The sequence below is a fragment of the Escherichia sp. 93.0816 genome, assembly GCF_013368855.2.
GTDB classification, from domain to species: domain Bacteria; phylum Pseudomonadota; class Gammaproteobacteria; order Enterobacterales; family Enterobacteriaceae; genus Escherichia; species Escherichia ruysiae.
Genome location: NZ_JABWNC020000001.1, coordinates 1 through 57,671, shown reverse-complemented (window position 1 = coordinate 57,671; position 57,671 = coordinate 1). Strand labels below are relative to the sequence as shown.

Genomic DNA, 57,671 nt, shown 5'->3' with positions numbered 1-57,671 from the left:
GCAACACCTGATCAAGCCGCTGCATATCCGCCACCATCTTGTTGTAGGCTGCGGAGCCAGGCTGGAAGCCCTGCATACTGCGATTCAGCTCACGCAACGTTGACTGCATATCCGTCGGCAACTGCTGCATCGACTGGCTGGCAAGGATCTTGTTCATGCTATCCAGCGTCGTTTGCAGGTTTTTCATCGTGCGCTGGCTTTCAGACAGCGTACTGGTCGCCTGCTCAATCATCGGATTCAACGGCAGCTTGTTGATCTTATCTAATGCTTCCATCAGACGTTGCTGGATTTGCGCCAGACCGCCGCTAACGGTCGGGATAATCTGATAACCATTAAATTCACGAATACCGGTTATTGCTGGCGTATTTGGATAGAAATCGAGATCAACATAGAGCGCGCCAGTGACCAGATTTCCGGTCTTCAGCGATCCGCGTAAACCACGTTTCAACAACTCTCCAAGGTGCTTAACGACATCCGCATTTTCGCCAAGCTGCATTTTCAGCCGTTCCGGTTCAATGCGAATAAGTACCGGAATACGGTAATCATCATTAAATGTCTGACGCATATTCGGCGCAAAGAAAGGTACTTTACTTACTGTACCCAGGCGAATACCCCGGAATTCTACCGGAGCGCCAGGCTGCAAGCCTCGTACCGAATCTTTAAAGAACATCAGATAGTCAATGTGATCGGTGTATAGCGAATCCTGAATGCTCTTCTGGTCGTCATACAAAACGAATGCGGTTTTCGGCGCAACAGGCTGCCCTAAATCCAGACCTTCCGGCACGTCAAAGCTGACGCCGCCGCTGAGTAGCGTTGTCAACGAGCCCATCTCTACGCGCATTCCCGCTGACGTCAGATCAACCGCAATGCCACTATCTTTCCAGAAGCGAACATTGCCGGTCACCAACCGGTCATAAGGCGCATTGATGAACAGTTGATAGCTGATATTGCGTTTTTGCGTATCGAAGGTGCTGGTTTCAACCGAACCTACCCGATAGCCACGGAACAGCACCGGATCTCCCGGCGAGAGTTGTCCGGCCTTTTTGCTATCAAGAATCACACGAATACCTTTCGCATCAGGCGGTGCCAGCGGTGGCGAATCGAGCAAATCATAACTTGCCTGTTTGCTGCCTTTCGCCCCCGGTTGCAGTTCGATATACACACCGGAAAGCAGTGTGCCCAGGCCACTAATACCTTCTCGACCTATCTGCGGTTTTACCACCCAGAAGACGGTATCTTTATGCAGCAGCTTCTCCATACCGGCGTTCAGGCGCGCTTTGATTTCAACGTGCGTCAAATCATCGGCTAGCGTTGCGCTCTCGACCACGCCGACGTCAACACTACGGCTTTTAATGGTAGTCTTGCCGCCCTCAATCCCTTCCGCATTCGCGGTTATCAGGGTAACTTCCGGTCCCTGATGGCTGTAATGATAAAAAAGAACCCACGCCCCTATAAGCGCCGTGACGATAGGAAATATCCACACGGGAGACCAGTTCTTCACTTTCTGGATTTTGGCTTCCCCATTATTAGATTCCATACTGTCAGGACTCCTCATGCACTGATTCAGGTTGACGATCCCACGACAAGCGTGGATCAAACGTCATCGCAGAAAACATTGTCATTATGACGACTAAAGCAAACATTAACGCACCCATTGCCGGATAAATACTCATTAAACCTCCCATACGCACCAGCGCCGAGAGCACCGCAATCACGAAAACGTCAATCATCGACCAGCGGCCTACAAACTCAACAACTTCATAAATTAAATGCATTCTTTCGCTGTCACGCTTGCCGTGCCCTTTGGCATCCCAGCACAACCATGCGATGGCGATCATCTTTAACGTTGGCACCATGATACTGGCTAAAAAGATAACCGCAGCAACAGGATAAGAGCCTTCACTCCACAACAAAATAACCCCGGCGAGAATCGTCGACGGCATCTTCGAACCTAATAAATCGGTCACCATGATGGGTAATAGATTAGCCGGGAGATACAGCATGATGGACGTCACAAGCAGCGCCAGCGTCCATTGCAGGCTATTTCTACGTCGAACGTATCCTTTCGTGCCACAACGCGGGCACACCGTTTCATCGGCGGGAAGGATCGCCGTACAGCAAGAGCAAGAGCGTAACCCTTGTCGGATACCCGTAATGCCCGGTTTTAGCGGCTTAAGTAACTCTGGCATCGGCGCGATATCATCCCACAACCAGCGACGATCAACGCACTGGAAGGCGCGCAGTTGCAGCACACAAAATAAACACCAGGGGAGAAAACTGCTGCCCACACCAATACTGCCGTAGGCCATCAGTTTGACGAAACTGACCAGCACACCCGCGAGGAAAATCTCTGCCATTCCCCAGGTTTTGAGTTGAAAGAGCACCCGTGCCAGTTGCTCTTTCAGACGTACCGGTAATTCGGCGCGATTCACCAGAAGCAGTATGGTAATCAGGCAAAATGCAGGAACCAGTTGCACAAACAACAAGAAAAAAGTGCCGAGGCTGGCGTAGTCCTCAGAAAACAACACGCCCGGAATTTCCAGTAATGTAATTTCACTGGTAACTCCTGCGACGTTCATATTCACAAAAGGGAATAAGTTGGACAGCAACAGCATGAACAGTGCGGCCAACGCATAGGCTGTAGGACGCTGCCGGGGCGCGTCCCACGCAACGGTTAACGTTGTGCCACACCGAGGACATGCCGCTTTCTGACCATGCTCAAGGTGGGGTAATGCCACCAGCATGTCACACTGCGAGCACAAGATATGCTTCGCGGCATGATGATGTTCGCACATTGGTACTCCTTAATGATGCGCTATTCTACAGATTGCTGACAAAGTGTCCTTTTTTCATGCCGGATGCAGCATTGGTGCCTTTACCGGTCTGAGAGAATACAAATGATTTCCCCCATGCCTGATAAGCGTAGCGCATCAGGCAATTTTACCTTTGTCATCAGCCTCTATATCAATCAACTGTTTTGCGATCAGCCACCATTTTTTAACGCTTCAAGATACTCCCAGCGTTCAAAAGCCTGCTCCAGCTCCTGCTCCGCAGCAGCCAGATCAGCGAGCACTTTTTGCGTATGTTCATGAGACTGGCTGAAGAAGGAGGCATCCGCCACCTGCGCCTGTAAGGCTTCCAGCTTCGATTCCAGATCTTCAAGCAATTGCGGAAGCTGTTCCAGTTCGCGCTGCAATTTATAGCTTAGTTTGCTAGTGTTGCGTTTTACAGTTTCTGCTTTTGGCGCTGCCGCTTCTTCGGTTTTTTTCACCACGGGCTGTTTAAGCGCCACATACTGTTCTTGCTGACCACGGGCATCATGATAACCGCCAACATAACGACCAATTTTGCCGCCGCCTTCGAAGATCCAGCATTCTGTAACGGTGTTATCGACAAACTGACGATCGTGGCTTACTAACAACACCGTCCCCTGGTAGCTGTCGATTAGCTCTTCAAGCAGTTCGAGCGTTTCGACGTCAAGGTCGTTGGTCGGTTCGTCGAGGATCAGTAAATTGCTTGGCTTAAGGAACAAGCGCGCCAGCAGCAGACGGTTACGTTCCCCGCCAGAAAGCGCACGCACCGGCGTCATCGCCCGTTTCGGATGGAACAGGAAGTCCTGCAAATAGCCCAGCACGTGGCGTGGTTTACCGTTAACCATCACCTCTTGCTTACCTTCTGCCAGGTTATCCATTACTGTTTTATCGGGATTCAGTTCCGCGCGGTGTTGGTCGAAGTAAGCCACTTCCAGTTTCGTCCCGACATGAATACGCCCGCTGTCCGCTTGAAGTTGACCGAGCATCAGTTTCAGTAGCGTGGTTTTACCACAGCCATTCGGGCCAATCAGGGCAATTTTGTCGCCACGTTGTACCTGAGCGGAAAAGTCTTTCACCAGTTGTTTGCCGTCAACCTGGTAGCAAACGTCTTCCATTTCGAAAACGATCTTACCGGAGCGGCTGGCCTCTTCCACCTGCATCTTTGCCGTACCCATTACCTCGCGGCGTTGGCTACGTTCACGACGCATCGCTTTCAATGCACGCACGCGACCTTCGTTACGGGTACGACGCGCTTTGATCCCCTGACGGATCCACACCTCTTCCTGCGCCAGTTTGCGGTCGAACTCTGCGTTTTGCAGCTCTTCCACGCGCAGGGCTTCTTCTTTTTCCAATAGATACTGGTCGTAATTACCCGGGTAGGTCACCAGCTTGCCGCGATCGAGATCGACAATGCGCGTCGCCATATTGCGGATAAACGAACGGTCGTGGGAGATGAAAATAATCGTCCCGTTAAAGGTTTTCAGGAAACCTTCCAGCCAGTCGATGGTTTCGATATCCAGGTGGTTCGTCGGTTCGTCAAGCAGTAACACGCGCGGATTGCTCACCAGCGCGCGTCCCAACGCCGCTTTACGCAACCAACCGCCGGAAAGTGACGACAGCGCAGCATTGGGATCTAATCCCAGCTGTGCCAGTACTTCGTTGATGCGGTTTTCCAGTTGCCACAGATTGTGATGATCAAGCTGCTCCTGGACTTTCGCCAGTTCATTGAGATTTTTCTCGCTCGGGTCATTCATCACCAGGCGCGAAATATCGTGATAGCGTTTCAGGTATTCAGCCTGTTCTTCGATGCCTTCGGCAACGAAATCATAAACGCTGCCCTCGACGTTACGCGGCGGATCTTGTTGCAAACGCGCAACGATCAAATCTTGCTCATAGATTATCCGACCGTCATCCAGCCCCTGTTCACGGTTGAGGATTTTCATTAACGTCGATTTGCCTGCGCCGTTACGGCCCACCAGACAAACACGTTCGTTATCTTCGATGTGCAATTCTGCGTTATCGAGAAGCGGCGCGTCGCTGAACGACAGCCATGCGCCATGCATACTGATTAATGACATTACTATTCCTTTCAGGCTGCGGTAATCAGCCAGCAGTTGTGGATCTGGCGGTTACGGGCGAAATCCTGGGAAAGCGTTTTTTGCGTAATTTCTTGTGCTTTCAGTCCCAGTTTTGCCAGTCCGTCAAGATCCATACGGAAACCACGTTTGTTGTTTGAGAACATGATAGTCCCGCCTGCGCGCAGCAGGCGCTTCAGATCTTTCATCAGCGCCAGATGATCGCGCTGGACATCAAACGCATCTTCCATTCGTTTTGAGTTAGAGAAGGTTGGCGGATCGATAAAGATCAGATCGAACTGTTCATTAGCTTCACGCAACCACGCCAGGCAATCGGCCTGAATCAGGCGATGCGCACGGCCAGTTAAGCCATTCAGACGCAGGTTGCGTTCTGCCCACTCCAGATAAGTACGCGACATATCCACCGTGGTGGTGCTGCGCGCACCGCCTAAGCCCGCGTGCACGGTGGCGCTACCGGTATAGGAGAAAAGGTTGAGGAAATCTTTGCCTTTACTCATCTGACCGAGCATACGACGGGCGATACGGTGATCGAGGAACAAACCCGTATCGAGGTAATCCGTCAGGTTCACCCACAGGTGCGCGTTATATTCGGTGACTTCAAGAAACTCGCCCTTCTCGCCCAGTTTCTGATACTGATTTTTGCCCTTCTGGCGTTCACGGGTTTTCAGCACCAGTTTGTTTGGCGCAATCCCCAGTACCGAAATGGTCGCAGCGATAATATCGAACAGACGTTGACGCGCTTTGTGCGCATCGATGGTCTTCGGCGGCGCGTACTCCTGCACGACCACCCAGTCGGCGTAGCGGTCAACGGCAACGTTGTATTCCGGCAAATCGGCGTCATACAGACGATAACATTCAACCCCTTCCTGACGCGCCCATTTTTCGAATTTTTTCAGGTTCTTACGCAGACGATTGGCGTAATCTTCCGCCACCATCGCCGGTTTGCTGTCCGGGGTACTTTCGGCAACGTGGTAATTTTTCTGCACGCAGTCCAGCGGGCCGTTTTTCGCCTTGTACTGTTTGTCTGCGCGCAATTGCAGACAACTTAACAAATCCGGCGAGGCGCTGAATAAAGAGAGATTCCAGCCACCGAACTGGTTTTTCATGATTCGGCCCAACAGACTATGCAGCGCAATCAGCGCCGGTTCGCTGTCCAGACGCTCACCGTACGGCGGGTTGCTCAGTACTGTACCATACGGTCCTTTTGGCAGCGGATTGGTCAGTTGCGCGACATCTTTCACGTCAAAAGTGATCAGTTCGCCGATTCCCGCCAGACGGGCGTTGGTGCGCGCACGTTGAATCACCCGCGCATCGCTGTCAGAACCGTAGAAATGAGAGCTGTATTCCGCCAGACCTTTACGCGCACGAGTTTGCGCTTCTGCTTTCACTTCCTGCCAGATGGCTTCGTCGTGCTGCGCCCAGCCGCTAAAGCCCCAACGCCCACGGTGCAAGCCCGGCGCGCGATCGGTCGCCAGCATCGCGGCTTCAATCAGCAACGTACCGGAACCACACATCGGGTCAAGCAGTGGTGTTCCTGGCTGCCAGCCAGATCGCATCACAATGGCTGCCGCCAGTGTTTCTTTGATTGGCGCAATACCGGCACGGTCACGATAACCACGCAGATGCAAACCATCACCACTTAAGTCGAGAGCGATACTGGCGGTTTCTTTATGCAGCCAGACGTTAACGCGAATATCCGGCGCATCGCGATCAACATTTGGTCGCGGCAGATTTTTACGCGTGAAAGCATCAACAATTGCGTCTTTAACTTTCATCGCGCCGTACTGGCTGTTGCGGATAGTGTCATTCAGACCGCTAAAGTGGACAGCAAAGGTCGCGCCAGGATTAAACATCTCTGTCCAGTTGATCGCCTGAACGCCGAGATAGAGGTCTAAATCGCTGTAAACCTTACACTCGCCCAGCGGCAACATAATACGCGAGGCCAGGCGGCTCCACATCAGGCTCTGGTATACAAGCCGCGTGTCGCCCTTAAAATGGACCCCACCCTGAACCACCTGGCATTCAACGGCCCCCAGGTTTTCCAGTTCAGTTTTTAACAGCTCTTCCAGCCCACGGGCCGTACTGGCAAACAGAGAATTCATATCGTCACTTTTACTCTAAGAAAATTGTTGCGCATTATAGCTAATAAGTCCGTCATGTCATAAAGTTGAGGGCTTATTTTCATTTGGGGACCGCACCGTGGCGACATTAACCCGGCTTTTTATTCATCCTGTTAAATCCATGCGTGGCATCGGTCTGACACACGCTCTTGCAGATATCAGCGGGCTGGCCTTCGATCGCATTTTTATGCTGACAGAACCTGACGGTACGTTTATTACCGCTCGCCAGTTTCCGCAGATGGTACGATTTATCCCTTCTCCCGTGCATGACGGCTTACATCTCACCGCGCCCGATGGTAGCAGCGCGTGGGTCCGCTTTGCCGATTTCGCCAAACAGGACGCACCAACGGAAGTGTGGGGTAACCATTTTACTGCGCGCATTGCGCCAGATGAGATTAACAAATGGTTAAGCGGATTTTTCTCCCGCGACGTGCAATTGCGCTGGGTGGGGCCGCAGATGACGCGGCGCGTAAAACGCCACAACACTGTACCCCTGTCATTCGCTGATGGCTATCCGTATCTGCTCGTCAATGAAGCTTCATTGCGCGATCTCCAACAACGCTGTCCGGCAAGTGTCAAAATGGAACAATTCCGCCCCAATCTGGTTGTTTCTGGCGTAGCCGCGTGGGAAGAAGACACCTGGAAAGTGATTCGTATTGGCGATGTGGTGTTCGATGTGGTGAAACCTTGTAGCCGTTGTATTTTCACCACCGTTAGCCCGGAAAAAGGGCAAAAGCATCCGGCTGGCGAACCATTAAAAACGCTGCAATCTTTCCGTACAGCCCAGGATAACGGCGATGTCGATTTCGGTCAGAACTTAATTGCCCGTAACAGTGGTGTTATCCGTGTTGGCGATGAGGTGGAAATCCTGGCGACAGCACCGGCAAAAGTCTACGGTGCGGCCGCAACGGACGATACTTTCCCTGCGCCCCAACAACCGAATGCGAATGTTGATATCAACTGGCAAGGGCGGGCATTTCGCGGTAATAACCAACAGGTACTGCTGGAACAATTAGAAAATCAAGGGATTCGTATTCCCTATTCTTGCCGTGCCGGCATATGTGGAAGTTGTCGTGTTCAGCTTCTCGAAGGCGAAGTCACCCCGCTGAAAAAATCAGCTATGAGCGACGATGGAACAATTCTTTGCTGTAGTTGCGTACCGAAAACTGCATTGAAACTGAAAAGTTAAACGGCTTGTTCAAGGCTGACGCAGTCATAACTCACATGCGGTCTCAGCCTGTCATTCATAATTTTGATGGCGTCACCCAGTTGCATGGCGCGCCCGGCGATAATGACGCAAGGTTGCGCCAGCAGGCACAGTGCGGCATTTTCGCCAGATTCAATAACCAGTAAATTGACCTGCTCATTGGTGTCGCTTAACCAGACACAGGCAGCATCACCCGACGCTGGTGCCCACATTTCGCCATGAGAAACAAAATGCCAGCTTTTCGGCATTTGCGGTTTGAGATAACGAATCGCTACCAGTGCATTAAGCACCAGTTCAGCTTTTTGTTCTTTTGATAGGTTAAGGTCGCGGCATTTTTCTTCAAACGTGAAATAGAGCGCGGCGTCATCAACGCAAAATCCCGCAGGAGAAAAAGCATCCGGCGTCAACATTTTACGCGCAAAACGTGAGCGAAACAGCATACCATTGGCTAAATCAAGCATCATTCGATCATGCTCTTCATCGTAATACCAACGCCAGTTATCGTCTGGTTTAATTCGCATATGCCTCTCCTCTACCCTATAAATTTACTGCAACACATTCCATTGTCGCTTTGCTTAATAACCTCAACAAGAAAAGTACAAAATGTCTAAATAAGTAACAGGAATGAATATAAAACAACCAGGGCTGAAAATAAAGCCCTGATTATCTTATAAAGAGAAAGTGAAAGAAATAATTAGATATGAGTAACGATTTCTTTAATCAGCGGCGGCCCTTTAAAAATAAAACCAGAATAAATTTGCACCAGTGAGGCTCCTGCGGCTATCTTCTCACGGGCAGCGATAACCGAGTCAATACCGCCAACACCGATAATCGGTAAACGACCGTTTAATTCCTGCGACAAGCGGCGAATAATTTCTGTGCTTTTTAATTGTAACGGACGACCACTTAAGCCACCGGTTTGATCGCAATTTTTCATTCCCTGAACTAAAGAACGATCGAGGGTGGTATTAGTCGCAATAACGCCATCAATATTATGACGTACCAAACTATCGGCAACCTGGATCAACTCTTCTTCAGAAAGATCCGGCGCGATCTTCACTGCGATCGGCACATATTTATGGTGCATCGCTTGCAAATCATTTTGCTTATTTTTAATTGCCGTTAATAAATCATCCAGTGCTTCGCCATATTGCAGAGTTCGTAATCCTGGGGTATTCGGTGATGAAATATTGATGGCAATATATCCTGCATAGGCGTAGATTTTTTCCATACAAATCAGATAGTCATCTTTGCCTTGCTCAACCGGTGTATCTTTATTTTTACCGATATTAATTCCCAGAACGCCGTCATAATGTGCTTTTTTAACGTTCTCAACGAGGTTATCAACGCCGAGGTTATTAAAGCCCATACGGTTGATCAAACCTTCAGCATCCACCAGGCGGAAGAGACGTGGCTTGTCATTTCCTGGTTGTGGACGAGGGGTGACGGTACCTATCTCGATCGATCCAAATCCCATTGCGCCTAAAGCGTCAATACACTCCCCGTCTTTATCAAGACCGGCAGCCAGACCAAGCGGATTTTTAAAGGTCAGTCCCATGCAGTTAACCGGTTTCGCTGGAACGTTCTGTCGAACAAGTGCTTCAAACGGCGTTCCGGTAATGCGACGTAATTGCTGAAAAGTAAACTCATGAGCGCGCTCAGGATCGAGCTGAAAAAGGGCTTTACGAACGAAGGGGTAGTACATGAACTCTCCTGGATTCCCGGTGTGCAAACCGGGTGCGTATTATGTGCGAGTTCGGATCAAAAGGGAATTGACCTGTGGCAATAAATAGCAAACGTTTTCTTGTTGCGCTTTTTTTATGCTTTTTTTGGCTTTTCTTCATCAGATAAATCATTTCGACTCACAAGCCCTCTCTGTCAGACTGACCGAATTGTTATCAATGTTAACAAAACAAGAACAATTGGTTATAAGGAGAGAGTATGCGTGTCATCACCCTGGCAGGAAGTCCTCGCTTTCCTTCTCGCTCCAGCTCCTTGCTGGAATATGCGCGGGAAAAATTGAATGGCCTGGATGTCGAGGTTTATCACTGGAATCTGCAAAACTTCGCCCCGGAAGATTTGCTCTATGCCCGCTTCGATAGTCCGGCACTCAAGACCTTCACCGATCAGTTGCAAGAGGCTGATGGGCTGATTGTCGCCACTCCCGTCTACAAAGCCGCCTATTCCGGCGCACTGAAAACGCTTCTCGACCTGCTACCAGAACGCGCACTGCAAGGAAAAGTGGTGTTGCCGCTGGCGACAGGTGGCACGGTAGCTCACCTGCTGGCGGTTGATTACGCGCTTAAACCAGTTTTAAGCGCACTAAAAGCCCAGGAGATCCTACACGGCGTATTTGCTGATGACTCACAGGTGCTTGATTTCCAACATAAGCCGCAATTCACGCCGAATCTGCAATCCCGTCTAGATACCGCGCTCGATACCTTCTGGCAGGCGCTGCACCGCCGCGATGTCCAGGTTCCTGACCTTCTCTCTCTGCGAGGTAACGCTCATGCGTAATATTTTTAAACTGGTGCTGGTGGGATTATTCAGCGTCTCTACGCTCGCAATTGCTGCGGAGTCTTCTCCTGAAGCGTTACGGATAGGTTATCAAAAAGGCAGCATCAGTATGGTGCTGGCAAAAACCCACCAGTTACTGGAAACACGCTATCCGCAAACCAAAATCTCGTGGGTGGAGTTTCCCGCTGGTCCGCAAATGTTGGAGGCGTTAAACGTCGGCAGTATCGATCTGGGCAGTACGGGGGACATTCCTCCAATCTTTGCTCAGGCCGCCGGTGCTGATTTGGTCTACGTCGGTGTCGAGCCACCGAAACCAAAAGCCGAAGTGATTCTGGTGCCCGAAAACAGCCCGATCAAAACTGTGGCTGAACTAAAGGGCCACAAAGTCGCGTTTCAGAAAGGTTCAAGTTCGCACAACCTTTTACTGCGTGCACTGCAACAGGCCGGGCTTAAATTCACTGATATCCAGCCGACCTATCTGACGCCCGCCGATGCGCGCGCTGCATTCCAGCAGGGTAACGTCGACGCCTGGGCTATCTGGGATCCCTACTACTCCGCTGCGTTATTGCAGGGCGGCGTGCGAGTGCTGAAAGATGGCACCGATCTCAATCAAACCGGATCTTTTTATCTGGCAGCCCGTCCCTATGCGGAAAAAAACGGCGCATTTATTCAGGGCGTACTGGCAACCTTTAGCGAAGCTGATGCGTTAACCCGCAGCCAGCGCGAGCAAAGTATCGCTTTACTGGCAAAAACAATGGGCTTACCGGCACCGGTGATTGCCTCGTATCTGGATCATCGTCCTCCCACCACCATCAAACCCGTGAACGCCGAGGTTGCTGCTTTACAGCAACACACTGCCGACCTGTTTTATGAAAATCGTCTGGTGCCGAAAAAAGTCGATATCCGCCAACGCATCTGGCAACCCACTCAACTGGAAGGAAAACAATTATGAGTCTGAATATGTTCTGGTTTTTACCCACGCACGGTGACGGTCATTATCTGGGAACGGAAGAAGGGGCTCGCCCGGTTGATCATGGGTATCTGCAACAGATTGCGCAAGCGGCGGATCGTCTTGGCTATACCGGTGTGCTGATCCCAACAGGCCGTTCCTGCGAAGATGCGTGGCTGGTGGCGGCATCGATGATCCCGGTGACGCAACGGCTTAAGTTCCTCGTCGCCCTACGCCCAAGTGTGACATCGCCTACCGTAGCCGCTCGCCAGGCTGCCACGCTTGATCGACTCTCTAATGGACGCGCGTTGTTTAACCTGGTTACAGGCAGCGATCCGCAAGAGCTGGCAGGCGACGGCGTGTTTCTTGATCATAGCGAGCGTTACGAAGCCTCGGCGGAATTTACTCAGGTCTGGCGGCGGTTATTGCAGGGTGAAATCGTCGATTTCAACGGCAAACACATTCATGTGCGAGGAGCAAAACTGCTCTTTCCACCGATCCAACAGCCGTATCCTCCTCTTTACTTTGGCGGATCGTCCGACGTCGCTCAGGATCTGGCTGCCGAACAAGTTGATCTTTATCTTACCTGGGGCGAGCCGCCGGAGCGGGTAAAAGAGAAGATCGAACAAGTGCGGGCAAAAGCTGCCGCACATGGGCGCAAAATCCGTTTCGGTATTCGTCTGCATGTAATTGTCCGCGAAACCAACGACGAAGCCTGGCAGGCCGCCGAACGGTTAATCTCCCATCTTGACGATGAGACGATTGCCAAAGCACAAGAAGCGTTTGCCCGGACGGATTCCGTAGGTCAACAACGAATGGCGGCGCTGCATAACGGTAAGCGCGACAACCTGGAGATCAGCCCCAATTTATGGGCGGGTGTTGGCTTAGTGCGCGGCGGTGCCGGGACGGCGCTGGTGGGCGATGGGCCGACAGTCGCTGCGCGAATCAACGAATACGCCGCGCTTGGCATCGACAGTTTTGTCCTTTCTGGCTATCCACATCTGGAAGAAGCGTATCGGGTTGGCGAGTTGCTGTTCCCGCATCTGGATGTCGCCATCCCGGAAATTCCCCAGCCGCAGCCGCTGAATCCGCAAGGCGAAGCGGTGGCAAATGAGTTTATCCCACGTAAAGTCGCGCAAAGCTAAGGAACAAGATGATGGCAACGCCAGTGAAAAAGTGGTTATTGCGCGTTGCCCCCTGGTTTTTACCGGTGGGCATCGTGGCGGTGTGGCAACTGGCCTCCTCGGTTGGCTGGTTGTCGACGCGTATTTTGCCCTCGCCGGAAGGGGTGGTCGCGGCGTTCTGGACGCTCTCAGCCAGCGGCGAATTGTGGCAGCATCTGGCGATAAGTTCATGGCGGGCGCTGATTGGTTTTTCCATTGGCGGATCGCTGGGGTTGATTCTGGGGCTGATTAGCGGGCTGTCGCGCTGGGGTGAGCGACTACTGGATACCTCAATTCAGATGTTGCGCAACGTGCCACATCTGGCGCTGATCCCACTGGTGATTTTGTGGTTTGGCATTGATGAGTCCGCAAAGATTTTCCTGGTGGCGCTTGGCACGCTATTCCCCATTTATATCAACACCTGGCACGGCATTCGTAATATCGATCGTGGGCTGGTAGAGATGGCGCGCAGCTATGGCTTATCCGGCGTGCCGCTGTTTATCCATGTGATCCTGCCCGGAGCCTTACCCTCAATTATGGTCGGTGTGCGCTTTGCGTTAGGTCTGATGTGGCTGACGCTGATTGTTGCCGAAACCATTTCTGCTAATTCCGGCATTGGCTATCTGGCGATGAATGCGCGGGAGTTTCTGCAAACGGATGTGGTGGTAGTCGCCATTATTCTTTACGCCCTGCTCGGCAAACTTGCTGACGTCAGCGCCCAATTGTTAGAGCGCGTCTGGCTGCGCTGGAACCCGGCTTATCATCTGAAGGAGGCCACGGTATGAATACTGCACGATTGAACCAGGGCACACCGCTATTGCTCAATGCTGTAAGTAAACATTACGCAGAAAATATCGTTCTGAATCAACTTGATCTACATATTCCGGCAGGTCAGTTTGTGGCGGTGGTCGGTCGCAGCGGCGGTGGTAAAAGTACCCTGCTGCGCCTGTTGGCGGGGCTGGAAACGCCAACCGCAGGCGATGTGTTAGCGGGCACAACGCCACTTGCCGAAATTCAGGACGATACACGCATGATGTTTCAGGATGCCCGTCTGCTGCCGTGGAAATCGGTAATTGATAACGTTGGGTTAGGCCTTAAAGGCCAGTGGCGCGATGCCGCGCGTCGGGCGTTGGCTGCGGTGGGACTGGAGAATCGCGCGTGGGAATGGCCTGCCGCACTTTCTGGCGGGCAAAAACAACGTGTGGCGCTGGCAAGGGCATTGATTCATCGACCGGGTTTATTGTTGCTTGATGAACCGCTCGGGGCGCTGGACGCCCTGACTCGACTCGAGATGCAGGATTTGATTGTGTCACTTTGGCAGGAGCACGGTTTTACCGTCTTGCTGGTGACGCATGATGTGAGCGAAGCGGTGGCGATGGCTGACCGGGTGCTGTTAATTGAAGAAGGAAAAATTGGTCTGGATTTGACGGTGGATATACCCCGTCCGCGCCGGTTAGGGTCGGTACGATTAGCGGAGCTGGAAGCAGAAGTGTTGCAGCGGGTGATGCAGCGTGGGCATTCTGAACAACCGATTCGGCGTCATGGTTAATATGCCGGATGCGGCGCATAAAACCAGCAGTTTCAACGGACTTGTAGGCCTGATAAGACGCGTCAAGCGTCGCATCAGGCAGTTGGGCACGGTTGCCGGATGCGGCGTGAACGCCTTATCCGGCCTACAAAACCAGCAATTTCAACAGGTTTGTAGGCCTGATAAGACGCTGCAAGCGTCGCATCAGGCATGTTTGTATCAAGCCAGAGCTTTGGTGATTTTCTCGTACAGATCGCCAGAGAGATTTTCCAGCCCTTTCAACTGTTCCAGCGCCGCACGCATTTTTGCCTGACGTTTGGCATCGTAACGTTTCAGGCGAATTAGCGGCTCAATCAGGCGCGAAGCCACCTGCGGGTTACGGCTGTTCAGGTCGGTGAGCATTTCCACCAGGAACTGATAACCGCTGCCATCTTCGGCATGGAACGCAGCCGGGTTGCTGCCCGCAAACGCACCAATCAACGAACGAATACGGTTCGGGTTGCTCATGGTAAATGAGCGATGCTGCAACAGGCTACGCACCGTCTCCAGCACATTCGCCGCCGGACTGGTGGCTTGCAGGATAAACCATTTATCCATCACCAGGCCGTCCTGATGCCACTTGTCGTCGTACTCCTGCATCAGCGCGTCACGACATGGTAACTGCGCAGCAACCGCCGCCGAGAGCGCCGCCAACGCATCGGTCATATTGTTGGCCTCGTGGAACTGCTTGCTCACCAGCACGTCAGCCAGATCCGTGTTACCAAAAGCGAGGAAACGCAGGCAGGCATTACGCAGAGTGCGTTTCGCAATATCTTCATGCTCAACGCGGTACTCACTCTGGTAATTCGCGTTATAAATAGCCAGCAACTCATCCGCCAGTTCAGTCGCCAGAGTACGGGTGAGAGCTTCGCGCACTTTCGCAATGGCAATCGGGTCGATGATATCGAACAGTTCTGCCATTTCATTGACGGAAGGCAGCGTCAGGATTTCTGCCGCCAGCGCAGGGTCAATCTTCTCATCGAGCAATACCGCACGGAAAGCATCGGCAACATGCACCGGCAGAGATAGCGGCTGCCCTTGCTGATGACGGGCGACGTTCAGTTTGATGTAGGTTGCGAGCAGGCTTTGCGCCGCATCCCAGCGAGAGAAATCATTACGCGCATGGCGCATCAGGAAAGTCAGTTGCTGGTCGCTCCACTTATATTCCAGTTTCACCGGCGCAGAAAATTCGCACAGCAGCGCAGGCACAGGCTGGAAGTAGACGTTATCGAAGACAAAGGTCTGTTCCGCCTGGGTGACATTCAATACCGGATTGACCGGATGACCGCCCTTCTGCAATGGAATCACTTTGCCTTCGTTGTCATACAATTCGATAGCAAACGGAATATGCAGTGGCTGTTTTTCTGCCTGATCCGGCGTAGCTGGTGTGCGCTGGCTGATGGTCAGGGTGTACTGCTCGGTTTCCGGATTGTAGTCGTCTTTAACGGTCACAATCGGCGTACCGGACTGGCTGTACCAGCGACGGAAATGGGAAAGATCGACATTTGACGCATCTTCCATCGCCTGAACAAAATCGTCGCAGGTCGCAGCACTACCATCATGACGCTCGAAATAGAGCTGCATCCCTTTCTGGAAGTTTTCTTCGCCCAGCAAGGTGTGGATCATACGAATCACTTCTGCGCCCTTTTCGTAAACGGTCAGGGTGTAGAAGTTGTTCATTTCAATGACCATATCCGGACGGATTGGGTGAGCCATCGGGCTGGCATCTTCCGCAAACTGCAATCCGCGCATGGTGCGCACATTATTGATACGGTTTACCGCGCGGGAACCAAGGTCAGAACTGAATTCCTGATCGCGGAAAACGGTCAAGCCTTCTTTCAAACTGAGCTGGAACCAGTCGCGGCAGGTAACGCGGTTACCAGTCCAGTTATGGAAATATTCATGACCGATGACACGCTCAATGTCGAGATAATCTTTATCGGTTGCGGTGTCGGTACGCGCCAGCACATATTTGGAGTTAAAGATATTCAGACCTTTATTCTCCATTGCGCCCATGTTGAAGAAATCCACCGCGACGATCATATAGATGTCGAGGTCATACTCCAGGCCAAAGCGTTCTTCATCCCACTTCATGGAATTTTTCAGCGAGGTCATCGCCCACGGCGCGCGATCAAGATTGCCGCGATCGACATACAACTCCAGCGCCACTTCGCGACCGGAGCGGGTAGTGAAGGTGTCACGAAGTACATCAAAGTCACCAGCTACCAGCGCAAACAGATAGCTCGGTTTCGGGAACGGATCCTGCCACTGTACCCAGTGACGTCCATTTTCCAGTTCGCCTTGCGCAACACGGTTACCGTTGGAAAGCAGGAACGGGTATTTGGTTTTATCCGCAATAATTTTGGTGGTAAAACGCGCCAGCACATCCGGGCGATCGAGATAGTACGTAATATGGCGGAAACCTTCAGCCTCACACTGGGTGCAGAGCGCATCGCCTGACTGATAAAGCCCTTCCAGCGCGGTGTTGGACGCCGGGCTAATTTCATTAACAATCTTGAGCGTAAAACGTTCCGGTAAATTATTGATGATCAGTGCGCCCTCTTCTTCTTTCCAGGCTGTCCACGGCTCATCATTAATATGAATAGAGACCAGTTTAAGGTCTTCGCCGTCCAGACGAAGCGGAGCATCTGATGCACCATGACGGACAGCCTGGCTGATCGCGGTAACCACCGTCTTTTGCGCGTTCAGGTCAAAGGTCAAGTCAATATCAGTAATCTGGTAATCCGGCGCACGATAGTCGTGACGGTATTTGGCTTGTGGCTGTTGAGTCATAAATAACCTTTAGCATCTTTTATAGAGTCAGGTGTTCAGTCTATTCCTGTTGCATAAATCTCGCTACGCAGAATCTTCATCTTTTCAGGTACAAACGCTTTTATTGCTACATTTTTATAACATACAGTGCGCAATGCCATCGACCATAAAGGTGGCATATGGTGTGATCGGGGTTCAATAAATTGCGAAACAAGGTATACTCCAGCAGTTCCTGAAGATGTTTATTGTACTAAACGCTCCCGTACGAGGACGCTACTGCGCACCTATGACACAATTCGCTTCTCCTGTTCTGCACTCGTTGCTGGATACAGATGCTTATAAGTTGCATATGCAGCAAGCCGTGTTTCATCACTATTATGATGTGCATGTCGCGGCGGAGTTTCGTTGCCGAGGTGACGATCTGCTGGGTATTTATGCCGATGCTATTCGTGAACAGGTTCAGGCGATGCAGCACCTGCGCCTGCAGGATGATGAATATCAATGGCTCTCTGCCCTGCCTTTTTTTAAGGCCGACTATCTCAACTGGCTACGCGAGTTCCGCTTTAACCCGGAACAGGTCACCGTCACCAACGATAACGGTAAGCTGGATATTCGTTTAACCGGCCCGTGGCGTGAAGTCATCCTCTGGGAAGTTCCTCTGCTGGCGGTCATCAGTGAACTGGTACATCGCTATCGCTCACCGCAGGCCGACGTTGCGCAAGCCCTCGATACGCTGGAAAGCAAATTAGTCGACTTTTCGGCATTAACCGCCGATCTCGAGATGTCGCGCTTCCATCTGATGGATTTCGGCACTCGCCGCCGTTTTTCCCGCGAAGTACAAGAAACCATCGTTAAACGTTTGCAACAGGAACCCTGGTTCGTTGGCACCAGTAACTACGATCTGGCACGTCGGCTTTCCCTCACCCCGATGGGAACGCAGGCGCATGAATGGTTCCAGGCACATCAACAAATCAGCCCGGATCTTGCCAATAGTCAGCGCGCCGCACTTGCTGCGTGGCTGGAAGAATATCCTGACCAACTTGGCATTGCGTTAACCGACTGCATTACTATGGATGCCTTTCTGCGTGATTTCGGCGTGGAGTTTGCCAGTCGTTACCAGGGGCTTCGCCATGACTCCGGCGACCCGGTTGAATGGGGCGAAAAAGCTATTGCACATTATGAAAAGCTGGGCATTGATCCGCAGAGCAAAACGCTGGTTTTCTCTGACAATCTGGATTTACGCAAAGCGGTCGAGCTTTATCGCCACTTCTCTTCTCGTGTGCAATTAAGTTTTGGTATCGGTACACGCCTGACCTGCGATATTCCCCAGGTCAAACCACTGAATATTGTGATTAAGCTGGTGGAGTGTAACGGTAAACCGGTGGCGAAACTTTCTGACAGTCCTGGCAAAACTATCTGCCATGACAAAGCGTTTGTCCGTGCGCTGCGTAAAGCGTTCGACCTTCCGCATATTAAAAAAGCCAGTTAATATCATCAGGGAGCCATAACGGCTCCCTTTTTTGCCTTTTATTCCGAAATCTTTTGTCCCATCTGCGAATTCTGCTTGTCTGATTGCAGATGCCAGGTAACATAGGTATCCCCCCATTGACGGGTGGACAAGTGTTTATTTTTTCCGACTATTAACAGAGAGAATATTATGAGCGTTGTGCCTGTAGCCGACGTACTCCAGGGCCGCGTAGCCGTTGACAGCGAAGTCACCGTGCGCGGATGGGTGCGTACCCGCCGAGATTCAAAAGCTGGCATCTCCTTCCTCGCCGTTTATGACGGTTCCTGCTTTGATCCTGTACAGGCTGTCATCAATAATTCTCTGCCCAATTACAATGAAGACGTCCTGCGTCTGACCACCGGTTGCTCGGTCATTGTGACGGGTAAAGTCGTGGCGTCGCCGGGCCAGGGGCAACAATTTGAAATTCAGGCCAGCAGCGTTGAAGTTGCCGGCTGGGTTGAAGATCCAGACACTTACCCGATGGCAGCAAAACGCCACAGCATTGAGTATCTGCGTGAAGTCGCTCACCTGCGTCCACGTACCAACCTCATTGGTGCCGTTGCGCGCGTTCGCCACACGCTGGCACAGGCGCTGCATCGCTTCTTTAACGAGCAGGGATTCTTCTGGGTTTCAACACCACTGATTACCGCATCTGATACCGAAGGCGCTGGCGAAATGTTCCGCGTTTCAACGCTGGATCTGGAAAACCTGCCGCGTAATGATCAGGGCAAAGTCGATTTCGACAAAGACTTCTTCGGTAAAGAGTCTTTCCTGACCGTATCTGGTCAGTTGAACGGCGAAACCTACGCTTGCGCATTGTCCAAAATTTATACCTTTGGCCCGACTTTCCGTGCAGAAAACTCCAACACCAGCCGTCACCTGGCGGAATTCTGGATGCTGGAGCCGGAAGTGGCGTTTGCTAACCTGAACGATATCGCCGGTCTGGCTGAAGCCATGCTGAAATATGTCTTCAAAGCGGTTCTCGAAGAACGCGCTGATGACATGAAATTCTTCGCTGAACGCGTAGATAAAGATGCTGTCAGCCGTCTGGAACGCTTCATTGAAGCCGACTTTGCGCAGGTTGATTACACCGACGCGGTAACCATCCTTGAAAATTGCGGTAAGAAATTTGAAAACCCGGTTTACTGGGGCGTGGATCTCTCTTCCGAGCATGAACGTTACCTGGCAGAAGAACACTTTAAAGCGCCGGTTGTGGTGAAAAACTATCCGAAAGATATTAAGGCGTTCTATATGCGTCTTAACGAAGACGGTAAAACCGTTGCAGCAATGGACGTACTGGCACCGGGCATCGGTGAGATCATTGGTGGTTCCCAGCGTGAAGAGCGTCTGGACGTGCTGGACGAACGTATGCTGGAGATGGGTCTGAACAAAGAAGATTACTGGTGGTATCGCGATCTGCGTCGCTACGGTACTGTTCCGCATTCCGGTTTCGGTCTTGGTTTTGAACGCCTGATCGCCTACGTGACTGGTGTGCAAAACGTGCGTGACGTGATTCCGTTCCCGCGTACCCCGCGTAACGCCAGCTTCTAATTTAGTTTTTCCGAGAGCCAGCGCCCGCTGGCTCTTTTCTATTCCCTTCTGTCAAGTTATCTGTTTGTTAAGTCAATCAATCTATTTGCAACCCTGTCACAACAACCTTCCTGTTACGGAATATTTCCACGTAACATTTATGAACAAAAAATAATCCTCAGTCTTATTGCGGATTAGTTGTTTCTTAGCCAATAGCACAATTTCCATAACTCTTATTGGCTTTCTGGATGTCTGAACGTGTGTTTTAGCGAAGCCACTGAGAGAAATCATCAGAGCAAAAATTTCCGTTTAGCTGAATTTAATATAAGGAAATCATATAAATAGATCAAACTCGCTGCAAATATCATTAAAGTCCAATGGAAATATGACGGCGTTCACAAAGTTCCTTAAAATTTACTTTTGGTTACATATTTTTTCTTTTTGTAACTATATCTTTATCTTTGTAGCACTTTCACGGTAGCGAAACGTTAGTTTGAATGGAAAGATGCCTGCAGATACATAAAGACACCAAACTTTCATCAATAGCTCCGTAAATATTTATTGACGAAACTTATTGACGGCAGTGGCAGGTGTCATAAAAAAAACCATGAGGGTAATAAATAATGATGAAGCGCAACATTCTGGCAGTGATCGTCCCTGCTCTGTTAGTAGCAGGTACTGCAAACGCTGCAGAAATCTATAACAAAGATGGCAACAAAGTAGATCTGTACGGTAAAGCTGTCGGTCTGCACTATTTTTCCAAGGGTAACGGTGAAAACAGTTACGGTGGCAATGGCGATATGACCTATGCCCGTCTTGGTTTTAAAGGGGAAACTCAAATCAATTCCGATCTGACCGGTTACGGTCAGTGGGAATACAACTTCCAGGGTAACAACTCTGAGGGTTCTGATGCCCAAAATGGCAACAAAACCCGTCTGGCGTTCGCTGGTCTGAAATTTGCTGATGCTGGCTCAATCGATTACGGTCGTAACTATGGTGTTGTTTATGACGCACTGGGTTACACCGATATGTTGCCAGAATTTGGTGGTGACACTGCATACAGCGATGACTTCTTCGTTGGCCGTGTTGGCGGCGTTGCAACTTACCGTAACTCCAACTTCTTTGGTCTGGTTGACGGCCTGAATTTCGCTGTTCAGTACCTGGGTAAAAACGAACGTGACACCGCACGTCGTTCTAACGGCGACGGTGTTGGCGGCTCCATCAGCTACGAATTCGAAGGCTTTGGTATCGTTGGTGCTTATGGTGCCGCTGACCGTACCAACCTGCAGGAAGCTCAGCCTCTCGGCCAGGGTAAAAAAGCTGAACAGTGGGCTACTGGCCTGAAGTATGATGCAAACAACATCTATCTGGCAGCAAACTACGGTGAAACCCGTAACGCTACGCCGATCACTGGCGGCTTTGCCAACAAAACGCAAGACGTTCTGTTAGTTGCGCAATACCAGTTCGATTTCGGTCTGCGTCCGTCCATCGCTTACACCAAATCTAAAGCGAAAGACGTAGAAGGTATCGGTGATGTTGATCTGGTGAACTACTTTGAAGTGGGCGCAACCTACTACTTCAACAAAAACATGTCCACCTATGTTGACTACATCATCAACCAGATCGATTCTGACAACAAACTGGGCGTAGGTTCTGACGACACCGTTGCTGTGGGTATCGTTTACCAGTTCTAATAGCAGACCTCTTTGTTAAATGCCGAAAAAACAGGACTTTGGTCCTGTTTTTTTTATGCCTTCCAGAGCAATCTCACGTCTTGCAAAAACAGCCGGCGTTTTCATCAGTAATAGTTGGAATTTTGTAAATCTCCCGTTACCCTGATAGCGGACTTCCCTTCTGTAACCATAATGGAACCTCGTCATGTTTGAGAACATTACCGCCGCTCCTGCCGACCCGATTCTGGGTCTGGCCGATCTGTTTCGTGCCGATGAACGTCCCGGCAAAATTAACCTCGGGATTGGTGTCTATAAAGATGAGACGGGCAAAACCCCGGTACTGACCAGCGTTAAAAAGGCTGAACAGTATCTGCTCGAAAATGAAACCACCAAAAACTACCTCGGCATTGACGGTATCCCTGAATTTGGTCGTTGCACCCAGGAATTACTGTTTGGTAAAGGTAGCGCCCTGATCAACGACAAACGCGCCCGCACGGCTCAGACCCCAGGTGGTACTGGTGCGTTACGCGTAGCTGCCGATTTCCTGGCGAAAAATACCAGTGTTAAGCGTGTGTGGGTAAGTAACCCAAGCTGGCCAAATCATAAGAGCGTATTCAACTCTGCTGGTCTGGAAGTACGTGAATACGCTTATTACGACGCAGAAAAACATACTCTGGACTTCGACGCCCTGATTAACAGTCTGAACGAAGCCCAGGCTGGCGATGTGGTACTGTTCCACGGCTGCTGTCATAACCCAACCGGTATCGATCCTACACTGGAGCAATGGCAAACGCTGGCGCAGCTTTCCGTTGAGAAAGGCTGGTTACCGCTGTTTGACTTCGCTTACCAGGGTTTTGCTCGCGGTCTGGAAGAGGATGCTGAAGGTCTGCGCGTTTTCGCTGGTCTGCATAAAGAACTTATCGTCGCCAGTTCCTACTCTAAAAACTTTGGTCTGTACAACGAGCGTGTAGGCGCATGTACGCTGGTTGCTGCTGACAGTGAAACCGTTGATCGCGCGTTCAGCCAGATGAAGGCTGCGATTCGTGCGAACTATTCTAACCCACCAGCGCACGGAGCTTCGGTTGTTGCCACTATCCTGAGCAATGATGCGTTACGTGCTATTTGGGAACAAGAGCTGACCGATATGCGCCAGCGCATTCAGCGTATGCGTCAGTTGTTCGTTAATACGCTGCAGGAGAAAGGTGCAAACCGCGACTTCAGCTTTATCATCAAACAGAATGGCATGTTCTCCTTTAGCGGTCTGACTAAAGAACAGGTACTGCGTCTGCGTGAAGAGTTTGGCGTGTATGCGGTGGCTTCCGGTCGTGTGAACGTAGCCGGGATGACGCCAGACAACATGGCTCCGCTGTGCGAAGCGATTGTGGCTGTGCTGTAAGCGTTAAAACCAATGAAGCCTGCTGAAAAGCGGGCTGAGGTTGCTGACAAACGCAGCATTGCCTGATGCGCTACGCTTATCAGGCCTACGCGTCCCCTGCAATATTTTGAATTTGCACGATTTTGTAGGCCGGATAAGGCGCTCGCGCCGCATCCGGCATAAACAAAGCGCACTTTGCCAGAAATCCAGGCCCGCATTGAAAGCGGGCTTTTTTATACGCCTTTACCAGACGGGCATTTCGTCTTGCAGGAAGGGATTATGCAGGCGCTCATAACCAAGAGTGGATAATGGTCCGTGACCCGGAATAAATGTCACGTCATCGCCCAGTGGCAGCAGTTTATCTTTAATCGAAGAGATCAGTTGATTATGGTCACCACGCGGGAAGTCACTGCGCCCTACTCCGCCTTTGAAAATTACGTCGCCAGAAATGAGCAGTTTTGACTGATTATCAAAGAAGACCACATGACCCGGCGTATGCCCTGGGCAATGTAACACCTGTAAAGTCACATTCCCTATGCTGATAGTGTCGCCTTCGTTCAGCCAACGATCCGGCGTTAGTGGCTGACACTCATCCAGGCCAAACATACGGCTTTGCGCAGGCAAGCCTTGCAGCCAGAACTCATCTTCCTTTTCCGGACCAAGAACCGGCACGCCGTAATGTTGCGCCAGTTCCGCCGCCGCGCCAACATGATCCAGGTGACCATGCGTAAGCAGGATCTGCATTAGCGTCAGGCCGCTGGCATCAACTTCCTGTTTGATTTTTTCCGCATCGCCGCCAGGATCAACCAGTGCAGCCAGGCGAGTTTGTTCACACCAGATCAATGAGCAGTTCTGGGAGAATGCAGTGACCGGAATAATACGATAATTCATACTGCCCCTGTTTCGTTAAGCGATTGTTACCAGTGCCGTGCTGGCCCGGTATCAATATGCACAAAGTTACTACGTGGGTAATATCCTACACCACCTGCACGCATAGATAACGCGGCTTTGCGAATATTGCTTAACGCGACACCTTCAATATGGAAATCCATCGCCTGGCCTTTGGTGTGATAGCTTTTCTTCGCTACCCCACGGCTGTGCGCGCGTAGTTCATTGTTGGTATCAATAGAGCGATAACCGGAAATGAGTTGCACCGGTTTGCGGGTGCCTAACAGCCCTTGCAGGCGATACAACTGGTCGAATAATCCTGGGTCGATGGACTTTATTTTGTTCGCGCGGAAATCGCGGAAAAAATGGTTTAGTTTTGCCAATTCTTCCTGAATATAGCCTCTGCCATCGAAAAACTCCGCTTTAATTGACTCTCCGGTATGGAGATTGTTGAGTGTCAAAATACGCGGACGTGGGGTAGAGAGTGTCGCAAACGCAGGGGTCGGCAAGATGGCGGCACCAAGTGCAACACCACCAAGCGCCAGCAATTTACGGCGATTAGCGTCGAATTTGTCCATGATAATCAAGTCTACAGGTCAATGTTATCGTTTATATGCACTTCTGGCGCACAAGAGGCACCTTAACCGCCCATAAAGCTAACGTCAAGATGACTCAATCCCAGCAGTGATGGGGGCTAGCGAGAATAGCCCCCAATTTTGCCAATTATTACGACAACTGATTTACCCGAACTACTTCATTTATCTGATTAATTGTTCCGCTTTCGATACAATTTGCGAGCTGGATCGCGCAGGCAGATCATAATTGTAAATATCTGTACGATATTGAGTACGACCGTCTGCACCGACAAACGCGGTCAGGTAGTAGAGATTAACCGGAATCGACTGACGGATATTGACGTAACGGGTATCTCCCTGCTTCAGGGCGTCGGAAATACGCTTGTCATTCCAGCCTGCATCCTGCAACAGCATATTTGCCAGATCAGATGCCTTATTCACCCGCACACACCCTGAGCTTAACGCGCGTGTATCACGCTTGAACAGATTGTGATTAGGCGTGTCATGCAAGTAGATAGCGTCTGAACTCGGCATATTAAATTTATACCGTCCTAGCGAATTTCGTGGGCCAGGAGCTTGCTGGAAGCGGAACGGTAAATTCGACGCAGTAATCGTTGACCAGTCAACCTGCCACGGATCAATCGCTTCTTTGCTGTTCCAGCCGCGCATCACCGTATAGCCATGACTTTCCAGATAACCCGGATCGTTACGCACTTTTGGCAAAATATCTTTGCGTGCCAGCGTCGGCGGTACGTTCCACGGCGGATTCACCACCACATTGTTTAAAGCACTGCTCATCATCGGTGTTTTTCGGTCAGGACGACCGACAATCACCCGCGAGTCCAGCACCTGATTACCGTTCTGGTAATAGACCAAAGAATAGGCGGGTATATTGACCATGATGCCAGTAGAAAGCTCCGCAGGCAGCAAGCGTAAACGCTGGATGTTGAGTGCCAGCACACCTGCACGCTGAGCTGGCGTTACATTTAACCAGTCCCGCGTTGCCGGGCCAATAGCGCCATCTGCCCCCAATCCTTGCCATGCCTGAAAACGTTTAACGGCTTCCACCAGCTCATTATCGTAGGCGGCGCGCACGGCTGGTGCCGGTTTACTGCGAGCCGTAGTTTGCCTATCCATCGGCTTAGTTTCCGCTGTTTCGACGGCAACGGCGGACGGACTCACGACTGCATCAGCGGGTGTTTCATCGCCAGGGAGCGCAATTTTCGGCCCGCCTTCAAGCATTCCCGTACGCTGCAAAATCTCGCGCAGTGCTGGTACGTCATTACTCCACTGGCCAGGACGCAGCGTTGCTTTACCGGTCAGTTGTGGCCACGGTTTGGTATCGCTGAGTAAGGTCAATAAAGATTCATGCATCGCGGCATATTGCGGATGCTGCGGAGCCAGTCCTGCAATAAACGTTGGCAACTGACCATTATTTAGCGCCACCTGCCATTGGTTAATGACCGAGAGTGGTGGTGTAGAGAGCGCATAAGGTTTACTGCTGTACAACCAGCGCGTACCTTTGACCGGAATGTTAGCAACGAAATGGAGATAGCCCAGCATTGCATCCGACAGCACTACGTCGCGTGCCAGACCGTTAACGCCAGGATCAGTCAGTAACTCTACCCATTTATTAAACTGCGGCTGAAAACCAGCAATCGCCACTTCCGCCAGTTGCTGCTGGAAGGCTTTTACCGCATCACGGTTTTCCCACATCGGCTGCATATCACGTGCGGCATACAGCAGTTGAAGTTGGTTAAGATAAACCGGCTTATAACCTGCGGGTAATTGAGATTCGATTTGTGTGCGAGCGTTTTCCGCCGCACCCTCTGGTAGCGGCTGAAGTCCCGCCATAATTGCCGTAGCTTGCGCTTGCGGCAGTGCATCTCCCTGTTCGCTAACAGCCACCGGGCTGTCGCCAGGGATTACTTCAGGCTCATCAGCCTGCACACTGAACAGTGGAGCGAATGTTACGGCCAGACACAAACTCATTGCCGAAAGCCGACGACCACACATCATGTTAAGCAACATCCCTTGCCCCCTGTTTTTATCATACTTTGAATAGCCAGGCTGCTTTTCTCTACTTGCCTGTACAACGCCAATACTCACGAAAGTATGACGAGCAAGCCTGTTACTTATCAGGCTTACCTTCAGTATATAAACACCGATACGTTTTTACACAACCTAATGTAAAGAAGTTTAAAGAAAAGCGCGCCGTAATGCGGCATTTTTTTAGTGCAGAAACGGAGTTTTCGGAAAAAAGGCGACATCGCTGCCGCCTTAATCTTAACTTGCCTGGGAAGACGCTTCGTCAGCTCCTGGAAGCGTTTCAGGAAGCTGCGGTGCAAAACCACGTAAACCAACCACATGTACGTGCTCGGTATTCTGGAATACCTTACGCACCAGTTTGTAGGTGGTGCCTTTCTCCGGGCTAATATTTTCTGGCGCCGCGATGATGAGCTGCATTTGCAAACGCTCACACAATTCAAACAGCGTGGCGATAGAACGAGCATCCAGTCGCGCTGCTTCATCGAGGAACAGCAGGCGGCAAGGAGAAATGTCTTTACCGCGCAGGCGGCGTGATTCATCTTCCCAGCTCTGTACCACCATAACCAGAATCGACATACCTGTACCAATTGCTTCACCGGTAGATAGTGCGCCCGATTCCGCACGCAACCAGCCATCGGAACCACGGTTAACCTCAACTTCCATCTCCAGGTAGTTGCGGTAATCCAGCAGTTCTTCACCAATGGTCTGCGGTGTGCGCTGGCCCATATCAATCTGCGGGTTAAGGCGCTGATACAGTTTCGCCAGAGCTTCCGAGAAGGTCAGACGGTTGCTGTTAAACAGATCCTGGTGTTGTTCATGCTGTTCAGAAAGGACATCCAGCAGCATGGCGTGAGTTTCACGCACGTTCACGTTCAGACGCACGCTGTTCACCTGACCGAACGACACGTTCTGCAATCCCTGGTTGAGCATACGGATACGGTTCTGCTCACGCTGAATGGTTTTACGAATGATGTTCGCCACGCTGCGGGAACTGATCGCCAGTTTCTGTTCGCGGGAAGTTAACTCTTCAGTCAGACGGCTAAGTTCGATTTCCATCTGCTCGATAGCTTCAACCGGATCATCGGTACGAATAATATCCTGACGAATACGTTCGCGCAGATGCTGGTAAACCGCCACGAAGAACTGAATTTTACGTTCCGGACGTTTTGGATCTTCCGACATACGCAGCACGTCGCGTAGATGTTCGTTATCCGCTACCGCCAGACGCAGCGCACCTAACGCCTTATCCGACATGGAACGCAAATCATCAGCGGAGAGATAAGCCAGCTCGCGACGGTGTAAGCGGCGCTCAACGCCATTATCTTTCACCATGCGCATGACTGCACACCAGCCCGCTTTGGCGGTCACCACCTGCTCGCGCATCTCAAAGTAATCACGTTCCAGCTTGCGCAGTTTGCGGGTCAGGTTGTCCATCTCCGCTTCGCAGAAGGTAAGTGCTTTTTCCAGTTGGTTGCGACGTGAACGGTTATTACTCAGTTGCGCATGTAATTCGTCCCGGCGAATACGCGCCCGTTCTTCTGCCCCGCTATCGGCACGCACGCCGATATCCTGCAATTCGCGTTGCAGATCGTTAAGCAGCTCTTTTTTGGTGTCGTAAGAACTTTTCAGCGAGGCCAGTACCTGGTTGTACTGGCTCAACTGCGCTGCGTGACCGCGCAACGTTTCACGAGCGCGGGTACGTTCCGCTTCCGCCTGCTCCAGACGCTCACGCAGTTTTTCGTTGAGATCGCTGTTACCGTTGAGCATTTCTGCTGAGTCGGAGTAGCTAAAGTGCGCACGACGCTGCACCACTTCAGTCAGGGCAAATGCCTGCTGACGGGCATCTCGCTGCATTTGCTGGGAGTACGCGTAATCTTCTTTTAACTGTTCGAACTGTTCCGGGTCGCTCTGCAACACCGAAACCATCGGCTCCAGTTTTGCCAGTTGATTACCGAACTGCTGAACAAAACGCGCGGCTTCCTGTGCTTCATCCAGACGTTCGCGGATTTCATCGACGCGATCTGCCAGGCTGTCATCAGCCAACAGGTTGAGACGCGGCAGAATGCGGTTCAGCGCCGTAACGCCCTCTTTCGCCTGCTCAAACTGAATACGCTGCTGCTGGTTATCATTTTCATGATTACTCAACGCCCGCTCCAGCTCGACGCGACGGCTGTTGAGTTGGCGGATTTCGGCTTCCGGATCGGACTCAAACGCCACCGCCAGATGGCTGCCGATAAAGCGGCTAAATGCCTGATGCAGACGCTGGGTTTTCTGTACATCAAAGGAGAGCGTAGCAAAACGTTCAGAGAGCACTTCACGCTCGGCATGAAGGCTTTCAATACGACTTTCGCGCGCCGCACGACCAAACAGCGGAACTTCCGGGAAGCGTGAGTAACGCCACTGACGGTCGGCAATTTTCACCACCACCGCTTTTTCCAGCTCATCAACGCTGAACACGCTGTCATCGAACGACTGCGGATCACCTTCGATCAAATAGAGATCTTCCGGGCAATCGGTTAAACCTTCCAGTTGTTCGGCAATCTGCGACAGATCCGGCACGACGATCGCGTGCCGAGACGGGCCATATAGCGCAGAGAAGTACGGCGCATCTTCAAGGCTAACGTCGTCATAAATTTCTGACAGCAGCACGCCGCCAAAACGTTCTGCCAGCGCATTCAGGCGCTGATCTTCAGAGCCGCCCGGCTGGCTTAAACGCTCGATCTCTTCGTCAACGGCGTTTTTACGCGCGCCCACTTCGTCACGTTCAACAATCGCTTCGCGCTCACGCTCCAGCAACTGTTGCATGTATTCAGTAACGTCCTGACTGGAAGTGAACTCTTCACCGCACTGCTCGCTCAACTGATTGAGGCTGTTTTGCGCCGCCAGCCAAACCGGCGCACGCTGCATCAGACTCTGAATGCGTGATTGCAGTTGTTCCTGTTCCTGACGCAGCGCCATGCGCTCTTCACGGGCGTTAGACACGCTGTCAGAAAGAGAGGCAATGCGCGCTTCCAGTTCCTGATGCAGAGCTTCCAGTTCGTCGATATCGAAATTCTTGCCCTGACGTTTGCAGAATTCTGCCAGCAGTCGTTCGGCTTCTTGCTGCTCGCGCAGACGCTGTTCCAGTTCGCTTAAGCGCATCCGCAGCGGCTGAACCTGTTCTGCCAGGTGGCGCTGATCGACCCCTTCGCGCAGCAGTTCGCGGGCGACCTCCCACGCTTCGTTACGCGCCAGCGGACCGTTGATTGCTACTACCAATTGATAAGCCTGCTCAAACTGGCTGTGCGCGGTTTGCGCCATGCTCATTTTCTGCTCAAGAGAGAGCATTTTTTCGGTCGCTTCCAGCTCTTTCGCCTGGAAGGTTTCCAGCCATTCGGCGGCGCTGTCGGCGGTTAAGTCCGGCAGATGACACAATTCTTTGGCACGATTAAGCGCAGCAATCGCCTGGTTGTACTGGATCGCGCGCGTTTGCTGGACGTCCAGCGCCTGCTGGTAGTCAGCAAGCTGGCTTTTCAGCTCATCCACTTCCAGTTCGGCGGCTTCCGCACGCGCTTCGTTCTCTTCCTGGCGCTCGATGGCTTCTGCCACCACTTCGTTTTGCTCTTCCAGACGGATCTGCAACTCATCAAGATCCGCTTCGTAACGTTCGATCTTTTCCTGCTGACGCAGTGCAGTCTGCACCAGGTTCAGATGATCGCTGGCCGCCTGATAATCCGCTTCCAGATCGCCTTCAGCACCATTGTGCTCTGCCAGCTCACGCGCCATATCGACGTGTTTGTACTGCTCCGCCGCCAGTTGCTGACGCGAAGTATGTAGCTCACGACGAAACTCCAGAGCTTTGTCGAGATGGACACGGCGCTCGTTGGCGTGACGCATGTAGTCCGCTGCCACATAGTTGGTGGCTTCGCTAATCAGATGCTTGAACAAGTCACGGTCAGACTGGGTGACACGAATCGCTTCCAGCGTCATGCGGTTTTCACGCAGCGCCGCTTCCATGTCCTGGAACGCTTTACGCACACCGCTGTTTTCTGGCAGCAGGTAGTCGCGCAGAGAACGAGTAATGGCGCTGGAAATACCGCCGTACAGCGAGGCTTCGATCAGACGATAGAATTTACTACGATCAGAAGCAGAACGCAGACGACGCGCGATGATGCCCAGATCGAACATCAGCGAATGGTAATCGGTGATGGAGTTGAACTGCTTAAACTGCACGCCTTCCATCGCCTCGAGCTTGTCTTTCAGCTCGTTAAGCGGCAGCACGCGCGCCTGACGTTCGTTCAGGGTTTCGGTCACCAGTTGCGTCGGCTGCACCGACATCGGCAAGCCCTGAATGGCAAACGGTTTGATATCAACTTTACGATCGCGCCCGGCAACCTGTTGTAGACGCACACCAACCACCACGCGCTGGTGTCGCGAGTTGATGGTGTCGAGCATCGAATAACAGACACCCGCTTTTAGCTTACCGTGCAGGCCTTTATCTCGCGAACCGCTGGTGGCTCCGGCTTCCGTGGTGTTACGGAAATGCAACAAGGTCAGGTCGGGGATAAGCGCCGTAACGAACGCCGCCATAGTGGTGGATTTACCCGCACCGTTACCGCCGGAAAGCGTCGTGACCAGCTCATCAAGGTCAAAGGTACGGGCAAAAAAGCCGTTCCAGTTAATCAGCGTCAGTGAGCGAAATTTACCGCGTTCAATCATTATTCTTCCTCTCCGCTATCTGGCTGATTCTCTTCAGTTTCGTCGTTGAGCTGCAGGTGGTTTTCCAGCGACATAGCTTCACCATCGCGAATCAGGCGACGCTGGGCTTCGCGCGGATCGTCGCCCGCACGGACATCCGCACCGAAACGGAACACCGATTCAGTAATGCGGAACTTGCTGCTGTCGTGCCCCATAAACCACACCATGCCTAAGCGGCGCAGACGGTTGAGCGAAGAACGTACTTTTTCCTGCAACTTCTGGCGATCCACGTCCGAACCGGTAGAACGATTGTTTACCAGTTTCAGCAGTTTCGCTTCATCGGCCAGGGTGAGCAGTTCATCATACAGTTCCTGCTGAGTAAAAATCCCCTCGTTCGCCAGCCGTTCCGGGCTGAGATAGAGATAACAGAGGATTTTCCCAACCATCATGTCCAGTTCCGACAATACGGAGCGCGGGATAATAGTGGTAGAACGTGGGCGCAAATAGAAAAAACCTTCCGGCGCGCGAATAAGCTCCACGTTATAACGTGCGTAAAACTCTTCCAGATATTCCTGAAAATCCATCAGGAATGCATGATTATCCAGTTCGTCGAGGCCAATATGACGGCCTGAACGCAGGGCGCTATCCAGCGCCGGAAATAACGGATTCGCCAGCGCCTGCGCCAGCTTAACCGGCATCACTTGTTCAATATTTGTCGATGACATGCGCCTGTACCTTGGCTCCGTAATCATTAATCGGCTGCCATTTCGCAGGCAGTCCGGTGAAATCTGCTTGCGCTACGCCGAGGCGTACCGCCTGATCAATAACAATACGCGCAACGTCAAAGTGACGCGCACGTGGATACTGCGCCAGATATTCGCGTACCACCAGACCAAGATCCAGCGGTACTTGTCTGGTTTTATACACGGCGAGCTGTTCTTCGATGATCGCCGCCAGTTGTTCGCGGATCTCGTTGAACTCTTCGTACTCTAAATCTGGCGGAAGCTCCCCGGTCACTTCTTCGTCGCGCAGTGCCATCTCTTCGTCACGCATATCCAGCAGACGATCGGCATTCGCGTAAGTCAGCGCCCACGGTTCATCAAAATAGGTTTGTACCGACTGACGTAAACGCTGGGCAAAGACGCGGTTTTTATCCATATCGATAGCAGTACGGATAAATTTGTGTACGTGGCGATCGTAGCCAATCCACAAGTCGATAGATTGCTGTCCCCAGCTGATAATACGATCGAGCTTACTTTGCAGATCGAACACCAGACTATCGACAAAATGCAGATCGTCATGCGTCATGGTCGCATCCTGAATGCGCAACAGGTTAGCCTGCAATTTGTCACCCGCCGCTTCCAGCGTATCCTGCAATTCACGCAGCGTACCGGAGGTTTCTGAAAGCAACAATTCGCAACTGGAGATCGCCGCCCGCCAGTCTTTATTCAGCAACTGAGCGATGTCATCTTTCACCTGCTGCTGCTGCTCATCCATCAGACGTTGCGTCAGATCGATGCTGTCGAAAATTTCTGCTACCGAATATTTCAGCGGCGCATAGACATTGCGGTGCCAGTGAAACTCATCACCGCCCTCTTCTGCCGCATCCGCCGCACGCTTCAGTTCGCCTGCAACGATCGACAACTGCATAGAAAGACGCAGCGTAGAAAACTCGCGCTGACGGATATAGTAGTCAGTAATGCCGATGCCGAGCGGCGTCAGACGATATATAGCGTTCCCTTCCGCCTGCTCACTGGTAAAGCGGTTCAGCAGACGTTGACGCACCATGTCGTTGATCGCGTTGTTGGCGCGCACGCCGATGGTTTCGCTGGTTTGCTCAAACGCATCACTCACATGGCGGAATGCATCCACCAGCTCGCCTTCACTCATCTCACCATCCAGACGCTCGCCATTCAGCGTGGCAACCGCCAGCAGAAAAGAGAGTCGGTCTACCGGCAGCGAGATGGAGAAGTCATTTTTTCTGGCCCAGGCAACCAGTTCGGGGACTGTCTGGGAAAATTCACTCATACTTTATCCTTGCTCTGCGGTTTGCGCGCGGTGACATGAATATAACGCCCCAGGCTGATATACGGTTCCTGGCGGCAATAACGCGTTTCTAATTCAAGTAATGCTTCGTAGCAGTCGCGCTGCTGGTGCTTTTCACGCAGATAATCATGGAACACGCGAACGCCGGTCTTGCCGGTAATTTGCCAGCCAGCCTCTTCCAGCCACTGATATACCTGCGCCGGGTCGCGTGGATAATCTGGCGAAAGCGTCCGTTTTTTCTTTTTCGGCATTCCCGCCTGCACGTAATCAAAATTCCCTGCGACCATGTTATGCATCAGCAAGCCATGCGCATTGTAGAACATTAATGACAACACGCCGCCTGGGCGCAACACTGACCACAACGTTTGCAATACGCTGCGGGGATCAGCCACCCATTCCAGCACCGCATGGAACAATATCAGATCAACGGGCGTTTCCAAATGCGAAGCAACGTCCTGAGCGGCGCAATGTATAAATTGCATGTTGTCGCTCACACCTTTAGCGTCTGCCGCCTGCTTTGCGCGGTCGATCATCTGGGCGGAGAGATCGCATAAAATGACCTGATGCCCTCGTTCGGCCATTTTGATCGCGGTCTGTCCTTCTCCACCACCGGCATCCAGCACACGCAGTTTTTGCGGTTCCATATCCACCAGCACACGATCAAGATCCTGCCACAGAATAGCCTGTCGAAGCTGTCCTTTGGTGGTGCCGTAAATGTTACGGGAAAACTTTTCCGCAATGTCATCAAAATTGCGATCCTGCATTGCTTTCTCCACCGGTTGGCTAAGACGTTTTCTGATAAAGACGCTATTTTGTCACAGCCACGGCGAGAATGAACCCGTCTGGTGTAATATCACTGCCGATCCCTCGCTATATGGTTAAAAAAGGAACCAGAAAGGATGCTTTTTACACTGAAAAAAGTGATTGGCGGTATACTACTGCCACTTCCGCTAATGTTGTTGATTATCGGTGTGGGTCTGGTGCTACTGTGGTTTAGCCGTTTTCAAAAAACCGGAAAGATATTTATTAGCGCCGGATGGCTGGCGCTTTTGTTATTAAGTTTGCAACCAGTAGCCGACCGCCTGCTGCGTCCCATCGAAAGTACTTATCCGACATGGAATAATGCACAAAAAGTGGACTATATCGTGGTGCTCGGAGGTGGTTATACCTGGAACCCGCAGTGGGCGCCGAGTTCAAATTTAATCAATAATAGTTTGCCGCGCCTGAATGAAGGTATTCGTTTATGGCGCGAGAATCCGGGATCAAAACTGATCTTCACGGGAGGCGTGGCAAAAACCAATACGGTGAGTACAGCCGAAGTGGGTGCCAGAGTAGCGCAATCGCTGGGCGTACCGCGCGAACAAATTATTACGCTGGATTTGCCAAAAGATACCGAAGAAGAAGCAGCCGCAGTGAAACAGGCAATTGGTGACGCCCCTTTCCTGCTGGTGACATCTGCGTCTCATTTGCCGCGCGCGATGATCTTTTTCCAGCAGGAAGGTCTGAATCCGCTGCCTGCCCCGGCAAATCAGCTGGCAATCGACTCGCCGCTTAATCCGTGGGAACGGGCAATTCCCTCTCCGGTCTGGTTGATGCATAGCGACCGAGTCGGCTATGAAACGCTTGGTCGCATCTGGCAGTGGCTGAAAGGTTCGTCAGGCGAGCCAGGGAAGGAGTGATTTTGATGCCAGATCGAAGTTGCGCCGGCTAAACCGTCCGGTATTGACCAGTTGCGCAACTTCATCCCATAACACATACAACCAACGCCGCCAGATGAACGACTCCGCCACTGGCGCACGTTGCAGGTAACTCCAGAGTAAATCTTCTGCCAGAGTGTTATCCATCAACCGGAACAACTCATACTCACGTGGCGCCCAAAGCATGAGGCCCGGCCCTACCATCGCCAGTAATTGATCGCTACGAGAATCTTTCAACATGCTGCGCAAACAGAAATTGCCATGGATCAGCACACAATTGTCGTTAAATCCTTCAAATAATGCCGGAAGACATTCGCGGGTGCGGAACAGGATACGCTTATCCTGCATCGTTAATCCGGTGTTATGGAACTGATTGAGCGTGGTCCATAGCACTTCAACATGTTGCCGATACCATGAGGGCCAGAAATTTTCCTGAGTATTGTCGACTGCACCGACGCAACCGCGACTGTCCTGTCGGTGCCAGGCCAGCAGAGCTTCAACAATTTGCTCTTTCAGATGATCCCAACGTTCCGGTGTACGCGCGGGTGCTTCCACAGAAACACCACGCATCCGCTCCAGTAACAGGACATCGGGGCCAGGATGTTCTTCATGTGTCATCACGCCATAGATGGTTGGCATACGAATAGTCCCGCTGCGCGCCAGCATGGTGGTTTTCCATGCCAACTGGCGGGCTTGTCCTGGCGTACTAAAGCTTCTCGCCATTAACGGCATTGGGTTTCCCTGGCTGTCATACAAAGCCCACAACGCCGTATCCGCTTTTTCATTGACGCACTCAATACGACTGAGTTTTTCGCCCAGTAAATGGCTTAATTCGGCACGCAGCTGTTCCATTCAGATTACCCTCATAAAAGCTACTGCCTTCATAATGAGCGCCAATGTAAAAGATGTCACCTGAATGAGATCAATTGTTGAAAAGAAAAATGAGGAAAATCGTAACGGTACGACACTCCCCCCAACATCAGGTGGAGCGTCGTGAAATTAGCTTAGAGCATTTCAGCGCGAACGCGCTCGAGATCTTCAGGGGTATCCACTCCCGTACCAGGAACTTCCTGGGCAACAGCAACGTGGATTTTTTCGCCATACCACAGTACGCGAAGCTGCTCTAACATTTCGATGTGTTCTAACGGACTTGGCTGCCAGGTGACGTAACGACGGATAAAGCCTGCACGGTAGCCATAAATACCAAGATGACGCAGGAAGTTATCACCAACGGTTTCCAGACCTTTTGCAAAACGGTCACGATCCCACGGAATGGTGGCACGTGAGAAGTAAAGCGCATAACCTTCAGCGTCAAGCACCACTTTAACCGCATTCGGATTAAAAGCTTCTTCCGCACTGTGGATAGGTACAGCAAGGGTAGCCATGCCTACTTCACGCTGGGCGAGATTATCAGCAACCTGACGAATGATTGTCGCAGGGATCATTGGCTCATCGCCCTGCACATTAACAATCACCGTGTCGTCGCTGAACGCGCATTTTTCGACAACTTCCGCCAGGCGTTCGGTGCCTGACTGATGATCGGCGCGCGTCATGCACACTTCCCCCCCAGCAGCTTCAACAGCGCGGGCAACATCTTGATGATCGGTTGCTACAATGATGCGATCGGCTCCTGACTCGCGGGCGCGTTCAAGAACATGAACGATCATCGGCTTACCGTTAATATCGACCAACGGTTTACCTGGCAGACGCGTAGAAGCGTAGCGTGCAGGAATAATCACCACAAAACTCATGATTTACTCTCATCAGCAGTCAGCACGCGGGCTTCCGTTTCCAACAGCACTGGGATGCCATCGCGCAGCGGGAAAGCCAGGTTATCCAGTTTGCAGATCAGTTCTTGTTTTTCCTGGTTATACCAAAGTTTGCCGTTGCAAACCGGACAGGCAACGATTTCGAGCAGACGATGATCCATAGTTCCTCCAGATGGATCGGGTTATGAATGCATAAATCTTATCATAATCATTTATGCCCAGGGGGCTATTTCCCAGCCTGTGCGGCAATCACTAAAGAGACCGTGTGGGCAGCGCCCTAATGTCACTCGCGTTGCCTGCTGCCAGCCAGCAAAATCGGTAATCGCCTGGCGCAATCCTTTTTGAAGAGAAGCAGTCAGTTTGATGCCATCCTGTAACCAAAGGGAGATAACTTCAAGGACGCCCGTCTGGCGATGCATTTTGGCATCCATTCGCCCGACTAATTGTCCACGATGCAGTAACGGCAGAACGAAATAGCCATACTGACGTTTCGGTGCCGGCGTGTAGCATTCCAGCCGGTAGCTAAAATCAAAAAGCTGCTCTGCACGTTTACGATCCCAGACGACAGGGTCAAAGGGTGACAGTACAGTGCTATGCGTCGCGGTGAGTTTTCCCGCGAGAGCTGTTTCGAGAAGAGGCAACAAATCAGTATGCAGCCAGAGTTGTCCTAACCTCTCCACATTTACGGGGATAATTTTCCGCTGTTCAGCACGCACATCACGCCAGGCAGCCAGCGCCGGGCGTTTAAGGCGATAGTAATCTGTCAGCCACTGTTCGCGAAATATTCCCAGGCTACGCGCGCTGTTATCCAGCATCGTGATTTCTGCTTCTGTTTGCGAAACGAGGTCACACTTATCATCCCAGTGCGGCATGACGCGATGGGTTAAATCATAAATGCGCTGGAAATTACGCCTTTCAATCACCATAACCTTTCCAGCAGTAAACAGCCCTTCCAGATGGCGTTTATGCGGCTTCCACTCCCACCAACCGCTTGCCCCTTTGCGGGGATGAGCAAAATCGGCTGAACGTACGGGTCCGTTATCCTGAATGTACTGAAGTAACTGTTCAATTTCTTCCGCATGTTCCCGCATCCAGGCGTCTTGATATTTCCAGCCCATTTTTTCTGGCGCCAGCATCCGGTGGCGAATGAGATGAAAATCACTACGCGGCATAAAGCAGGCTTCATGCGCCCAGTATTCCATTAATTCGCCATGCGCCAGCGACTCGTCCAGCCACTGCGGAGGATAATTACCCAGACGACTAAAAAGCACCAAATAAGGGCTGCGGGCAACGATATTGATAGTATCGATTTGCAGCAAGGACATGCGGGAAATAGCTGCCAGAATATCTTGCGGCAACGCGCGACGACGAGATTTTTTTAACAGGCCTTGCGCAGCGAGATGAAGATTACGCGCATCAGCAAGAGAGATATACGGCAGCGTCATTCATGGCTCCATCAATTGAACGCTGCTGCTGCGAATTAGTTGCCAGAAGCCAGCGAGGAAAGTTGCGCGAGCAGTTTCTCTGGCTCAGCGCCCGAAAACTGTGCGTCAACGGGCAAATACCACCAATTTTCTTCTGCAAAGCCCCGGCATTTCACCGCATCTTTTTCAGTCATAACCAGTGTTTGCCCGGCACTTAACAATGCGCTGACATCCGCATGATTCAAAGACTGATGATCGGACAACGGCACACATTTTTCCGGTTGCACACCACACATATTCAGCGTGGCAAAAAAGCGCGGCGGATGACCAATCCCCGCCATTGCCACCACATGTTCAAGCTGTGCAATGTCACAACGAGCACCGGTACGCAAATTCACTGCCTGACCCGGTATTAAATTCATCGGAATTTCACCATCACGCGGTACGCCACCATTGACGATTACCGCATCAACCGATTTTAAACGCCCGGCTCGCTCACGCATTGGCCCCGCAGGCAGCCACCAGCCATTGCCAAAGCGACGCACACCATCAATGACGACAATTTCCACATCTCGTGCCAGACGATAATGTTGTAGACCGTCGTCGGTTACGATGAGCTGCACATCAGGATGTTGCGCCAGAATGGCTTTTACCGCATCAGAACGGACAGGCGAAACTGCAACAGGCGCGCCAGTACGCTGATAAATCAGCACCGGTTCATCACCCGCCTGTGCTGTGGTGGTCTCTGCCGACAATAACATCGGATACGACTCGGCCTTACCGCCATAGCCCCGGGATACAACACCAACACGAACACCGCGTTTTTGCAGTTGTTCTACCAGCCAGACTACGACCGGTGTTTTCCCGTTACCACCTGCGGTGAGATTACCGACCACCACAACAGGCACTGGGGCACGCCATACGCGCTTCAGTTTTAGTTTATAGCAAAGACGGATAGCGCCACTCACCAGGCCATACAACCAGGAGAGTGGCAGCAACAGCCGCCACAAAGGGGATTCACCAGACCAGATTTTTTCGATCATTGACCAAATTGCATTTTGTGAAGTTGCGCGTAGACACCACGGTGTTCAAGCAAATCGTTATGCGTGCCACGTTCCACAATGACACCATCCTCAACGACCACAATTTCGTCTGCCTTTTCAATGGTAGACAAACGGTGAGCAATCACCAGTGAGGTACGGTTTTTCTGTAGCTCGTCAAGCGCCGCCTGAATCGCACGTTCGGATTCTGTATCCAGCGCCGAGGTAGCTTCATCAAGGATCAGAATCGGGCTGTCACGCAACAAAGCTCGAGCGATAGCGATACGCTGGCGCTGACCGCCAGAGAGCAACACGCCGTTTTCACCAATCACCGTATCAAGACCGTTATCCATCTTATTGATAAAGTCCATGGCATAAGCCATACGCGCCGCTTCTTCAATTTGCTCACGGCTGTACTGGTCTGTACGTGCGTAAGCAATGTTGTTGGCAACAGTATCGTTAAACAAATGGACATTCTGCGATACCAGTGCAACCTGGTTACGTAACGACGCCAGGGTATACTCGCGCAGATCGTGACCATCCATCAGGATCTCGCCTTCATCAATATCGTAAAAACGCGTGATCAGGCTGGCGATAGTTGATTTACCCGAACCCGAACGCCCTACCAGAGCCACTGTTTTCCCTGCTGGGATCTTCAGGTTGATATTACGCAGCGCAGGGACTTCACGCCCCGGATAGGTAAAGGTGACATTGCGGAATTCCACGTCGCCAGTAGCACGCTCAATCTCGCGTTTACCTTCGTCTTTCTCCTGTTCACTATCCAGAATGGTAAACAGCGTCTGACAGGCCGCCATACCACGCTGGAATTGGGCATTAACGTTGGTCAGCGATTTCAGCGGACGCATCAGTGCAATCATCGAAGAGAAGACAACGGTAATCGTACCGGCTGTCAGGCTATCCATTACACTTGGGAAGCTCGCAGCGTAGAGAACAAATGCCAGCGCCAGAGAGGCAATCAGCTGAATGATCGGGTCAGAGATGGAAGAGGCAGATACCATCTTCATCCCCTGCAAACGCATCTTGTTGCTGACCTTATCAAAACGCTTCGTTTCTACTTCCTGGCCGCCAAAAATCAATACTTCTTTGTGGCCTTTCAGCATCTGTTCAGCACTGGTGGTCACCTGCCCCATGGTGTTCTGCATGTTTTTGCTGATGCTGCGAAAACGCTTCGATACGATACGAATCGCAATCGAGACGATCGGCGCCAGCACAATCAAAATGATCGACAACTGCCAGCTGTAATAGAACATCATGGCGAACAGACCGATAATGGAAGCACCTTCACGCACCACCGTAATCAGCGCGCCGGAAGACGACGAAGCAACCTGTTCAGAATCGTAAGTAATACGTGAAAGCAGTGTCCCGGTTGACTGTTTGTCAAAAAATGACACCGGCATTCCCATCATGTGGCCGAACAGACGGCGACGCATGGTCATTACCACTTTTCCTGATACCCAGGAGATGCAGTAACTGGAAATATAACTGGTGATACCACGTAAAATCATCAGCCCAATAACCACCAGCGGCATCCACATCAGCACGGAGCGATCGGTTTTACCAAAGCCATCATCGAGAAGTGGCTTAAGGAGCGATAACATGAAGGTATCGCTGGCTGCGTTGAGAATTAACGCTATGCCCGCCACGATCAGACCCGCTTTAAAAGGCGCAATGGTTGGCCACAGTCGGCGGAATGTCTGCCACGTAGAGAGATCTTTGTCGTTATGCATTCAAAAAACCAGCATTTGTTGAAATAGCCGCATATTCTACCCGTTATCCACTGGCACGCCAAACCACTGATGATACCAACGAGGTAAAATTTGCTCCCTTAGGCTGCGTACCTGCCAGCCTTGCGCTGAAAAATCGACGGTTATTTGCCCCTGATTCGAGGTATCAACCCATTGATATCCCTGAAGTTGATAGCGCCTTTTAACTTTACTGGAGGGTAGTCGCCATGCGTTATAGCGCGATGCCGATGCCAGTGCCACTTTTCCATTCACACGCTGAATTAATGGCAATGATGATGAGGTATTACTGCCATGATGGGGCACCTGAAGTAATGTTGCCTGCACATGTTGCCAGTAACGACTTAGCATTTTTTGTTCAGCGAGTGCTTCAATATCACCGGTTAAAAGAATGCTATACGTTCCGTCATCAACCTTAACCACACAGGAATGGTTATTTCCTTTATCGTTGCTACCTTGTAAAGGCCAGTGTGCGCTAAAACGTAATCCTTGCCACTGCCACGCTTCACCACGCATACAGGGCTGATGATGTTCCCAATTTAAAGGACTTCTGACCCATAGCGTCGGCCAGACACGTAATATCGAGTCCAACCCTCCCCGATGATCCAGATGTTCATGACTCAGAATGACGCCTTCCGGTTCAAGGTTATGCCAGCGTAGCCAGGGGACAATCAGTTGTTGCCCGCTGTCACCTTCTGGCCAGGCGAGGCCCGTATCATAGAGAATCGCTTTGCCGTTTCGCGCAATCACCATTGCCAGCCCTTGCCCGACATCAAGCATATACACCTGCCACTCGTCAGACCGTGTTTTTTGCCACAGTGGACAACACATCATAATGCCTCCAGCCACGCACAGCGCAGGCAACGTTCGCCATGCGTTTAGTCGCCATCCTACCAGTAATAACCAGGGAGAAAATGATAGCCATTGCCAACGTTCAGCAACGTTGACCCATCCTTCTGGCAAGCTCTTTAACAACCAGAAAAGTAAAGCCAAAGATCTGTCGGCCAGAAACCATAATCCTTGTTCCACGATTAATGGTCCGCTTAAATGCACTATCATCGCGGCGAGAATCAACGGAACCGTGATAAATGTCACTAAGGGAATAGCGAACAGATTTGCTATAAACGAGGTCAGACTAATGCCATGAAATATGACTATTTGCACTGGCATGAGCAGAAGCGTTATTCCCAGTTGCAGATGGATGAAGGAAACAATAGCGCGCAATACTGGCGGCAGCGACCAGACCGGGCAGGGAAACCACTGATACCAAAAAATCAGCGCCGCCACCGCTGCAGCAGAGAGCCACAAACTTTGTGAAAGGATGGCAACAGGATCCATTAGCAATATTGCCGCAAGGCAGCATAACCAGACATCCCAGCCACTCCATTGTCGCCCACTTAACTTAAGCATTCCCCACGTTGCAAGCGCCACGATGGTACGCAGTGCCGGAGGTTGCATACCAGTCAACCAGGCATAAAAAGCGGCGCAGCAAATTCCGCCAATTAATGGCATCTGCCAGTGGATCCAATGACCGGGGAGGAAAATTTGCCCACCGCGAATGAGCCCGGCTGCCAGCAACGCCGCAAAAGCGATGTGCAATCCCGATATCGCCATTAAATGCGCTGTACCAGTATTGCGCATAATATCTTTGATTTCTTTGGGCACAGATAACCGTTCACCCATACCTAAGCCAAGAATCACCGCTTTCCACAGATAAGGTTGCAGGGTCGTTTGCAAAGAGGCCAGATATTGCGCCCGCAGACTACACCCCGGTTCAATGATTCTTGCCTGAAGAAAACGCCCGGTTAGAGGCTGGTGCTGGGCAATAGCATAACGCTGGCTGTCAAAGCCGCCATCATTAAGCTGACCGTGAACCGCACGAACTCTGAGTTTCATTGACCATTGTTGTCCGGCACAAACCGCTTGTGGCAGATACTCGCCATACAGCACGATGCCTGGCGCAGGGAAAAGACGTCGACCTTGTAGATGGGTAATTTGAGCGTAATGAGTGGTTATGCCGTCAGTAGCAGTAATCTCGACAATTGCATCCTGCGTCGCGCCAGTTAAGTTTTCTCCTGCCCACAAAATTTGCTTTGCCGCCAATATGCCCCAAAGGAAAAACAGCAATGTTAGCGTGAAATAACGAACGGCTTTAACAGGAATAAATGCCAGTACGCAGGCGAAGACAGTCAGACACGCAAGGGTTAATGTCCCAGGCAATTGCGGCAAAATCAGCAGCGGAAAAATTCCGCAAATAATGCATACGCCAACTGTCGTTATTTTCATGCACCCCTCCCTGTTTTCGGAAAGTGTGCAACTTTGTTGAACGGTTGTCTGGCGGGAGTTTTGCGTTCCCCGAGACGGGTTCAGAAGAATTTAACGGGAAGGTGAAAGCTACACAAAACTCTGCGAGGCAGCTTCCAGTTCCAGATTGCAGAAATGAAAAAAGCACCCGACAGGTGCTTTTCTCGCGTTCAAGTTTGAGTGAAAACTTAACCGTAAATATTGGCGCGATCGCGCAGTTCTTTTCCTGGTTTAAAGTGAGGAACGTATTTTCCTTCCAGTTCTACTTTATCGCCAGTCTTCGGATTACGTCCGGTACGTGGTGCGCGGTAGTGCAAAGAGAAACTGCCGAAACCGCGGATTTCAATACGCTCGCCCTGCGCAAGAGTCGAGGCCATATGCTCCAGCATCTCTTTTACTGCATCTTCAACCGTCTTAGCGGGAATGTGCGATTGCTGGGTGGCAAGTCTTTCTATCAATTCTGACTTGGTCATGATTCCTCCGGTTCCTTAAAGGCAAATTAAGCGGCTGCTGTTGCTGCATTGATTAAGGGCGGCCGTAGCCGCCCTTAGTGCTTGATTACAGGACGAAACCTGCAATCTGTCAAGTAAACTCAACAAACTTCGGAATAAAAATCCCGAAGAGTCAGAGAATTACTCGCCTTTAGCTGCTTTGAAAGCTTCAGCCATTGCGTTGTTGGAGAAGTTTGCATCTTCCTGTTTGTTAACAGTTGCGATTGCATCTTTCTCGTCAGCTTCGTCTTTCGCACGAACAGACAGGCTGATTGCGCGGTTTTTACGATCAACGCCGGTGAATTTAGCTTCAACTTCGTCGCCAACGCTCAGAACCAGGGTAGCGTCTTCAACGCGGTCACGGGATGCTTCAGAAGCACGCAGGTAACCTTCAACGCCGTCAGCCAGTTCTACGGTTGCGCCTTTAGCGTCAACTGCAGTTACTTTACCAGTTACGATAGCGCCTTTCTTGTTCAGAGCAACCCAGTTGTTGAACGGATCTTCTGCGAGCTGTTTAACGCCCAGGGAGATACGTTCACGTTCTGCGTCAACCTGCAGAACAACTGCAGCGATTTCGTCGCCTTTTTTGTATTCACGAACTGCTTCTTCGCCTGCAACGTTCCAGGAGATGTCAGACAGGTGAACCAGGCCATCGATGCCGCCGTCCAGGCCGATGAAGATACCAAAGTCAGTGATAGACTTGATTTTACCTTCAACACGGTCGCCCTTGTTGTGGGTTTCCGCGAACTGCTGCCACGGGTTAGCTTTGCACTGTTTCAGACCCAGGGAGATACGACGACGTTCTTCGTCGATATCCAGAACCATAACTTCCACTACATCGCCAACGTTAACAACTTTGGACGGGTGGATGTTTTTGTTGGTCCAATCCATTTCGGAAACGTGTACCAGGCCTTCAACGCCTTCTTCGATTTCAACGAAGCAGCCGTAGTCGGTCAGGTTGGTCACGCGACCAGTCAGTTTAGTACCTTCCGGATAACGTTTAGCGATAGCTACCCACGGATCTTCGCCCAGCTGTTTCAGGCCCAGGGATACACGGGTACGTTCGCGGTCGAACTTCAGCACTTTAACAGTGATTTCGTCGCCCACGTTGACGATTTCGCTCGGATGCTTAACGCGTTTCCAGGCCATGTCAGTGATGTGCAGCAGGCCGTCAACGCCGCCCAGATCAACGAATGCACCGTAGTCAGTGAGGTTCTTAACGATACCTTTAACTTCCATGCCTTCCTGCAGGTTTTCCAGCAGCTGATCGCGCTCTGCGCTGTTTTCGGATTCGATAACGGCACGACGAGAAACAACAACGTTGTTGCGCTTCTGATCCAGCTTGATTACTTTGAATTCAAGCTCTTTGCCTTCCAGGTGCAGAGTGTCACGCACCGGACGAACGTCTACCAGAGAACCTGGCAGGAACGCACGAATACCGTTCAGCTCAACAGTGAAGCCGCCCTTAACTTTGCCGTTGATAACACCGGTAACAGTTTCAGCATCTTCGTAAGCTTTTTCCAGCGTGATCCAGGCTTCGTGACGTTTAGCTTTCTCACGGGACAGCAGAGTTTCACCGAAGCCGTCTTCTACTGCGTCCAGAGCAACGTCAACTTCGTCACCTACCTGGATTTCCAGCTCGCCCTGGGCGTTTTTGAACTGCTCAGCCGGGATGGCAGACTCAGATTTCAGACCAGCGTCAACCAGTACTACGTCTTTGTCGATAGCAACAACAACGCCACGAACGATAGAACCCGGGCGGGTTTCGATTTCTTTTAAGGACTCTTCAAAGAGTTGAGCAAAAGATTCAGTCATGTTTAATCTTCAGGTTTATATTTAACGTCCACCTGGCTCCGTGCCGGATGGGGTTGTTTAACATACCCGCTGTCATTCCATTGCAACGGGGGTACTGCAAATTCGGTCGCTTATGCGAGAGCCAATTTTTGGCGCGCGTAGTGTAACGCTTTTTCAATTACTTGCTCAATGCTTAAGGTGGTGGAATCCAACACTAAAGCATCGGCTGCCGGAACCAGAGGCGCTACCGCACGATTACGATCGCGGTCATCGCGTTCTTTGATCTCGGCCAAAAGGCGTTCAAAGTTAACACTAAAGCCCTTCTCCTGCAACTGTAGCATTCGGCGATGCGCACGTTCTTCCGAAGAGGCGTCAAGGAAAATTTTCACTGGCGCATCAGGGAATACCACTGTTCCCATGTCGCGGCCATCGGCAATCAGGCCTGGCAATTCACGAAACGCACGTTGGCGACGCAATAATGCTTCACGAACACGAGGAAATGCGGCAACTTGTGAAGCGGCATTCGCCACTTCCTGAGTACGAATTTCACCGCTGACATCTTCCCCTTCGAGGATCACTTCCAGATTACCATTGGTCGACACAAAACGTACGTCCAGGTGGGATGCCAGCGGCACCAGAGCGTCTTCTGACGCCACATCAACATGGTGATGTAATGCCGCCAGCGCCAGTACGCGATAAATTGCACCCGAGTCCAGCAGATGCCATTGTAACGCTTCCGCCATAGCCTTACACAAGGTGCCTTTCCCTGCACCGCTTGGGCCATCAATGGTAATAACCGGGGCAATTGCCGTCATCTTTATCTCCTTAAAACAGGCGTACCGTTAACATAACCGCGCGCATTATACGCGTCGGCGCCACAAATCGTTAACGTTGTGTGCAAAAACCAGTTTTGTCTGTATTCAGATGGGGATTTATTGCGCAATTATAGCGGGCTGGCAGAAGACCAGCCCGAAAGATGACAATGATTTACTTACCAGAGGCGATACGATCACGGATGTGCTGCGCACGCTCTGTTGATGGTGGGTGAGAGTCAAACATGGACTGAGTACGACCGCCATCCAGGCTAGCCAGTTTTTCAAAGCTACCGACCAGTCCCTGGGTGCTGATGCCACGTTTCTTCAGCAGATCAAAGGAGAAATCATCTGCTTCAGACTCTTTATCGCGGGAGTATTTAGCATTGATAGCGCCTTCTGCGATATCACCTAATTGTGAACGGGAAAGCTGGGAAGCAACACCGCTGGTGGCGGAAATAGCATCACGTGCGGCAACGATCGCATAAGAGGCTTTCATTTCAGCCAGCGAGTGACCCAACGCAACGTGCCCCAGTTCATGACCCAGAACCCCTTCAATTTCGTTGTCGTTCATCATGTCCATCAGGCCACTGTATACACGAACACAGCCGTTCGCCATCGCCCATGCGTTGACGTCGCTGGTCATATAAACCTTATAGTTGACCGGCGTGCCGTTAATATTGTTACCCAATGCTTTGGCGATTTTTGCCAGACGTTTACCGTACTTGCTGGATTTACTTGCGACTTGATTGCCGCTGTCCATTTCGGCACAGCCCTGATTGGCAATCGCTTTTGCATCGGCATCGCTTAACGTTGCTGCTTTATATGCATTTAAACCGGAGCTGATAGCCATATTGGTATCAATACCGTGGGTATTTTGACACCCTGTCAGTAATGCTGCAGAGGTCGCAATCGCCAGCAGTAATTTAGTATTCTTCATGTGAATCATCCGTTGATTAATCATATATAAATATTATGTATCAACAACTTACATTGACAGTTAACGCTACCATCAATAAAAATGGTTCACAATGTCCGAAAAAAAACGCCGACAATGTGCCGACGTTTTGATAAAGAAAGATTTGGCTATTTATTGCCCGTTCTTCATTCAGGCTGCCTGGCTAATCCGCGCCAGTTGCTCGAAATAATCCGGAAATGTTTTGGCCGTACATTTTGGGTCAAGAATCGTCACCGGCGTATCTGACAAGGCCACCAGCGAGAAACACATCGCCATGCGGTGATCGTTATAAGTGGCGATCTCGGCAAAGTTCAGTTTTTCCGGCGGCGTAATGCGAATGAAATCATACCCCTCTTCCACTTCAGCCCCCACTTTTCGCAGTTCAGTCGCCATCGCAAAAAGACGATCCGTCTCTTTAACGCGCCAGTTATAAATATTACGCAGCGTTGTGGTGCCTTTTGCAAACAGCGCCGCCGTCGCGATAGTCATCGCCGCATCGGGAATATGGTTCATATCCATATCGATAGCGTTCAGTTCACCACGAGTGCAGGAAATATAATCATCGCCCCAACTAATGGCCGCCCCCATTTTTTCCAGCACATCAGCAAAGCGAATATCACCCTGCATACTGTTGCGTCCAATGCCGGTCACTTTTACGGTGCCACCTTTGATCGCTGCTGCGGCAAGGAAGTAAGACGCAGAAGAGGCATCGCCTTCTACCAAATAAGTCCCCGGTGACTGATAAGACTGCCCGCCTTTTACGACAAATTGTTGATAGTGCTGATTTTCAATTTCAACACCAAACGTCTTCATCAGATTGAGCGTGATGTCGATATAAGGTTTAGAAACCAGTTCACCTTTAATACGAATAACCGTATCTTCCGGCGCAAGCGGCGCGGTCATTAACAGTGCGGTGAGGAACTGGCTGGAAACGGAGCCATCAACTTCTACATTGCCCCCCACAAAACCACCCTGTAAACGTAGCGGTGGGTAATTTTCTTGTTCCAGGTAAGTAATTTTCGCCCCGCCCTGGAGCAGCGCATCCACCAGATGACCGATCGGGCGCTCTTTCATACGAGGCTCACCAGTCAGGACAATATCATTGCTTCCCAGACAAAGTGCTGCCGCCAGCGGACGCATCGCTGTTCCCGCATTACCAAGGAACAACTCCAGCGCATTTTCCGCATGTAATGGACCGCCGTTACCGATGATTTCGCAGCGCGTACGATCGGCAGAAAGCGTATAGCTCACCCCCAATGCCTGCAACGCATTCAGCATATGACGAACATCATCGCTATCCAGCAGATTGGTTAATACTGTTTTGCCGTGTGCTAATGCCGCCAGCAATAAAGCGCGGTTAGAAACGCTCTTGGAACCAGGCAGATTAATAGTGCCATCGACACGGGCGATGGGGTGTAACGTCAGGGATTCCATGAACTCAACTCTCTACAACAGAAATAAAAACCCCACAGGCTGGCTGTGGGGATTAAGCAAAATTTCGGCATTAGCCGTGACGGCGTTCGAACTCAACCATGAAGTCTGTCAGAGCTTTAACGCCTTCCAGCGGCATCGCGTTATAAATAGACGCGCGCATTCCGCCGACCACACGATGACCTTTCAGCGCATGAAGGCCAGCCGCAAAAGACTCTTCAAGGAACAATTTGTCGAGCGCACTGTCCGCCAACTGGAACGGCACGTTCATCCGCGAACGGTTAGCTTTCGCCACATCATTACGGTAGAAATCGCTGTTATCAATCACGCCATACAGCAGTTCTGCTTTTTGCTGATTGATATTATCCATTGCAGCCACACCACCGTTCGCTTTTAGCCATTTGAAGACCAGGCCAGATAAGTACCAGGCAAACGTAGGCGGTGTGTTAAACATGGAGTCGTTATCGTTGAGGATGGAATAATCCAGAATCGACGGGCAGGCGATATTTGCTTTACCCAGCAAATCTTCGCGAACAATAACGATCGTCAGGCCAGCTGGGCCGATATTTTTCTGCGCACCTGCGTAAATCACGCCGTAACGGCTGACATCAATCGGACGGGAAAGAATCGTTGAAGAGAAGTCGGCAGCGACCACCACATCTTTACCGAAGTCTGGCGTTTCGTCGATGGCGATACCGTCGATGGTTTCATTCGGGCAGTAATGCATATAAGCAGCATTATCAGAGAGTTGCCATTCACGCATTGGCTTAACCGCGCGCAGGCCATCAACAGTCACTTTGGCGTCAAACACATTTGGCGTGCAGTATTTTTTCGCTTCTTTGATGGCGCTTGCCGCCCAGTAGCCGGCATCAACATAATCTGCTGTGGTTTTATCACCGAGAATATTCAGTGGTACAGCAGCAAACTGACCGCGACCGCCGCCGTGGCAGAATAATACTTTGTAGTTGGAGGGGACGTTAAGAAGATCGCGAAAATCCTTCTCGGCTTCCTCTGCAACCTGAATGAACTCTTTGCCACGGTGGCTCACTTCCATCACCGACGTGCCAAGACCGTTCCAGTCGCGCAGTTCCTGTTGAGCCTGTTTAAGCACCTCTGCCGGTAACATTGCCGGACCAGAACTAAAATTGAAGATTTGAGCCATTTCCCCTCACCACGTTGCGTTGCTATTAACCCCCGGTCAATCGATTGCGACCGCAGATAATACGTTATTCCTGTGGCTATCGGTTTTATCATTCAGTGACACGCATCGCAATGGGTAAAACCGTTGCGCGCAAAAATGCGGCACGCGTCACACAATATAAAATCTCGAATCATTGTCAAAAAACCGATGTTTTTGCTGTCAGGTCACCCGTTTTACCCGACTTGCCTTCGTCCATTCTGGATTTGCACAACGCGGACATAATTGTTTTTCACCCGCGTTCATGTGAATGATTTCACTGCAACGGATACAGGCATAGTCCGCCGACTCCGGCACCACTTTATAACGCTGGGTACAATCACTGGGTAAAATAAGTAACCCCGGCTTCACCTTGTCATCTTCAAAGAAATAGACGCTGATTTCACCGTTGGTTTCAAGAATAGCCAGGCGTACCTGTCCAAGTTGTTCCACACCACGCAGTCGCAGCTCCATAAAAAACTCAAATTCCGTCATGTTGGAGTTATTGAGTTTCGACCAGGCCAGTTCGCCATCTTCAATAATGACAACCGGCTTGCCTTCCAGCAGATCTTCCAGTTTCTCACTGTGTGCCATCAGCCACATCACCAGGCGGTATAACAACGCCAGGGTAATGAAGACGATAAGCACCGGGATCATCGGCACATCGTCGTAAAACGCCACATCCCCTGCAGCTGACCCCAGCGTCAGAATGATTAACACTTCAAATAGCGACATTTGCCGCACGCCACGCCTTCCTGTCATTTTTAGAAACAGAAAGACCAGAACAAAGGTATAGAGGCTCCGTAGAGCGACTTCGCCAAGAAAATCCAGCGGCACTTTATCGAATGCCATACGGTGGAGATCGAACGCCTTCATTTTTATGCTCTTATCGTAATTTATCCGCTAAAAGCATAGTCAACAGTTCACCGGCGTGGCGGCGGTGATAGCGCCTTTGAGATAAAACCCGTATTATTGCGCGCTTTCCGTACGACTAAAGTGATTTTCATGACACAAACATTTATCCCCGGCAAAGATGCCGCCCTGGAAGATTCCATCGCTCGCTTCCAGCAAAAACTCTCCGACCTCGGTTTTCAGATTGAAGAAGCTTCCTGGCTGAATCCGGTGCCTAACGTCTGGTCTGTACATATTCGCGACAAAGAGTGCGCACTGTGTTTTACCAACGGTAAAGGCGCAACCAAAAAAGCGGCGCTGGCTTCTGCCCTGGGCGAATATTTCGAGCGTCTCTCAACCAACTACTTTTTTGCTGATTTCTGGCTGGGCGAAACTATCGCCAATGGTCCGTTCGTGCATTATCCCAACGAAAAATGGTTTCCACTGACTGAAAACGACGATGTGCCGGAAGGCCTGCTCGATGACCGTCTGCGCGCATTTTATGACCCGGAAAATGAACTGACCGGCAGTATGCTGATTGATCTGCAATCCGGTAATGAAGATCGCGGTATATGTGGCCTGCCGTTTACGCGCCAGTCTGACAATCAGACCGTTTATATTCCGATGAATATTATCGGTAACCTGTACGTTTCCAACGGTATGTCCGCCGGTAATACCCGCAACGAAGCGCGCGTTCAGGGATTGTCCGAAGTTTTCGAACGCTACGTGAAAAACCGCATTATTGCTGAAAGCATCAGCTTGCCGGAGATCCCGGCAGATGTGCTTGCACGTTATCCGGCTGTAGTTGAAGCGATCGAAACACTGGAAGCGGAAGGTTTCCCAATCTTTGCTTATGACGGCTCGCTTGGCGGTCAGTATCCCGTGATCTGCGTCGTACTGTTCAACCCGACCAATGGCACTTGTTTTGCCTCCTTCGGCGCGCATCCTGATTTTGGCGTTGCACTGGAACGTACTGTGACCGAGCTGCTGCAAGGTCGTGGTCTGAAGGATCTGGATGTGTTTACTCCGCCGACCTTCGATGATGAAGAAGTCGCCGAACATACTAACCTCGAAACGCACTTTATCGATTCCAGCGGTTTGATCTCCTGGGATCTTTTCAAACAAGATGCCGATTATCCGTTTGTGGACTGGAATTTCTCTGGCACCACTGAAGAAGAGTTTGCCACGCTGATGGCTATCTTCAACAAAGAGGATAAAGAGGTTTATATTGCCGATTACGAGCATCTGGGCGTTTATGCTTGCCGCATTATCGTGCCGGGTATGTCCGATATTTATCCGGCGGAAGATCTGTGGCTGGCAAATAACAGTATGGGCAGCCATTTACGTGAAACGATCCTTTCGTTACCAGGCAGTGAGTGGGAAAAAGAAGATTACCTGAACCTCATCGAGCAACTGGATGAAGAAGGTTTTGACGACTTTACCCGCGTGCGTGAGCTGTTAGGTCTGGCGACCGGACCAGATAACGGCTGGTACACTCTGCGTATCGGTGAATTAAAAGCAATGCTGGCACTAGCTGGCGGCGATATGGAACAAGCTCTGATCTGGACTGAATGGACGATGGAGTTTAACTCATCGGTGTTCAGTCCGGAACGCGCCAACTATTATCGCTGCCTGCAAACATTGTTATTGCTGGCGCAGGAAGAAGATCGCCAGCCGCTGCAATATCTGAATGCCTTCGTTCGTATGTACGGCGCAGATGCGGTAGAAGCAGCCAGTGCGGCAATGAGTGGCGAAGCGGCGTTTTATGGCTTGGAACCGGTAGATAGCGATCTGCACGCATTTGCGGCGCATCAGTCGCTGTTAAAAGCCTACGAAAAGCTGCAGCGCGCCAAAGCGGCATTCTGGGCAAAATAAAATCAAATAGCCTACGCAATGTAGGCTTAATGATTTGGCTGAGTTATATTACGGGGCGTTTTTTTAATGCCCCGCTTTACATATATTTGCATTAATAAAATAATTGTAATTACAAGGTTAAATATCGGTAATTTATATTTAATAAATACGATCGATATTGTTAGTTTATTTGCCTGTTGCTCCCTTTTAATTAACTGTTTTAGCGGAGGATGCGGAAAAAATTCAACTCATTTGTTAATTTTTAAAATTTATTTTTATTTGGATAATCAAATATTTACTCCGTATTTGCATAAAAACCATGCGAGTTACGGGCCTATAAGCCAGGCGAGATATGATCTATATCAATTTCTCATCTATAATGCTTTGTTAGTATCTCGTCGCCGACTTAATAAAGAGAGAGTTAGTGTGAAAGCTGACAACCCTTTTGATCTTTTACTTCCTGCAGCAATGGCCAAAGTGGCCGAAGAGGCAGGTGTCTATAAAGCAACGAAACATCCGCTTAAGACTTTCTATCTGGCGATTACCGCCGGTGTTTTCATCTCAATCGCATTCGTCTTCTATATCACAGCAACTACTGGCACAGGCACAATGCCCTTTGGCATGGCCAAACTGGTTGGCGGCATTTGCTTCTCTCTGGGGCTGATTCTTTGTGTTGTCTGCGGAGCCGATCTCTTTACTTCCACAGTGTTGATTGTTGTTGCCAAGGCGAGTGGGCGCATCACCTGGGGCCAGTTGGCGAAAAACTGGCTGAACGTCTATTTTGGCAACCTGGTCGGCGCGTTGTTATTTGTGCTTTTAATGTGGCTTTCCGGCGAGTATATGACCGCCAATGGTCAATGGGGACTTAACGTCCTACAAACCGCCGACCACAAAGTGCACCATACTTTTATTGAGGCGGTTTGCCTCGGTATCCTGGCTAACCTGATGGTATGCCTGGCGGTATGGATGAGCTATTCTGGCCGCAGCCTGATGGACAAAGCGTTTATCATGGTGCTGCCGGTCGCGATGTTTGTTGCCAGCGGTTTTGAGCACAGTATCGCAAACATGTTTATGATCCCGATGGGTATTGTAATCCGCGACTTCGCATCTCCGGAATTCTGGACCGCTGTCGGTTCTGCACCGGAAAATTTTTCTCACCTGACCGTGATGAACTTCATCACTGATAACCTGATTCCGGTTACGATCGGTAATATTATCGGCGGTGGTTTGTTGGTTGGGTTGACATACTGGGTCATTTACCTGCGTGAAAACGATCACCATTAATGGTTGTCGAAGTACGCAGTAAATAAAAAATCCACTTAAGAAGGTAGGTGTTACATGTCCGAGCTTAATGAAAAGTTAGCCACAGCCTGGGAAGGTTTTACCAAAGGTGACTGGCAGAATGAAGTAAACGTCCGTGACTTCATTCAGAAAAACTACACTCCGTATGAGGGTGACGAGTCCTTCCTGGCTGGCGCTACTGAAGCGACCACTTCCCTGTGGGACAAAGTAATGGAAGGCGTTAAACTGGAAAACCGCACTCACGCGCCAGTTGACTTTGACACCGCTGTTGCTTCCACCATCACTTCTCACGACGCTGGCTACATCAACAAGCAGCTTGAGAAAATCGTTGGTCTGCAGACTGAAGCTCCGCTGAAACGTGCTCTTATCCCGTTCGGTGGTATCAAAATGATCGAAGGTTCCTGCAAAGCGTACAACCGCGAACTGGATCCGATGATCAAAAAAATCTTCACTGAATACCGTAAAACTCACAACCAGGGCGTGTTCGACGTTTACACTCCGGACATCCTGCGTTGCCGTAAATCTGGTGTTCTGACCGGTCTGCCAGATGCTTATGGCCGTGGTCGTATCATCGGTGACTACCGTCGCGTTGCGCTGTACGGTATCGACTACCTGATGAAAGACAAACTGGCACAGTTCACCTCTCTGCAGGCTGATCTGGAAAACGGCGTAAACCTGGAACAGACCATCCGTCTGCGCGAAGAAATCGCTGAACAGCACCGCGCTCTGGGTCAGATGAAAGAAATGGCTGCTAAATACGGCTACGACATCTCTGGTCCGGCTACCAATGCTCAGGAAGCTATCCAGTGGACTTACTTCGGCTACCTGGCTGCTGTTAAGTCTCAGAACGGTGCTGCAATGTCCTTCGGTCGTACTTCCACCTTCCTGGATGTGTACATCGAACGCGACCTGAAAGCTGGCAAGATCACCGAACAAGAAGCGCAGGAAATGGTTGACCACCTGGTCATGAAACTGCGTATGGTTCGCTTCCTGCGTACTCCGGAGTACGATGAACTGTTCTCTGGCGACCCGATCTGGGCAACCGAATCTATCGGTGGTATGGGCCTCGACGGTCGTACCCTGGTTACCAAAAACAGCTTCCGTTTCCTGAACACCCTGTACACCATGGGTCCGTCTCCGGAACCGAACATGACCATTCTGTGGTCTGAAAAACTGCCGCTGAACTTCAAGAAATTCGCCGCTAAAGTGTCCATCGACACCTCTTCTCTGCAGTATGAGAACGATGACCTGATGCGTCCGGACTTCAACAACGATGACTACGCTATCGCTTGCTGCGTAAGCCCGATGATCGTTGGTAAGCAAATGCAGTTCTTCGGTGCGCGTGCAAACCTGGCGAAAACCATGCTGTACGCAATCAACGGCGGTGTTGATGAAAAACTGAAAATGCAGGTTGGTCCGAAATCTGAACCGATCAAAGGCGATCTCCTGAACTACGATGAAGTGATGGAACGCATGGATCACTTCATGGACTGGCTGGCTAAACAGTACATCACTGCACTGAACATCATCCACTACATGCACGACAAGTACAGCTACGAAGCATCTCTGATGGCGCTGCACGACCGTGACGTTATCCGCACCATGGCGTGTGGTATCGCTGGTCTGTCCGTTGCTGCTGACTCCCTGTCAGCAATCAAATATGCGAAAGTTAAACCGATTCGTGACGAAGACGGTCTGGCTATCGACTTCGAAATCGAAGGCGAATACCCGCAGTTTGGTAACAACGATCCGCGTGTAGATGACCTGGCTGTTGATCTGGTAGAACGTTTCATGAAGAAAATTCAGAAACTGCACACCTACCGTGACGCTATCCCGACTCAGTCTGTTCTGACCATCACTTCTAACGTTGTGTATGGTAAGAAAACCGGTAACACCCCTGACGGTCGTCGTGCTGGCGCGCCGTTCGGACCGGGTGCTAACCCGATGCACGGTCGTGACCAGAAAGGTGCTGTAGCTTCTCTGACTTCCGTTGCTAAACTGCCGTTCGCCTACGCTAAAGATGGTATCTCCTACACCTTCTCTATCGTTCCGAACGCACTGGGTAAAGACGACGAAGTTCGTAAGACCAACCTGGCAGGTCTGATGGATGGTTACTTCCACCACGAAGCGTCCATCGAAGGTGGTCAACACCTGAACGTGAACGTGATGAACCGTGAAATGCTGCTCGACGCGATGGAAAACCCGGAAAAATATCCGCAGCTGACCATCCGTGTATCTGGCTACGCAGTACGTTTCAACTCGCTGACTAAAGAACAGCAGCAGGACGTTATTACTCGTACCTTCACTCAGTCTATGTAATTAGATTTGACTGAAATCGTACAGTAAAAAGCGTACAATAAAGGCTCCACGAAAGTGGGGCCTTTTTTAGCAAGAGAGCCTTTTTTGTCAGCTATCTATACTTTAAGGTAACTGCCAAAACAGACTCGACGTAGCCTTCGAGCTGCGCACCAACACGGCCTCAGATGGGCCACATCTGGAGAAACACCGCAATGTCAGTTATTGGTCGCATTCACTCCTTTGAATCCTGTGGAACCGTAGACGGCCCGGGTATTCGCTTTATCACCTTTTTCCAGGGCTGCCTGATGCGCTGCCTGTATTGTCATAACCGCGACACCTGGGATACGCATGGCGGTAAAGAAGTTACCGTTGAAGATTTAATGAAGGAAGTGGTGACCTATCGCCACTTTATGAACGCTTCCGGCGGCGGCGTTACCGCATCCGGTGGTGAAGCAATCCTGCAAGCCGAGTTCGTTCGCGACTGGTTCCGCGCCTGCAAAAAAGAAGGCATTCATACCTGTCTGGACACTAACGGTTTTGTTCGTCGTTACGATCCAGTAATTGATGAACTTCTGGAAGTGACCGACCTGGTAATGCTCGATCTCAAACAGATGAACGACGAAATCCACCAGAATCTGGTAGGCGTTTCCAACCATCGTACACTCGAGTTTGCTAAATATCTGGCGAACAAAAATGTGAAAGTCTGGATACGTTATGTCGTAGTACCTGGCTGGTCTGACGATGACGATTCAGCTCATCGCCTCGGTGAATTTACTCGCGATATGGGTAACGTCGAAAAAATCGAGCTCCTCCCCTACCATGAGTTAGGCAAACATAAGTGGGTGGCGATGGGCGAAGAGTACAAACTCGACGGTGTGAAACCACCGAAAAAAGAAACCATGGAGCGAGTGAAAGGGATTCTTGAGCAATATGGTCATAAAGTGATGTTCTAAAACATCATGTGCAGGCTGAATTCCGACCTGCCACCCCTTCCTTTAGTAGTAAAAAGTAAATCAGCGTTGAGAACATGCTCGACGCTGATTTACTGGATATAATTTCCGAGTTTTAACCTTCTGATTCTACCTCGTTACCAGTCGGCGTAAGGTATCAGCGGCTGCGGCGGTAAATCCATGTCGCCCTGC

At 50.9% G+C, this 57,671-nt stretch carries 43 protein-coding genes (1 of these 43 running past the window's edge); 15 read left to right on the top strand and 28 right to left on the bottom strand.

What is annotated here, in order from left to right; all coding sequences use genetic code 11:
• The 4 genes from pqiB to rlmKL all read right to left on the bottom strand — a co-directional run.
• A protein-coding gene (pqiB, locus tag HEM79_RS00215; protein ID WP_000445527.1) for an intermembrane transport protein PqiB crosses the window boundary here: on the bottom strand, positions 1-1,537 show its 5' portion. It extends 104 nt beyond the left edge of the window; 1,537 of the gene's 1,641 nt are visible here — the first part of the coding sequence; its start codon is at positions 1,535-1,537; the stop codon falls past the left edge of the window.
• Positions 1,538-1,541: 4 nt separating this feature from the next.
• The gene (pqiA, locus tag HEM79_RS00210; RefSeq protein WP_000333155.1) at positions 1,542-2,795 is read right to left on the bottom strand and encodes a membrane integrity-associated transporter subunit PqiA; all 1,254 of its coding nucleotides are present in this window, start codon (positions 2,793-2,795) and stop codon (positions 1,542-1,544) included.
• A gap of 188 nt (positions 2,796-2,983) precedes the next feature.
• The gene (locus tag HEM79_RS00205) at positions 2,984-4,891 is read right to left on the bottom strand and encodes an ABC transporter ATP-binding protein (RefSeq protein WP_176241267.1); all 1,908 of its coding nucleotides are present in this window, start codon (positions 4,889-4,891) and stop codon (positions 2,984-2,986) included.
• Positions 4,892-4,902: 11 nt separating this feature from the next.
• Positions 4,903-7,011 (bottom strand): bifunctional 23S rRNA (guanine(2069)-N(7))-methyltransferase RlmK/23S rRNA (guanine(2445)-N(2))-methyltransferase RlmL, encoded by a 2,109-nt coding sequence (gene rlmKL / locus HEM79_RS00200; RefSeq protein WP_176241268.1) that lies wholly within the window; start codon positions 7,009-7,011, stop codon positions 4,903-4,905.
• A 97-nt stretch (positions 7,012-7,108) separates the two neighbouring features.
• Here rlmKL and HEM79_RS00195 point away from each other — a divergent pair, with 97 nt between their 5' ends.
• Positions 7,109-8,218 (top strand): YcbX family protein, encoded by a 1,110-nt coding sequence (locus HEM79_RS00195; RefSeq protein WP_176241269.1) that lies wholly within the window; start codon positions 7,109-7,111, stop codon positions 8,216-8,218.
• On the opposite strand, the gene zapC is transcribed toward HEM79_RS00195, so the two are convergent.
• Together zapC and pyrD are read right to left on the bottom strand one after the other, a co-directional pair.
• The gene (zapC, locus tag HEM79_RS00190; RefSeq protein WP_176241270.1) at positions 8,215-8,757 is read right to left on the bottom strand and encodes a cell division protein ZapC; all 543 of its coding nucleotides are present in this window, start codon (positions 8,755-8,757) and stop codon (positions 8,215-8,217) included. The two genes, HEM79_RS00195 and zapC, sit on opposite strands and share 4 nt — an antisense overlap.
• A 173-nt stretch (positions 8,758-8,930) precedes the next feature.
• Entirely contained in the window at positions 8,931-9,941 is a 1,011-nt protein-coding gene (pyrD, locus tag HEM79_RS00185; protein ID WP_010344456.1) for a quinone-dependent dihydroorotate dehydrogenase, read from the bottom strand.
• A 236-nt stretch (positions 9,942-10,177) separates the two neighbouring features.
• Here pyrD and ssuE point away from each other — a divergent pair, with 236 nt between their 5' ends.
• Genes ssuE through ssuB form a run of 5 tightly spaced genes read left to right on the top strand, consistent with a single transcriptional unit; the run spans position 10,178 to position 14,414 of the window.
• The gene (ssuE, locus tag HEM79_RS00180) at positions 10,178-10,753 is read left to right on the top strand and encodes an NADPH-dependent FMN reductase (protein ID WP_085460591.1); all 576 of its coding nucleotides are present in this window, start codon (positions 10,178-10,180) and stop codon (positions 10,751-10,753) included.
• Positions 10,746-11,705, top strand: a complete 960-nt coding sequence (ssuA, locus tag HEM79_RS00175) for an aliphatic sulfonate ABC transporter substrate-binding protein SsuA (RefSeq protein WP_176241271.1) — start codon at positions 10,746-10,748, stop codon at positions 11,703-11,705. Before ssuE ends, ssuA begins: the two co-directional genes overlap by 8 nt.
• A complete protein-coding gene (gene ssuD / locus HEM79_RS00170) occupies positions 11,702-12,847 on the top strand; it encodes an FMNH2-dependent alkanesulfonate monooxygenase (RefSeq protein WP_176241272.1) in 1,146 nt (381 codons plus the stop codon). The genes ssuA and ssuD overlap by 4 nt, the downstream gene beginning before the upstream one ends.
• 11 nt (positions 12,848-12,858) lie before the next feature.
• Positions 12,859-13,650, top strand: coding sequence for an aliphatic sulfonate ABC transporter permease SsuC (gene ssuC, locus HEM79_RS00165; RefSeq protein ID WP_176241302.1), 792 nt, complete (start codon positions 12,859-12,861; stop codon positions 13,648-13,650).
• Entirely contained in the window at positions 13,647-14,414 is a 768-nt protein-coding gene (ssuB, locus tag HEM79_RS00160; RefSeq protein WP_176241273.1) for an aliphatic sulfonates ABC transporter ATP-binding protein, read from the top strand. Before ssuC ends, ssuB begins: the two co-directional genes overlap by 4 nt.
• Positions 14,415-14,612: 198 nt before the next feature.
• Here the strand turns inward: ssuB and pepN are convergent, their stop codons facing one another.
• A complete protein-coding gene (pepN, locus tag HEM79_RS00155; protein WP_176241274.1) occupies positions 14,613-17,225 on the bottom strand; it encodes an aminopeptidase N in 2,613 nt (870 codons plus the stop codon).
• A gap of 265 nt (positions 17,226-17,490) precedes the next feature.
• Between pepN and pncB the strand changes: the two genes are divergently transcribed.
• The 4 genes from pncB to aspC all read left to right on the top strand — a co-directional run bounded on the left by pncB (position 17,491) and on the right by aspC (position 23,310).
• Positions 17,491-18,693 (top strand): nicotinate phosphoribosyltransferase, encoded by a 1,203-nt coding sequence (gene pncB, locus HEM79_RS00150; protein WP_010349583.1) that lies wholly within the window; start codon positions 17,491-17,493, stop codon positions 18,691-18,693.
• 168 nt (positions 18,694-18,861) lie between these two features.
• Positions 18,862-20,262 (top strand): asparagine--tRNA ligase, encoded by a 1,401-nt coding sequence (gene asnS / locus HEM79_RS00145; protein ID WP_176241275.1) that lies wholly within the window; start codon positions 18,862-18,864, stop codon positions 20,260-20,262.
• A 602-nt stretch (positions 20,263-20,864) separates the two neighbouring features.
• A complete protein-coding gene (gene ompF / locus HEM79_RS00140; RefSeq protein ID WP_000977930.1) occupies positions 20,865-21,935 on the top strand; it encodes a porin OmpF in 1,071 nt (356 codons plus the stop codon).
• A gap of 184 nt (positions 21,936-22,119) precedes the next feature.
• Positions 22,120-23,310, top strand: coding sequence for an aspartate transaminase (gene aspC / locus HEM79_RS00135; protein WP_000462677.1), 1,191 nt, complete (start codon positions 22,120-22,122; stop codon positions 23,308-23,310).
• A 222-nt stretch (positions 23,311-23,532) separates the two neighbouring features.
• Here the strand turns inward: aspC and gloC are convergent, their stop codons facing one another.
• The 7 genes from gloC to cmoM all read right to left on the bottom strand — a co-directional run bounded on the left by gloC (position 23,533) and on the right by cmoM (position 34,288).
• A complete protein-coding gene (gene gloC / locus HEM79_RS00130) occupies positions 23,533-24,180 on the bottom strand; it encodes a hydroxyacylglutathione hydrolase GloC (RefSeq protein WP_021550549.1) in 648 nt (215 codons plus the stop codon).
• A gap of 26 nt (positions 24,181-24,206) precedes the next feature.
• The gene (locus HEM79_RS00125) at positions 24,207-24,755 is read right to left on the bottom strand and encodes a YcbK family protein (RefSeq protein ID WP_001516120.1); all 549 of its coding nucleotides are present in this window, start codon (positions 24,753-24,755) and stop codon (positions 24,207-24,209) included.
• A gap of 180 nt (positions 24,756-24,935) precedes the next feature.
• On the bottom strand, positions 24,936-26,783 hold the full coding sequence (gene ldtD / locus HEM79_RS00120; RefSeq protein ID WP_176241276.1) for a L,D-transpeptidase: 1,848 nt from the start codon (positions 26,781-26,783) through the stop codon (positions 24,936-24,938).
• Positions 26,784-27,038: 255 nt separating this feature from the next.
• On the bottom strand, positions 27,039-31,499 hold the full coding sequence (mukB, locus tag HEM79_RS00115) for a chromosome partition protein MukB (RefSeq protein ID WP_176241277.1): 4,461 nt from the start codon (positions 31,497-31,499) through the stop codon (positions 27,039-27,041).
• Positions 31,499-32,203: a chromosome partition protein MukE gene (gene mukE / locus HEM79_RS00110; RefSeq protein ID WP_010344468.1), complete on the bottom strand. Its 705-nt coding sequence runs from the start codon at positions 32,201-32,203 to the stop codon at positions 31,499-31,501. The genes mukB and mukE overlap by 1 nt, the downstream gene beginning before the upstream one ends.
• Positions 32,184-33,506 carry a chromosome partition protein MukF gene (mukF, locus tag HEM79_RS00105; RefSeq protein WP_001288859.1) on the bottom strand — a complete coding sequence of 441 codons (1,323 nt, stop codon included), beginning with the start codon at positions 33,504-33,506 and terminating at the stop codon, positions 32,184-32,186. The genes mukE and mukF overlap by 20 nt, the downstream gene beginning before the upstream one ends.
• On the bottom strand, positions 33,503-34,288 hold the full coding sequence (gene cmoM / locus HEM79_RS00100; RefSeq protein WP_176241278.1) for a tRNA uridine 5-oxyacetic acid(34) methyltransferase CmoM: 786 nt from the start codon (positions 34,286-34,288) through the stop codon (positions 33,503-33,505). Before cmoM ends, mukF begins: the two co-directional genes overlap by 4 nt.
• Before the next feature lie 135 nt (positions 34,289-34,423).
• Here cmoM and elyC point away from each other — a divergent pair, with 135 nt between their 5' ends.
• Positions 34,424-35,203: an envelope biogenesis factor ElyC gene (gene elyC, locus HEM79_RS00095; RefSeq protein ID WP_176241279.1), complete on the top strand. Its 780-nt coding sequence runs from the start codon at positions 34,424-34,426 to the stop codon at positions 35,201-35,203.
• Here the strand turns inward: elyC and HEM79_RS00090 are convergent.
• From HEM79_RS00090 to HEM79_RS00025, 14 genes are all read right to left on the bottom strand, one after another.
• Complete coding sequence (locus HEM79_RS00090) at positions 35,180-36,073, bottom strand: YcbJ family phosphotransferase (RefSeq protein ID WP_000436929.1); 894 nt, start codon at positions 36,071-36,073, stop codon at positions 35,180-35,182. The two genes, elyC and HEM79_RS00090, sit on opposite strands and share 24 nt — an antisense overlap.
• Before the next feature lie 152 nt (positions 36,074-36,225).
• Positions 36,226-36,972: a 3-deoxy-manno-octulosonate cytidylyltransferase gene (gene kdsB, locus HEM79_RS00085; RefSeq protein WP_000011598.1), complete on the bottom strand. Its 747-nt coding sequence runs from the start codon at positions 36,970-36,972 to the stop codon at positions 36,226-36,228.
• The gene (gene ycaR, locus HEM79_RS00080) at positions 36,969-37,151 is read right to left on the bottom strand and encodes a protein YcaR (protein ID WP_000350069.1); all 183 of its coding nucleotides are present in this window, start codon (positions 37,149-37,151) and stop codon (positions 36,969-36,971) included. The genes kdsB and ycaR overlap by 4 nt, the downstream gene beginning before the upstream one ends.
• Positions 37,152-37,202: 51 nt before the next feature.
• The gene (ycaQ, locus tag HEM79_RS00075) at positions 37,203-38,435 is read right to left on the bottom strand and encodes a crosslink repair DNA glycosylase YcaQ (RefSeq protein ID WP_176241280.1); all 1,233 of its coding nucleotides are present in this window, start codon (positions 38,433-38,435) and stop codon (positions 37,203-37,205) included.
• A 35-nt stretch (positions 38,436-38,470) separates the two neighbouring features.
• Entirely contained in the window at positions 38,471-39,457 is a 987-nt protein-coding gene (gene lpxK / locus HEM79_RS00070; RefSeq protein WP_176241281.1) for a tetraacyldisaccharide 4'-kinase, read from the bottom strand.
• On the bottom strand, positions 39,454-41,202 hold the full coding sequence (gene msbA, locus HEM79_RS00065) for a lipid A ABC transporter ATP-binding protein/permease MsbA (protein ID WP_000551252.1): 1,749 nt from the start codon (positions 41,200-41,202) through the stop codon (positions 39,454-39,456). The genes lpxK and msbA overlap by 4 nt, the downstream gene beginning before the upstream one ends.
• 36 nt (positions 41,203-41,238) lie before the next feature.
• Positions 41,239-43,503, bottom strand: coding sequence for a ComEC family protein (locus tag HEM79_RS00060; RefSeq protein ID WP_176241282.1), 2,265 nt, complete (start codon positions 43,501-43,503; stop codon positions 41,239-41,241).
• A gap of 206 nt (positions 43,504-43,709) precedes the next feature.
• On the bottom strand, positions 43,710-43,994 hold the full coding sequence (gene ihfB, locus HEM79_RS00055) for an integration host factor subunit beta (protein WP_000167336.1): 285 nt from the start codon (positions 43,992-43,994) through the stop codon (positions 43,710-43,712).
• 159 nt (positions 43,995-44,153) lie between these two features.
• Entirely contained in the window at positions 44,154-45,827 is a 1,674-nt protein-coding gene (gene rpsA, locus HEM79_RS00050) for a 30S ribosomal protein S1 (RefSeq protein WP_000140327.1), read from the bottom strand.
• A 110-nt stretch (positions 45,828-45,937) separates the two neighbouring features.
• The gene (cmk, locus tag HEM79_RS00045) at positions 45,938-46,621 is read right to left on the bottom strand and encodes a (d)CMP kinase (RefSeq protein WP_000125014.1); all 684 of its coding nucleotides are present in this window, start codon (positions 46,619-46,621) and stop codon (positions 45,938-45,940) included.
• Between the two features lie 172 nt (positions 46,622-46,793).
• Entirely contained in the window at positions 46,794-47,558 is a 765-nt protein-coding gene (ycaL, locus tag HEM79_RS00040) for a metallopeptidase YcaL (RefSeq protein WP_001295345.1), read from the bottom strand.
• Between the two features lie 168 nt (positions 47,559-47,726).
• The gene (aroA, locus tag HEM79_RS00035; RefSeq protein WP_176241283.1) at positions 47,727-49,010 is read right to left on the bottom strand and encodes a 3-phosphoshikimate 1-carboxyvinyltransferase; all 1,284 of its coding nucleotides are present in this window, start codon (positions 49,008-49,010) and stop codon (positions 47,727-47,729) included.
• Positions 49,011-49,080: 70 nt separating this feature from the next.
• Positions 49,081-50,169 carry a 3-phosphoserine/phosphohydroxythreonine transaminase gene (serC, locus tag HEM79_RS00030; RefSeq protein ID WP_000057144.1) on the bottom strand — a complete coding sequence of 363 codons (1,089 nt, stop codon included), beginning with the start codon at positions 50,167-50,169 and terminating at the stop codon, positions 49,081-49,083.
• Between the two features lie 198 nt (positions 50,170-50,367).
• A complete protein-coding gene (locus HEM79_RS00025; RefSeq protein ID WP_000642858.1) occupies positions 50,368-51,060 on the bottom strand; it encodes a DUF421 domain-containing protein in 693 nt (230 codons plus the stop codon).
• A 129-nt stretch (positions 51,061-51,189) separates the two neighbouring features.
• On the opposite strand from HEM79_RS00025, the gene ycaO reads away from it, so the two are divergent.
• The 4 genes from ycaO (at position 51,190) to pflA (ending at position 57,482) form a co-directional block, all read left to right on the top strand.
• Positions 51,190-52,950 carry a 30S ribosomal protein S12 methylthiotransferase accessory factor YcaO gene (gene ycaO, locus HEM79_RS00020; RefSeq protein ID WP_176241284.1) on the top strand — a complete coding sequence of 587 codons (1,761 nt, stop codon included), beginning with the start codon at positions 51,190-51,192 and terminating at the stop codon, positions 52,948-52,950.
• A 405-nt stretch (positions 52,951-53,355) separates the two neighbouring features.
• Entirely contained in the window at positions 53,356-54,213 is an 858-nt protein-coding gene (focA, locus tag HEM79_RS00015; protein WP_000642546.1) for a formate transporter FocA, read from the top strand.
• Positions 54,214-54,267: 54 nt separating this feature from the next.
• Positions 54,268-56,550, top strand: coding sequence for a formate C-acetyltransferase (gene pflB, locus HEM79_RS00010; RefSeq protein ID WP_001292807.1), 2,283 nt, complete (start codon positions 54,268-54,270; stop codon positions 56,548-56,550).
• A 191-nt stretch (positions 56,551-56,741) separates the two neighbouring features.
• Positions 56,742-57,482 carry a pyruvate formate lyase 1-activating protein gene (gene pflA, locus HEM79_RS00005; protein WP_000111043.1) on the top strand — a complete coding sequence of 247 codons (741 nt, stop codon included), beginning with the start codon at positions 56,742-56,744 and terminating at the stop codon, positions 57,480-57,482.
• Positions 57,483-57,671: the final 189 nt, after the last annotated feature.

What these genes read in the sequence shown, in the direction of transcription:
- elyC (WP_176241279.1), top strand. Translation starts at nt 34,424, where the DNA reads ATGCTTTTTACACTGAAAAAAGTGATTGGCGGTATACTACTGCCACTT.
- mukF (WP_001288859.1), bottom strand. Translation starts at nt 33,506, where the DNA reads ATGAGTGAATTTTCCCAGACAGTCCCCGAACTGGTTGCCTGGGCCAGA.
- aroA (WP_176241283.1), bottom strand. Translation starts at nt 49,010, where the DNA reads ATGGAATCCCTGACGTTACACCCCATCGCCCGTGTCGATGGCACTATT.
- kdsB (WP_000011598.1), bottom strand. Translation starts at nt 36,972, where the DNA reads ATGAGTTTTGTGGTGATTATTCCTGCACGCTACGCTTCTACGCGTCTG.
- ssuA (WP_176241271.1), top strand. Translation starts at nt 10,746, where the DNA reads ATGCGTAATATTTTTAAACTGGTGCTGGTGGGATTATTCAGCGTCTCT.
- pqiA (WP_000333155.1), bottom strand. Translation starts at nt 2,795, where the DNA reads ATGTGCGAACATCATCATGCCGCGAAGCATATCTTGTGCTCGCAGTGT.
- ycaQ (WP_176241280.1), bottom strand. Translation starts at nt 38,435, where the DNA reads ATGACGCTGCCGTATATCTCTCTTGCTGATGCGCGTAATCTTCATCTC.
- pflA (WP_000111043.1), top strand. Translation starts at nt 56,742, where the DNA reads ATGTCAGTTATTGGTCGCATTCACTCCTTTGAATCCTGTGGAACCGTA.
- ssuE (WP_085460591.1), top strand. Translation starts at nt 10,178, where the DNA reads ATGCGTGTCATCACCCTGGCAGGAAGTCCTCGCTTTCCTTCTCGCTCC.
- ssuD (WP_176241272.1), top strand. Translation starts at nt 11,702, where the DNA reads ATGAGTCTGAATATGTTCTGGTTTTTACCCACGCACGGTGACGGTCAT.
- pyrD (WP_010344456.1), bottom strand. Translation starts at nt 9,941, where the DNA reads ATGTACTACCCCTTCGTTCGTAAAGCCCTTTTTCAGCTCGATCCTGAG.
- pepN (WP_176241274.1), bottom strand. Translation starts at nt 17,225, where the DNA reads ATGACTCAACAGCCACAAGCCAAATACCGTCACGACTATCGTGCGCCG.
- cmk (WP_000125014.1), bottom strand. Translation starts at nt 46,621, where the DNA reads ATGACGGCAATTGCCCCGGTTATTACCATTGATGGCCCAAGCGGTGCA.
- ssuB (WP_176241273.1), top strand. Translation starts at nt 13,647, where the DNA reads ATGAATACTGCACGATTGAACCAGGGCACACCGCTATTGCTCAATGCT.
- mukE (WP_010344468.1), bottom strand. Translation starts at nt 32,203, where the DNA reads ATGTCATCGACAAATATTGAACAAGTGATGCCGGTTAAGCTGGCGCAG.
- ssuC (WP_176241302.1), top strand. Translation starts at nt 12,859, where the DNA reads ATGGCAACGCCAGTGAAAAAGTGGTTATTGCGCGTTGCCCCCTGGTTT.
- ompF (WP_000977930.1), top strand. Translation starts at nt 20,865, where the DNA reads ATGATGAAGCGCAACATTCTGGCAGTGATCGTCCCTGCTCTGTTAGTA.
- ycaR (WP_000350069.1), bottom strand. Translation starts at nt 37,151, where the DNA reads ATGGATCATCGTCTGCTCGAAATCGTTGCCTGTCCGGTTTGCAACGGC.
- HEM79_RS00025 (WP_000642858.1), bottom strand. Translation starts at nt 51,060, where the DNA reads ATGAAGGCGTTCGATCTCCACCGTATGGCATTCGATAAAGTGCCGCTG.
- gloC (WP_021550549.1), bottom strand. Translation starts at nt 24,180, where the DNA reads ATGAATTATCGTATTATTCCGGTCACTGCATTCTCCCAGAACTGCTCA.
- ycaO (WP_176241284.1), top strand. Translation starts at nt 51,190, where the DNA reads ATGACACAAACATTTATCCCCGGCAAAGATGCCGCCCTGGAAGATTCC.
- msbA (WP_000551252.1), bottom strand. Translation starts at nt 41,202, where the DNA reads ATGCATAACGACAAAGATCTCTCTACGTGGCAGACATTCCGCCGACTG.
- ldtD (WP_176241276.1), bottom strand. Translation starts at nt 26,783, where the DNA reads ATGTTGCTTAACATGATGTGTGGTCGTCGGCTTTCGGCAATGAGTTTG.
- HEM79_RS00125 (WP_001516120.1), bottom strand. Translation starts at nt 24,755, where the DNA reads ATGGACAAATTCGACGCTAATCGCCGTAAATTGCTGGCGCTTGGTGGT.
- cmoM (WP_176241278.1), bottom strand. Translation starts at nt 34,288, where the DNA reads ATGCAGGATCGCAATTTTGATGACATTGCGGAAAAGTTTTCCCGTAAC.
- pflB (WP_001292807.1), top strand. Translation starts at nt 54,268, where the DNA reads ATGTCCGAGCTTAATGAAAAGTTAGCCACAGCCTGGGAAGGTTTTACC.
- lpxK (WP_176241281.1), bottom strand. Translation starts at nt 39,457, where the DNA reads ATGATCGAAAAAATCTGGTCTGGTGAATCCCCTTTGTGGCGGCTGTTG.
- HEM79_RS00090 (WP_000436929.1), bottom strand. Translation starts at nt 36,073, where the DNA reads ATGGAACAGCTGCGTGCCGAATTAAGCCATTTACTGGGCGAAAAACTC.
- rpsA (WP_000140327.1), bottom strand. Translation starts at nt 45,827, where the DNA reads ATGACTGAATCTTTTGCTCAACTCTTTGAAGAGTCCTTAAAAGAAATC.
- pncB (WP_010349583.1), top strand. Translation starts at nt 17,491, where the DNA reads ATGACACAATTCGCTTCTCCTGTTCTGCACTCGTTGCTGGATACAGAT.
- serC (WP_000057144.1), bottom strand. Translation starts at nt 50,169, where the DNA reads ATGGCTCAAATCTTCAATTTTAGTTCTGGTCCGGCAATGTTACCGGCA.
- asnS (WP_176241275.1), top strand. Translation starts at nt 18,862, where the DNA reads ATGAGCGTTGTGCCTGTAGCCGACGTACTCCAGGGCCGCGTAGCCGTT.
- rlmKL (WP_176241268.1), bottom strand. Translation starts at nt 7,011, where the DNA reads ATGAATTCTCTGTTTGCCAGTACGGCCCGTGGGCTGGAAGAGCTGTTA.
- zapC (WP_176241270.1), bottom strand. Translation starts at nt 8,757, where the DNA reads ATGCGAATTAAACCAGACGATAACTGGCGTTGGTATTACGATGAAGAG.
- HEM79_RS00060 (WP_176241282.1), bottom strand. Translation starts at nt 43,503, where the DNA reads ATGAAAATAACGACAGTTGGCGTATGCATTATTTGCGGAATTTTTCCG.
- aspC (WP_000462677.1), top strand. Translation starts at nt 22,120, where the DNA reads ATGTTTGAGAACATTACCGCCGCTCCTGCCGACCCGATTCTGGGTCTG.
- ihfB (WP_000167336.1), bottom strand. Translation starts at nt 43,994, where the DNA reads ATGACCAAGTCAGAATTGATAGAAAGACTTGCCACCCAGCAATCGCAC.
- HEM79_RS00205 (WP_176241267.1), bottom strand. Translation starts at nt 4,891, where the DNA reads ATGTCATTAATCAGTATGCATGGCGCATGGCTGTCGTTCAGCGACGCG.
- mukB (WP_176241277.1), bottom strand. Translation starts at nt 31,499, where the DNA reads ATGATTGAACGCGGTAAATTTCGCTCACTGACGCTGATTAACTGGAAC.
- ycaL (WP_001295345.1), bottom strand. Translation starts at nt 47,558, where the DNA reads ATGAAGAATACTAAATTACTGCTGGCGATTGCGACCTCTGCAGCATTA.